Origin of the sequence: Streptomyces uncialis (genome assembly GCF_036250755.1) — a bacterium.
GTDB lineage: Bacteria > Actinomycetota > Actinomycetes > Streptomycetales > Streptomycetaceae > Streptomyces > Streptomyces uncialis.
Genome location: NZ_CP109583.1, coordinates 6,153,033 through 6,210,703 on the forward strand (window position 1 = coordinate 6,153,033; position 57,671 = coordinate 6,210,703).

The following is a 57,671-nucleotide window of genomic DNA, read 5'->3' on the forward strand; positions in this document are numbered from 1 at the left end:
CGCCCCGTCCTCTCCCGTCGGGAGAATTGCGGGAATGCGGGGAATGCGACCGCTGTCGCCGGGGCCAGGAAAACCGGTGCGTGACGGTATTTCTCTGCCAAACTCACTGTATGGATCAACCACTTACCTCCCTTCTCGATCTGCTGGACCTGGAGAAGATCGAGGAGAACATCTTCCGCGGGCATTCCCATTCCTCCGTGGTGCCGCGGGTGTTCGGCGGGCAGGTCGCGGCCCAGTCGCTGGTCGCCGCGGGACGCACCGTGCCCGCCGACCGGACCGCGCACTCGCTGCACTCCTACTTCCTGCGGCCCGGGGACCCGGGCGCGCCGATCGTGTACACCGTCGACCGCATCCGGGACGGCCGTTCCTTCACCACCCGGCGGGTCGTCGCCGTGCAGCACGGGCAGCCGATCTTCCATCTCTCGGCGTCGTTCCAGGTCCACGAGGAGGGCCTGGAACACCAGACGGTGATGCCGCCGGCACCCGATCCGGAGACCCTGCCGACGGCGGAGGAGACCCTCGCCCGGCACGCCGGCGTACTGCTGCCCGGGGTCCCGGACCGGATGTCGGAGGCGCGCCGGGCCGTCGACCTCCGCTATGCCGACGCGCCGCCGTTCGCGACGCTCGGTGAGCCCCGCGAGCCGCGCTCCCAGGTCTGGTTCCGCACCAACGGCAAGCTCGCCGACGACCCCCTGCTGCATGTCTGCCTCGCCACCTACGTCTCCGACATGACGCTCCTCGACTCGGTGCTCCTCGCGCACGGCCGGGGCGGGTGGGCCGTCGGTGATGTCGTGGGTGCCTCGCTGGACCACGCGATGTGGTTCCACCGTCCGTTCCGGGCGGACGAATGGCTCCTCTACGACCAGGAGTCCCCGTCGTCGGCGGGCGGCCGTGGCCTGGGCCAGGCCCGGATCTGGACCCAGGACGGCCGGCTGGCGATCACCGTCATCCAGGAGGGCGTGGTACGGGTGCCCCGCTGATCCGGTGCCCCGCTGATCCGGTACCCCGCTGATCCGGTGCCCCGCTGATCCGGCGCCCGTTCGGCTCTCAGGGGGCGGGCGGTGTCTCCGTGATCGTCCAGCGTCCGACCTGCTGGTACGCCGAGTCGTACACGGTCTCGCCGACGCCCGGCGCCAGGGTGTAGTGGTGCAGGTTGCCGCCCCAGTAGCGCAATACGCGGGACAGTTCACGGACGGTGGTCTCGGACGGTCCTGAGCTGGGGATGTCCACTTCCAGGACGAACTTCATGTGCTGCACCCCTTCTACGGTCGGCCACGAGCAAAGGTGGTCCCCTTGCGTCCCTTCAATCGTTTCATGCAACTCCTTTTGGGGACTTCGCGCGGGGACAGGCCCGGAATCACACGGTCCCTGCCCTCGGAAGTCTCAAGTCGCACTTCGTGCCCGGGTGCGGCTCGGGGCGTCCGGCGGGGGGCCGGGGTGATCGTGACGGGCGTCCCACCGGGCGGTACTCCGCCCGCGGGGGCGGGAGGCGACGGCAGAATGGAGGGCATGCCGATATCCGGGACACCCAGTCGCGCCGAGCTCGTCGACCATCTGATCCGCACCCACATCGCGGGTGACGTGGCGACCCCCCGCGAGAACAATCTCGACCACTACCGCAAGCTCGCCAACGGCGACCGGCACTACTGGCTGGGCCTGGAGCTGGGGGACCGGTGGACCGACGAGCAGGACGTGCTCGCGGTGATGGCCGAGCGGTGCGGGGTGAACGACGACCCGGAGCACCGGTTCGGGCAGGACACCATCGACCCGGAGCTGACCGTCGCCGGGCTGGAGCGGATGGCGGCGCGGCTGCGGAAGGCCGCGGCCGGCAAGGAGCGGGTGCTGTTCGCGACCGGGCATCCCGGGGGGCTGCTCGATGTGCACCGGGCCACCGCGGGGGCGTTGCGGGACGCGGGGTGCGACATCGTCGTCGTCCCGGACGCGCTGTACGCCGACGAGGGTGTCGTCTTCCAGTTCGCGGACGTGGCGATGCTGGAACGGGGCGCGACACTGTGGCACACGCATTCGCCCGAGCCGATGAACGCGGTGCTGGACGGGCTGGAGCGGGCGGGGCTGGCGGCGCCCGATCTCGTGGTCGCGGACCATGGGTGGGCGGGCCGTGCGGGGCAGCGGGGGGTCGACTCCGTCGGGTTCGCCGACTGCAACGACCCGGCGTTGTTCCTTGCGGAGGCGGAGGGGACGGTGCAGGTCACGGTGCCGTTGGACGACCATGTCCGTAGCCCCCGGTTCTACGACCCGCTGACGGCATACCTCCTCGACGCGGCGGGCCTCACCCCGAGTTGACCCTCCCGGCGCCCCGAGCTCCCCGTCCCCCGGGGTTTCCTGTGCTGGGCGTACTTTTTCCTGTGCAGGTCGTTCGGTGGGTGCGCAGTTCCCCGCAGGTCGCCTTCGCTTGCGCTTCCGAGGTTCCTTGTGCTGGGCGTACTTGTTCCTGTGCCGTCGCTCGTCGGGTTTTGCGCAGTTCCCCGCGCCCCTTTGGGGCGCGTTCTGTTTGTTCTTCGGGTCGGTGCCGGTCGGGATTCTCCGTCCTCGATCCGACACGCTCGGTAAGTCGTGCAGTTGCTCCACTGAAGAGCATCGGAGTCTGCGGGCAGAGATTCCCGCCCACCCCCTCCCGCAGCCCCGCGACTGCGACAGGAGAGGGGTTCCGCAGACGACGGACGACATCAAGGGGCGCCCCTTCAGGGGCGCGGGGAACTGCGCGAAAACGACGAGCGACGGCACAGGAACGAGTGGGCCACGCACCGAGTACCCAGGGGCGCGGGGAACTGCGCACCCACGAACGACCCGCACGGGAAAGGTGCGCCCAGCCGGACGGACCTGGGAAGCGCAAGCGAAGGCGACCCGCGGGGAACTGCGCGAAACCCACGAGCGACGGCACAGGAACGAGTGGGCCACGTACCGAGTACCCAGGGGCGCGGGGAACTGCGCACCCACGAACGACCCGCACGGGAAAGGTGCGCCCAGCCGGACGGACCTGGGAAGCGCAAGCGAAGGCGACCCGCGGGGAACTGCGCGAAACCCACGAGCGACGGCACAGGAACAAGTGGGCCACGTACCGAGTACCCAGGGGCGCGGGGAACTGCGCACCCACGAACGACCCGCACGGGAAAGGTGCGCCCAGCCGGACGGACCTGGGAAGCGCAAGCGAAGGCGACCCGCGGGGAACTGCGCGAAACCCACGAGCGACGGCACAGGAACGAGTGGGCCACGCACCGAGTACCCAGGGGCGCGGGGAACTGCGCACCCACGAACGACCCGCACAGGAAAAGTGCGCCCAGCCGGACGGACCTGGGAAGCGCAAGCGAAGGCGACCCGCGGGGAACTGCGCACCCCACGAGCGACGGCACAGGAACAAGTGGGCCACGTACCGAGTACCCAGGGGCGCGGGGAACTGCGCACCCACGAACGACCCGCACAGGAAAAGTGCGCCCAGCCGGACGGACCTGGGAAGCGCAAGCGAAGGCGACCCGCGGGGAACTGCGCACCCACGAGCGACGGCACAGGAACGAGTGCGCTCACCCGGACGAACCCCGGGGTAACGGGGACCCGCCCCCGTTACGTCACCCCACGTGAACCGGCAACTCCGCAAGGCCGCGAGTCAACGCGGACGCGCGCCACCGCAGCGTCCCGGGGCCCGCCGCAAGGCGAACCGCCGGGCGGCGAGCCGCGAGCACCGTGAGCGCGACCCCCGCCTCCATCCGGGCCAGCGGCGCCCCCAGACAGTGATGCACCCCGTGCCCGAACGCGAGATGCCCCCGCCCGGGCCCTCCGGGATCGAACCGCCCGGGATCGAACCGCCCGGGTTCCGCGAACCGCCCCGGATCGCGCCCCACCGCCGCGAGCGACACGAGCACGGAGTCCCCCGCCCCCACCACCGTCCCCCCGATCCGCGTGGCCTCCGCCGCGAACCGGAACGCCGTGGTGGTGACCGGCGCGTGCAGCCGCAGCGTCTCCTCGACGACCCGGCCCACCGAGGACGGCTCCGCCCGCAGCGCCGCGAGTTCCCCGGGCCGGCACAGCAGCGCGTACAGCGCCCCGGAGATCAGATGCACGGTCGTCTCATGACCGGCCACCAGCAGCAGGAAGCACATCCCGAGCAGTTCGTCGGCCGTCAACGCGTCCCCACCCCCGGACGCGTCCCCCGCGCCGGGTGCGGCGAGCGCGCTGAGCAGATCGTCCCCGGGCCGCTCCCGCTTTCGCGCCAGCAGCTCCGCGAAGTACGTACCCATCGCGCCCATGGCCGCCCCGGCGGCCTCCGCCGAGTCGGGGGTGAGCAACTGGTACGACCAGTCCCGCAGCGCCGCGCGGTCCTCCCCGGGCACCCCGAGGAGTTCACCGATGACGGCCACCGGCAGCGGCAGCGCGTAGTCGGCCACCAGGTCGGCGGTCCCGCGCCGGGGCAGCGCCGCGGCGAGCTCCTCGGCGATCTCCCGGACGCGGGGTTCCAGTGCCGCGATCCGGGCCGGGGTGAAGTGCCGGGACACCAGCGAGCGCAGCCGGGTGTGGTCGGGCGGATCGGTCTGGAGCATGTTGCGGCCCAGCGCGTTGCCCCCGTCGTGGGACCAGGTCGCGGAGTGCCGGATGTCGTTGCGGAGCGCGGGGTCGGTGAGCGCGGCACGCGCCTCGTCACGGCCGACGACGAGCCAGGCGTCACCGGATTCTGGGACATGGACGCGGTGGACCGGGCCGAGACGGCGCAGATGCGCGAGGACGGCGTCGGGGTCGCGGACGGGATCGACCCCGGCGGGGGCGAGTTCCCCGAGGGTGGGCGCGGTACGGGGGACGGCTGCGGACATGCGGTTCCCTCCAGACGGCAGAACGACAGAGCGGCAGAGCGGCAGGGCAGCGGAGCGAGGTGAAGTGGGGACTGCTCCCCACTTTGTCATCCTGATCGTAGCGGCCCACCGGGCGCACCGTCCCGCCCGGGGAGGGACCCCGGGGAGGGACCCCGGGGAGGGACCCCGGGGAGGGAAGGGTGAACGGACAGCGGGGTGAAGGGCGGGACGGGGCAGGGCGGACGGGTCAGCGGGCGCGGTGCGGGCCGAGCGCGTGCAGCACGTCGACCAGCTCCCGCTCGGTGAGCGCCCGACCGGGCAGCGCCCCCGCGCCCGGCGCCCGCAACGCGTCCAGGAACAGCGTCAGTTGCCGCCGCCACGCGCCCGGCACCGGGGCCAGCGCGGGCACCGTACGCCCCAGCGCGGCGAGCGACAGCAGCAGATCCTCGACCGTTACATCCGTCCGCATCGCGCCCTGTTCCTGCGCCCGCGCCATCAGCGAGGCGACCGTCCGGCGGTGCTCCACGTGCAGCGCGTCCAGCGCCTCGATCCCCGGGATCGCGGTGGTCATCAGGTCGTTGGTGCCACGGTCGGCGGCCAGTTCCGCGTAGACGGAGGTCAGATACCCGAGCAGGGCGCCCCAGGCGTCCTCCTCGCGCCGCGCCCGCCGCGCCGCCTTCGCCGTCGCGTCGAGCAGTCCCGCGAACGCGGCCCCGATCAGTGCCGCGCGGTTCGGGAAGTGCCGGTACAGCGTGGCGTTGCCGAGCCCCGCCCGGCGGGCGATCTCGTCGAACGGTACGTCGAGCCCCTGCTCGGCGAAGAGCGAACGGGCCGCGCCGAGCAGCGTGTCCCGGTTGCGTACCGCGTCCCGCCGGGGAACCGCCTTCGCCTTGCCGCCCGTCATCCGCGCCTCTCCGATCCTCCCGCGCGGCCGGTCACCCACCGCCCGCCCAGTATGGCCGCACACCCCCCGCCCCCATGCCCGGAGCCCGGCTGTGCCCGGCGCCCACCCCCGAGCTCCGCGCCCACCCCCGAGCTCCGCGCCCACCCCCACGCGCCGCGCCCGCCCCTACGCGCTGCACCCGCCCCCGAGCTCCGCGCCCGCCTTCGTGCTCCGCACCCACCCCCGCCCGGCACCCGAGGCCTCCGGCCCCCCGCCCGGCATCCGATGCCTTCGGCCCCGTCCAGCACCCGATCCCCCGCCCCCCGCCCCCCGCTGCCCCCACCCCACCCCACCCCACCCCGACACTCCCCCCGCCCTCCCCCCCCGAACTCACCCCCCGCCCGACCGCCCCCCACGGCTCAGCGCGAACCAGAGCTCCATCCGTACGTCCGGGTCGTCGAGGTCCGTGCCCAGGAGGTCCGCGCAGCGGGCCACGCGCTGGCGGACGGTGTTGCGGTGCACGTCGAGGGCCACCGCCGTACGGTCCCAGCCGCCGTGCAGGGAGAGCCAGGTGCGCAGGGTCTCCGTCAGCGCGGGTCCGTTGGGCGCCGTAAGGAGTGGGGCGAGCAGGGCCCGTGCGTGGCGGTCGGCGTCGGCGGCCGGGACCAGGGACGCCAGCCCGCCCCCGTCACCCCGGTGCCGGACCAGCGGCGCGCGGACCGCCAGCGCGCGGGACAGCGCACGCGCCGCCTGCGCGTCGGCCGCGCCGAGGTCGCCGCCCGGCGCGCTCAGCCCGAGCGTCCACCCCGGCTGCGGCGGCACCTCCGGGGCGTCGGGGAGCAGGACCCGTACGGTGTCCCGTCCCGGATCGACCAGCGCCGAACCGAGGGCCGCCCCGAACGCCGCCGCGGCGACCGGATCGGCCGGTCCGGACGCGGGCCGCGCGTGGACCAAGGTCCACCGCTCACCCCCGAGCAGTCCCAGCGCCTCCTCCGGCGCCGCGCCCAGCAGCAGCCGTACGAGCGCCGCCGACCGAGCGGCCTGCGCGGTGCCCTGGTGCTCCCCGGTCAGCAGCGACAGCAGGACCACCGCGACCCCGGTGACCGTATGGTCGCCGGGCTCCCGCCGTTCCCCGGCCACCCCGAGCGCGAACCCCTGGCCGCCGCCCAGCGCGTACGCGGCGAGCGGCACCCCGCCGACGGTGTCCGTCGCCGACGCGGGCTCCGCCGGACCGCCGCCGACCCGGCCCGCCAGCTCCAGCACCCCGTCCCGGACCGCCGCCCGGGTCGCCGCCCCCGCGCCCGGTACCGGACCGGCCTCCCGGACGACCGCGCCGTCCGGGCCCACGAGCGCGGCCCAGCCGCCGCCGAGCCGCCGGGCGAGCTGCCCGAGGACCGCCGGTACGGGGTCGGGGCGGGCCGCCGCGGAGGCGAGGGCCTGCTGGTCACGCGTCACCCGGCGCAGCTCCGCGTGCCGGATGCGCGTCATGATCGCGAACACCGCGCGGGCCACCCCGGAGAACGTGGTGCGCGGCGGCACCTCGATCAGCGGCAGCCCGTACCGGTCGCACGCCGCGATCAGCGCGTACGGGACGGTGTCGTGGACCGGGGCGAGCCCGAAGCCGACCGCCGCGCCGCCCGCCGCGACGACCCGGGACACATAGGCGTCCCAGTACGGCCCGCTCCGCGCCCCGTCCGTCGCCTCCGCCGTGTGCGCCCCGGCCGTGAGCAGCAGCTCGCCGCCCAGCAGATACGGGTACGGGTCGGACATCTCGGAGGTGTGCGCCCACAGGATCACGGTCGCCGCGTCCCGGGGCCCGGCGAGCTGCCGCAGCCCCAGATCGTCCCGCGCCAGCAGTGCGGTGAGCGGGACGGGCGGGGTGGGCGGGACGGCGGCGGGCACGGGGTCCGACGGGAGCGGGGGAGTGGGCGGAGTGGACTGGGTCGGCGGGGCTGGAGGGCGTGATGTCGGCTCGTCGGGCGGCACGGGGTGGACGTTCCCTCCATCGAAGTCGTGAGAAGTGGATGAAACGTACACTTCAGCGTTGCTTTCCGGCCACCTATCGTCGTCCCTGCCGGTGACCGCGTCACGGCGGACAGCGTTCGGACGGCCCTGGCCGGGTCGGACGCTGTCCCTCGCGACGCGGCCACCGGCGGCCCGCCCGCGCACCCCCCGACCCGCCCCGCGACGCGCGAGCCCGACCCGACCGGACCCGACCCGCACCCCGCTCACCGCCGCACCCCGCCGCACCCCGCACCCGCTCACCGCCGCACCCCGCTCACCGTCCCCCCGCAGCACCGCCGCCGAGGCGCGAAGGAGGCCCCGTATGGCCGTCGACTACGCAGTGATCGCCGTCTATCTGGCAGGCATGCTGGCCATGGGCTGGTGGGGCATGCGCCGCGCCAAGTCCAAGAGCGATTTCCTGGTCGCGGGCCGCCGCCTCGGCCCCGTCATGTACTCCGGCACCATCGCCGCGATCGTCCTCGGCGGCGCCTCCACCATCGGCGGCGTGGGCCTCGGCTACCAGTACGGGCTCTCCGGCGCCTGGATGGTCCTCACCATCGGCCTCGGACTACTGGCCCTGTCGGTGTTCTTCTCGGCGCGGATCGCCCGGCTGAAGGTGTACACCGTCTCCGAGATGCTGGACCTGCGCTACGGCGGCCGGGCCGGGGTGATCTCCGGGGTCGTCATGTGGGCGTACACCCTGATGCTCGCGGTGACCTCGACCATCGCCTACGCCACCATCTTCGACGTCATGTTCGACCTGAACCGCACCCTCTCGATCATCCTCGGCGGTTCCATCGTCGTCGCGTACTCCACGCTCGGCGGGATGTGGTCGATCACGCTCACCGACATGGTCCAGTTCGTGGTGAAGACCGTCGGCATCCTGCTGCTGCTCCTGCCGATCGCGGTGATCAAGGCGGGCGGCTTCAGCGAGATGAAGGCCCAGCTGCCGACCGAGTACTTCGACCCGCTCGGCATCGGCGGCGAGACGATCTTCACCTATGTGCTGATCTACACCTTCGGCATGCTCATCGGGCAGGACATCTGGCAGCGCGTCTTCACCGCCCGCAGCGACACCACGGCCCGCTGGGGCGGGATGGCCGCCGGTACGTACTGCCTCGTCTACGCCGTCGCCGGAGCCGTCATCGGCACCGCCGCCAAGGTGCTGTACCCGAAGCTCGCCGCCGACGACGCCTTCGCCACCATCGTCAAGGAGGAGCTGCCGATGGGCGTGCGCGGGCTCGTGCTGGCCGCCGCGCTCGCCGCTGTGATGTCCACGTCGTCCGGTGCGCTGATCGCCTGCGCGACCGTCGCCAACAACGACATATGGTCGCGGCTGCGCGGAGCGGTCGGCCGCCCCGCGCCCGGCCCGGACGGGTCCGCCCAAGGGGACGACGAGATCGACGAGGTCAAGGGGAACCGGCTGTTCATCCTCGTCATGGGCGTCGGCGTGATCGCGATAGCCATCGCGCTGAACGACGTCGTGCAGGCGCTGACCGTCGCCTACAACCTCCTCGTCGGCGGGCTGCTCGTACCCATCCTCGGCGGACTCCTGTGGAAGCGCGGCACCGCCGCCGGAGCCCTCGCCGCCGTCGCCGTCGGCGGGACCGCCGTCATCGGCCTGATGTGGCACTACGGCATCCTCGCCAACGAACCCGTCATGTACGGACTGCTCGCCTCCCTCGCCGTCTACGTCACCGTCTCGCTGGCGACCCCGCCCACCGACCCGGAAACGCTGGCCGCCTGGCGGGAACGCGTCGCGGGCCGCGCCCCCGAGCCGGGCGCCGCACCCGAGCCGGGCGCCGCAGCGGTTCCCGGGCCCGCAGCGGTTCCCGGGCCCGCGGAGGGGCAGCGGTCCGCGGTGGGCCACACTGGAAGCACGAGCGGGTAGCACGAGCGACCGGCACCATCCGAGCGCCCGTCCCCGCAGGCCGGCGCACCGCACACCCCGGCAGCCAGGGGGCGGACCGGTACCCCGCCCGGGTACACCCGGCACGGCACCCGGTCCGCCCGCCGCCGCCCGGCGACAACTGAAGCCACAAGCACCCGGCGGGTGCCCGTACGCGAGGAAACCCGGACGTACCCCGGCAGCCGCCGGCCCGCCAGAACCGCACCAGGAGGAGTCCGACGATGAGCACCACCGAGAACCCGGCCGAGGGCACCCCCGCCGCCGCAGGCACCCAGGGCACCCCGGCCGGCCCCGTCGGCCCCGTGGACTCCTCCCGCGTCCCCCGGTACGCGGGCCCCGCCACCTTCGCGCGGCTGCCCCGCCTCGACCAGGTGGGCACCACCGACGTGGCCGTCGTCGGCGTCCCCTTCGACACCGGGGTGTCCTACCGTCCCGGCGCCCGCTTCGGCGGCAACGCGATCCGTGAGGCGTCCCGGCTGCTGCGCCCGTACAACCCGGCGCAGGACGCGTCGCCCTTCGCCCTCGCGCAGGTCGCGGACGCCGGTGACATCGCGGCCAACCCGTTCAACATCCACGAGGCCGTCGAGACCATCGAGGCCGCCGCGGACGACCTGCTCGGCAGCGGCGCCCGGATGATGACCCTCGGCGGCGACCACACCATCGCGCTGCCGCTGCTGCGCTCCGTCGCCAAGAAGCACGGCCCGGTAGCGCTGCTGCACTTCGACGCGCACCTCGACACCTGGGACACCTACTTCGGCGCCGAGTACACGCACGGCACCCCGTTCCGGCGGGCCGTCGAGGAGGGCATCCTGGACACCTCCGCCCTCTCCCACGTCGGCATCCGCGGCCCGCTGTACGGCAAGCAGGACCTCACCGACGACGAGAAGATGGGCTTCGGCATCGTCACCTCGGCGGACGTCTACCGCCGGGGCGCCGACGAGGTCGCGGACCAGCTGCGCCAGCGCATCGGGGACCGCCCGCTGTACATCTCCATCGACATCGACTGCCTCGACCCGGCCCACGCCCCCGGCACCGGCACCCCCGAGGCGGGCGGCATGACCTCCCGCGAGCTCCTGGAGATCCTGCGCGGCCTGGCCTCCTGCAACCTCGTCTCGGCCGACGTGGTCGAGGTCGCCCCCGCGTACGACCACGCCGAGATCACGGCGGTCGCCGCGTCCCACACGGCGTACGAGCTGACGACGATCATGGCGCGGCAGATCGCGGCGAGCCGCACGACGGGCTGACCCGTCGCACACCGGCCCGTCGCACACCGGCCAGTCCGCACCGGCCTGTCGCACACCGGCCCGGCGTACCCGACACCGGGCCCGCACCAGGCGGCCCCTCCGCGAGGGGCCGCACCTCCACCCCCCCACCCCACGACCAGGGAGCGGCTGAAGTGACGCACGACCACCACGGGCCCGAACTGCTGCCGACGGCCGCGCAGACCGAGGCGGCGCTGAACCCGCCGCCCGGACGCAACGGCGGCGACCTCGTCGTGGAGACGCTCCAGAGCCTCGGCGCGACCACCGTCTTCGGGCTGCCGGGCCAGCACGCGCTCGGCATGTTCGACGCGCTGCGCCGCAGCGACCTGCGGTACGTGGGCCTGCGCGTGGAGAACAACGCGGGCTTCGCGGCGGACGCCTACGGCCGGGTCACCGGCGAGGCGGCCCCGCTGCTGCTGTCGACGGGGCCGGGCGCGCTCACCTCGCTCGCCGCGCTCCAGGAGGCGGCGGCGGCGTCGGCGCCCGTGCTGGCGATCTCCAGCCAGATCCCGGTGGCGGGCCTCGGCGGCGGCCGGCACGGCTATCTGCACGAGCTGCGCGACCAGAAGGCCGCGTTCCGGGACGTGGTGAAGTCCGTCCACACGGTGCGCACCGCGTCGCAGATCCCGTCCGCGATCGCGCGGGCGTGGCAGTCGGCGCTGACCGCGCCGCACGGTCCGGTGTGGGTGGAGATCCCGCAGGACGTCCTGCTGGCCGAGACGCCGATCCCCGTGGTGACGGGCCTCGACGCGACGCCGGACGAGGTGTTCCCGCGCCCCGAGCTGACCGCGGTGGCGGCCGATCTGCTGTCGCGCGCCGAACGCCCGGTGATCATCGCGGGCGGCGGGGTGGTCCGCTCGGACGCGTCCGGCAAGCTGCGGGCGCTGGCGGAGAAGCTGGACGCGCCGGTCGTGACGACGTTCGGCGGCAAGGGCGCGTTCCCCTGGAACCATGAACTGTCGCTCCAGTCCTGGCTGGAGGACCGTCACACCACGGACTTCCTGGAGGACGCGGACGTCCTGCTGGTCGTCGGCTCCGGCCTCGGTGAACTGTCGTCCAACTACCACACGTTCCGCCCCCGGGGCCGGGTCGTCCAGATCGAGGCCGACCTCGGCAAACTGGAGTCCAACCACCCCGCGCTGGGCATCCACGCGGACGCCCGCCTGGCGCTGGGCGCGCTGCTGGAGACGGTACGGGAGCGGGGCGACACCGGCGCGGCCGAGCGGGTACGGGGTGTCCTCGACGCGGTACGGGAGCGGATCGCCGGACAGGGACTCGACCTGGAGCAGTCGCTGCTGACGACGATCCGCGCGGCGCTGCCCGACTCGTCACCGTCCTTCTGGGACATGACGATCCTGGCGTACTGGGCGTGGTCCGCGTTCGACGCGCGGCGGCCCAACACGATGCACTCCGCGCAGGGTGCCGGGGGCCTCGGTTACGGTTTCCCCGCCGCGCTGGGCGCGGCGGCGGCGGACCCGTCCCGCCCGGCCCTCGCGGTGTCCGGCGACGGCGGCGCGATGTACTCGATCGCCGAGCTGGCGACGGCCCGCCAGTACGACCTGAACGTCACGTGGCTGATCGTGGACGACGGCGGCTACGGCATCCTCCGCGAGTACATGACCGACACGTTCGGCGAGGCCACGGGCACGGAACTGTCCCGCCCGGACTTCGTCGCCCTCGCGGAGTCCTTCGGAGTCCCCGCGACCCTGGCGACCCCGGACACCCTGGGCGCCACCTTGACGAAGTCGTTCGCGGAGAGCGGCCCTTCGGTGGTGGTCCTCCCGGCGGTACTGAGGATGTTCGCGCCTACGCATTTGTAGGGGGCGGGGGTTGGGGGTGGGGGTGGGGAGTGTTGTGGGTGCGGCTCCCTACCCCACTGTGAACGTTCGCGGGGCGGTGTGCCTGGGGCTGTCCTTGGGGGTGCGGGGACCACGGTTTGCGGAGGTTGTTGAGCCACTGGCGGACTGGGACATCCCCGCGCGTGTGGGGACCACAAACTCCTCGAAACGTCGATCACCGCCGACGGCGGACCACTCCCGCGCATGCGGGGACCACTCCAGCAGGTCGTTGTTCACGTAGGCGGGGACCGGACCACCCGCGCGCGTGCGAGGACTACGCCCCCCGACCAACACTTTCGTGCTGAGCCGGTCGGACCACCCCCGCGCGTGCGGGGACTACGCCTTGTACTCGACGTCTTCGCCCTCGTCCACGGGACCACCCCCGCGCGTACGGGGACTACCGTCCTGAGTGGGGAAGCGGACCGCCCGGTAAGGGACCACCCCCGCGCGTGCGGGGACTACCTGGTGCTCCTCCTGGCGGAGGCGTACTACGGAGGACCACCCCCGCGCGTGCGGGGACTACACGACGATGCCGTCCTTCCACGGCTGCGCGCCCGGACCACCCCCGCGCGTGCGGGGACTACCCCGAGAACCCCACGCCCCGCCCGGAGTACCCGGGACCACCCCCGCGCGTGCGGGGACTACCCGACCCTGGACCGCGAGCGGATCGAAGCGTACGGACCACCCCCGCGCGTGCGGGGACTACATCGACAACGGAGAGCGTAAGGACACGGACGCGGGACCACCCCCGCGCGTGCGGGGACTACACTTCCTGACCTGCGGGTTTCTCAGCGGATCGGCCCGTTTTCCTTTAGTCGCATCGCACCCGGGCGTTCGCCCTTGGCGCCCCCTCCGCACAAGGCACGTACCCGAACAGCCGATCCGTCCCGGGTGAAGGGTACAACCGGCCCCCGACCGGGTCCCGTCCGTTGCGAGTCGTAGTGGGCGCAACGAGTTAGGCCCCGCCCCAGGGAGTGAACGGGGCGGGGTGGCGCCACAGGTACGGGTCGTTGTGGGGCCGGGTCAGTGGAGGATGCCGGTGACCTCGTACGTGGCGATCCCCCTGATGCCGGAGGTCGTGACGCCCGTGCGGCTGCCGGGCAGGCGCAAGGAGCCCTGGTTGCCGGTGACATGCAGATCGGCGCGGCTGTCGCCGTTGACGTCCCGGAGCCGTACCACTTTGCCGAACTCCTCGTTCTGGGTGACCGAGCCGGGCACTCCGGCCGTCGCGCGGTCGAAGTACTGGGAGTTCTCGCCGGACAGCCCCAGCTTGCTCCCGCGCAGGACGTGGACCGCGCCCGCGTCGGCGCGGCCGTTCAGCTTCTCGCCGCCGGCACCGATCGCGAGGTCCGGGTTCCCGTCCCCGTTCACGTCGCCCACCGCGACGGACGAGCCGAAGCGGTCACCCGCCTCGGGGGACCCGGCGACACCGGACGTGGCCTGCGTGATCCGCTTGTAGGAGCCCGCGCCCTTGCCCGTTCCGCTCCACAGGGTGACGTAGCCCTTCGCACCGTTCGTGTCGGGCGTGCCGATGGCGATGTCGCCGTAGCCGTCCTTGTCGAAGTCCGTGACGACCCCCTCGCCCATGTCGTCCTGGACCACGTCGATCGGGATGGTCCGGCCCTGGACGAGTCCCGTGGCGCCGCCCCGGTAGAAGCGGGCGTGTCCGGTCAGGCGGCTGTTCGCGGGTATGGAGCCGAGGATCACCAGGTCGGTGGCGCGGTCCTTGGTGACCTTGCCCGCGATCAGGTTGGCCGCGTAGTAGCGGCCGGTGTCGACGTGGACGGGCCGTACGGCGATGGCGGCGCGGGAGTACGTGCCCTGGAGGACGAACGCGTCGGAGGACTCGACGGCGGCGAGTTCGGTGTCGCCGTCCCCGTCGAAGTCACCGGTGGCGAGGTCGCTGCCGAACAGGTTCCACGCCTGGTACCCGGCGGACGGTACGGAGGTGCCGCCGGAGAGGCCGGAGGGGGAGCCCCACAGGATGGTGACGGCACCGCGCTGGTCGCGGCCGCCGATGTCCTCGCCGGTGGCGGAGACGGCGAGGTCGCCGTACCCGTCACGGTCGAAGTCGGCGGCGGTGCGGACCTCGCCGAACAGGTCGCCCGCCTCGTCGGCGCCGGGGACACCGGGGCTGTCCTGGTGGATGAGCTGGGACGCGCCCCCGATTCCTCGTGACGTACCGAAGACGACGCGGACCGTGCCGCCGGGGCTGCTGGTGGAGGCGGAGGCGTAGTCGCGGAACCCGTCACCGTTGAAGTCGTCGGGGAACGTGGCCTGCGGAGCCGCTCCAGCGGCACCCGCCGGAATGGCCAGCAGCCCGCCGCTGAGCGCGACGACCGCGGCCGTCGCGAGGCTGAGACGAAGGGACTTGCGCATGGGGTGTGGACTCCCAGGTACGTAAGGCGCCGTCCGGTGCACACGGCGGTGGACGAGGAGGGGGGTGCACTGGGAGGACTGCCCAGGGTGCGTGAGGGTTGTACGCCTTGTACTGCCTTTGCTCGTAGGCCAGTTGGGGAGTGGCGGGCGGTGGCTCCCGCTATCCGGTGGGGCGGTCGAGGTGAAGGAGGAGCAGGTCGAACCGGGGGCCGCCGGGTGCGTTGCGGGTACGGGCCCGCAGACGGAGCCGAGCCGCTGTGACGTTGAAGACGTCAGGTCGCACGCTGAGCACTGACGGCGTCCGTGTAGGTGTCCCGGGTCAGATCCTCTGGACCGATGTCCAGATCGCCGAGAACAGAGCGGATGTCGTCCAGGGCCGCCGATACGTCATGTTCCTCCACCAGCGTCTCGATCTCCAGGAACGTGCCGTCGACCTCGGGCACACGGACGAGAGTGGCGAGCATGTGACGTCCGCACGCCTCGAAGGCGTAGTTGCGGCACCGCTTTTCGAAGGCGATGACCAGTACATGGCCGAGTCCGCGCACGATGGCGTGGGCCGCCGCAGCGTCTTCGACCCGGGTCTCGTACTCGGGTTTTGAACCCGATGTCTCGTCAACGGAAGCGCCCTTGAAGGTTAGGAAGGTGTGGGCGCCGTGCGCGCCGTGCACGGTGCGCACCCGCAGTTCCTTGCCTGCACGGCTGAGTTCCCCATCGGGCTGGTCGTAGTAGCTGTCCTTGTACACCTCGACACGTGCGTCGGCTCGATCGTCGAGAGCTTGCGTCACCGCCTCGGGCGTGTGCACCCGCGCTTTGAGTTCGGCCTCGATCACTCTTTCTCCTTCTCTCAAACGGTGCGTTCAGCACCCTCGATGATGACTTCGAACGTGCGTCGGAAACCCCGGAACAAGGGGCCGTGCGGAGTCTCCACCACCTTGTACATCGCGGATTCGTGGCCTTCCCAGCCGCTATCGAAAACGCTGACGAACATCGTTGAATCGACGCGGATGACCCGCCAGGTGGGGAGCGTCTTGTACCGGTACACCTTGATGTCGCACACGCTCGCCAACTCCCGGAGCCGGGATTCTGCCAGCTTCACACCACCTGCCAGCGACTCGGTGGACTCACCGATCTCCGCAGCCCGTTGGACCAACGCGGTCGAGTCCGGGTCCAGAAGCAGAACGCGTACGCGCTTGCCCTCACTGCCGGGCTGCCGAGGCAGGCACGAGCGTAGGAGCGAGTCGTTCAGCCCGATCAGTCCGAGACCCCGAACCGCGAGGACATCCAATTCTGCCGCCTCGCGTGCCATCTGCTGGATCTCTTCGGCAGCGGAACGCTGTGCCGCGTAGACCCGAACCACTTCGGGGAACGCGGCCAGGTCGAAGGCCGGTCCACCTACGTGCTGCGCACGGCTGGCGGCAAGCCCCAGTAGATGTCGAGCGTCGCCGGGCATGCTCAGCCCATCAGCGATCCGCTCGTAGACGTCCAGTCTGCTGACTTCCCGGCGGCCATTGATGATCTCGTTGACACGCCCCTGAGCCATGCCGACAGCGGTGGCGATGCGGCCTTGGCTGGCTCCGGAGTACCGCTGTACGTACCGGAAGACGGCTCCGATGTCTCGTTCCCTCAGCGCCTGACGCACGTCAGCTCGCTCCCACGCCCAGGTGGGCAGGCCCACTGGTCCAACGTCGATGGACACAGCGAGTCTCCTTCCCGATTGAGATTACTTTGGATCTCACGGTGAGATCACCGTTGAGGGATCGTACAACCACTGAGCGTGACACCAGTCTTGCCCCATGGACGAGACCGCCAGCTTGAGTCTGGCCTGTGCTGAAGAGCCATCCCTGCTGAGTGACCGCCTGACCGAGTGGGTCCGTGGCCGTGACATCGGTGAACGGGCGGCGGTAGCCGCGTTGATCGAGGAGGGTGACGTTCTCGCGCGTGGGGACGTCCGGGATCTGCTGGTCGTGGAGAACGAGGCCGTCGTGTTCTGCGACTGGCCGCGGTTCGAGGCCCAGTACCGGTGCGTGCTGGTGCTGGACGAGGGTGAGGACGCGTTTCTGACGCTGGTCCTCGCGACGGCGTTCCCGAGGCTGGTGCCGCTCTGGAAGGTCGAGGTGCTGGGGGACCGGCGGCTGGTGATCGTGCTGCGGGCGCTGGCCCGGTTGGCGGGGTCGGATTCGGTCGCGGTGGGGTGCCGGTCGTGACGGTGATGATCTGCTGCCGTTGTGATCAGCCCATCAGGTCCGGTGAGTTGCACGAGCGGCTGTTCCGTGACTCGATGTCGGGGCCGGGGATCACGATGCACCGCCACGAGCGGTGTGCCGACGAGCCGGGGGCGGTCCCCGTACGAGGTCAGGCGGGCGGTCCGCAGTGGTACGGCGCCGACGACTGGAGCCGTCTCGCGCCGATGTCCCCGGCCCATGCGCTGGCGTGGGGCAGGTTCCTCACCCACGTCGGTGCCTGCGGGCAGTGCAACGGCGACGACCCGTGGTCCTGCGAGGCCGGCCGCGTGCTGCGGAGGGTGTGGCGGACGGCGGCACGGGAGTCGTGGTGAGGCGGCCCGCGGTGCCGTGCGCGGCGTGCGTACGGGCCCGGGTGGTGGGCGTGCCCGGGAGTCGGCATGGCTGTCATGGGGTGACACGGTTGAAGCTGGGTCGTCGTCGGCAGCTGCGGTTGCGATGGTTCGCGCGTCGCTGTCCGTGTACGTGCGGGGGCGCTGGTCTCGGTCCGGGGCCCGGGTCGGCGCTGGGTGCGGGGACGGGGCGGTCGGGCCGAGGGTGATCGGGCGAGGGGCCCGGGTTCCTTGCGTTCCGTGCGGTCACGGTCTGCCTGGTGCGAGGGTGCGGTGGCCCCGGTTCGCAGGTACGGGGTGCTGGGTCCGTCCTGGCCGCCGCTCACGATCGGTGTCCGGCCGGTGGTCCTCCCGGTGCGGTGGGTGCTGCTCCGGCCGACACGGGAAACATGAGTGTCCCCGTCGTCGTTCATCCGCCCAGCCCCACGGGCGCGCGACGGGTACGCGCGGGCGATCAGATCCTCGGCCTCGCCTACAGCCATGGCGATCTAGCGGAGTTCTTGCGCCGAGCGGGGTTGGACCTCGACCCTGCGGGGGTCGGCACGAGCACGATGATCCAGCAGAGGGCCACCCCCGCGCGTGCGGGGACCACTCCGATGTCTGGCGCTCCCCCGGCGGTGAGCACGGACCACCCCCGCGCGTGCGGGCACTACAGCGCCTCACGTACCCCCTCCGCGACCTCCCAGGGACCACCCCCGCGCGTGCGGGGACCACGATGCGTTGAGCGTCGTGGTAGGTGGTGCCGTGGGACCACCCCCGCGCGTGCGGGGACCACACCCCCACCACCGCCCGGCCCGGCCCGTCCCCCGGACCACCCCCGCGCGTGCGGGGACCACGGCCTTCTTCTCCGCGTCGTCGGCCGCCTTCTGGGACCACCCCCGCGCGTGCGGGGACCACCGACCGCGCCGGCCGCCGATGGCAGCTCACCTCGGACCACCCCCGCGCGTGCGGGGACCACGCCTGATGTCCGGCGACACCGTGATCACCATCGGGACCACCCCCGCGCGTGCGGGGACCACGTCCTTGCGGTGCGCCGTGGTCATCATGGTTGCGGACCACCCCCGCGCGTGCGGGGACCACACTTCCTGACCTGCGGGTTTCTCAGCGGATCGGGCCGTTTTCCTTTAGTCGCATCGCACCCCTGCGTTCGCCTTTGGCGGTCCTCCGTGCAAGGCACCTGTACCCGTACACCTGATCCGTCCCGGGAAGGGTACAACCGGTGCAACCGGCACCCGGCCTGGTCCCGTCCGCTGCACGGCGCAGTGGGCGCAACGAGTCCGGGCCTTACTCCGGAGAGCGTGGGGAGCAGGGCGGTGGACGTGATCAGTTCGGCGTGCGGCAGGGAGCCGATGCCCCGGCCTGGCCAGTCCGGCTGGGCCGCGAGATCGCACAGCCCTATGAGCTGTTCGGTACGGGCACCTTCGGGGACCCGGTCCACCAGTTCCGGTCCGAACCAGTAGTCGGCCGAGCGGAACAAGCCCACCCTGCGATCACGTCGAGAAGGGGCGGGAACGGCGTACGAGCAGTTGGGCCCGGTCTTCGCTTCGATGACTCATCAGCTCGTCGTGCATCACCTGGGAGATGCCACGCCCTCGGTGGCCTTAGCGGAGGTTCTCGCAGAGGGTGAAGGTCGTGCCGTCGCGTGCAGTGAAACCGTAGGTGAATCCTGCCCGTTCGCCGCTCATCCGCGCGATGACGCACTCTCAGCCAGCAGCGGACGTATGGCCCTCAAGCCGTTCTTCGAAGCGCTCCAGCGCGAAGAACGGGTCGGTGGCGATGTCCTGCGCGTACACCTCGGAGTACACGTCGAGGATGACGCTCCGGATCTCCGGCAGGCGGTCGACCGTGTGGTACTCGGTGGTCATCGGGTCTACCGACATACAGGCATCGCCTCGTATCACTCGGAGAGTCCCACAAGTCTCGTACAGCCCTCGACGGCAAGGTAGTTCGTGAAGGTGGCTCGTGGGCCGTGGAGCGGCGCACGCCCTTACGCTGGCAGCGACGAACTGTACAGAGAGGGGTCATACCGTGTCCTTCGACGTTCCCCGCCCGGACCCGTACGCGGACCCGGTCGCGTTCGGGCAGAGACTCCGCATCCTGCGTACCAGGCGTGGACTGACCCGCGAACATCTCGGTGGTCTCGTCGGGTATTCGGCGCAGTGGGTCAAGGATCTGGAGACCGGCCGTCGTCAGGTGCCGCGTCTTTCGGTGATGCTGCGGCTCGCCGAGGTGCTGCGGGTGGCGAACCTCGCGGATCTCATGGGGGAGCGGTGCGCGGGCGTGGATCTCTTCACCGGACCTGGTCATGCGCGGCTCGGTGAGGTCAAGGCGGCGGTGGACGCCTTTCCGCTGGTGACCCGGCGCGAGGCACCGCCGGTCGCGCACCTCGCCGAACGGGTGGCCCGCGCGTGGGCCGCGAGGCACTCATCGCCCCATCACCGCGACGTGATCGGCGCGTTGCTACCGGAGCTCTTGCGTGACGCGCAGCTCTCCGTACGGCAGTCCGACCGGGCGGCGGAACGGCGCGCGGCCCAGGCCGTGCTCGCCGAGGTCTACTCGCTCGCGCAGTTCTTCATCGCGTACCAGCCGGACACGGCACTGTTGTGGCGGGTGGTCGAGCGCGGGCTGATCGCCGCGCAGGAGTCCGAGGACCCGCACGTCATCGGTGTCGCCGCGTGGCTGGCCGCGCAGGCCCACCGCGACCTGGGACCTGCCCACTTCGACGCCGCCGACGCCGTGAACCTGGAGACGCTCGCCTACCTCGAACCGTTCCTGCCCGACGCCCCGCCCGACGTGCTCGCCATCGCGGGCGCGCTCACCTTCGAGGCCGGGTACACCGCTGCCCGGCGCGGCGAGACGGGCACCGCCTGGCGCTACTGGGACCAGGCACGGCCCATGGCCGAACGGCTGCCGGCCGACTACTACCACCCGGTGACGAGCTTCTCCCGTACGGTCATGGGCGCCCACGCGGTCACGATCGCGGTCGAACTTCGTTCGGGCGGCGAGTCGGTGCGCCAGGCCGCCGCGGCGGACGTTCTGGAGATCCCGTCAAGGCCGCGCCGTGCCCGCCACCGTATCGAGGAAGCGCGCGGCTATCAGCTGGACGGCCAGCCCGACGTGGCGTTGGCGACGCTGGAGAAGGCCCACCGGAGTGCGCCCGAGACGATCAAGTACAACGGCTATGCCAAGCGGATCGTGCTGGAGGAGACCGCGTCGAAGGTCCCGGCGCGCCGCCGTCGCGCGTCGGCGTTGGCGGTGACCCTCGGCATGCTGGCCGCCTAGACAAAGGGGTGCACTTCGCACCCCTGATGCCTCGCGGCCACTTCTACGGTGCCTTCACCGACCGTGGAGAGGGACTGCGATGAACGCGCGCGAAACACAGACATGGGATCTCGACGGGGGGCCACCCCTCTTGTCCGACCGGCTCATCGAGTGGGTCCGTGACCGCGATATCGGGGAGCGGGCCGCTGTCGCCGCGTTGATCGAGGAGGGCGACGTTCTCGCGCGTGGGGACGTCCGGGATCTGCTGGTCGTGGAGAACGAGGCCGTCGTGTTCTGCGACTGGCCGCGGTTCGAGGCCCAGTACCGGTGCGTGCTGGTGCTGGACGAGGGTGAGGACGCGTTCCTGACGCTCGTCCTCGCGACTGCGTTCCCGAGGTTGGTGCCGCTCTGGAAGGTGGAGGTGCTGGGGGATCGGCGGCTGGTGATCGTGCTGCGGGCGCTGGCCCGGTTGGCGGGGGCGGATTCGGTCGCGGTGGGCTGCCGGTCGTGACGGTGATGATCTGCTGCCGGTGTGATCAGCCCATCGAGTCCGGCGAGCTGCACCAGCGGCTGTTCCGTGACTCGATGTCGGGGCCGGGGATCACGATGCACCGCCACGAGCGGTGTGCCGACGAGCCACGGACGGTCCCCGTACGAGGTCAGGCGGGCGGTCCGCAGTGGTACGGCGCCGAGGACCGGAGCGGCCTGCCGCCGATGTCCCCGGCCCACGCGTTGGCGTGGGGCAGGTTCCTCACCCACGTCGGTGCCTGCGAGCAGTGCAACGGCCCCGATCCCTGGTCCTGCGAGGCCGGCCGCGTGCTGCGGAGGGTGTGGCGGAAGGCGGCACGGGAGTCGTGGTGAGGCGGCCCGCGGTGCCGTGCGCGGCGTGCGTACGGGCCCGGATCGTGGGCTTGGCGGGCGATGACCACGGCTGCCATGGGGTGACACGACTGAAGCTGGGCCGCCGAGGACTGCGGTTGCGGTGGTTCGCGCGTCGGTGTCCCTGTGCGTGCGGGGTTGGGGGTGGTGGGGTCCGGCGTGCGTCGCGTTCTGGGGCGGGGGGCACGGTTCCCGTGTGAGCTGCCGCAGGGTGGGGCGCCGTTACGCGCTGTGGCCGTCCGTGTGAATCGGGTGGTGCTGCGTATCGGGGCGCGGTGCGGGGACCTGGTGTCGTGCCTGTCCCGGCCGGTGACGTTCGGTGTCCGGTCGGTGGTCCCCGGGGTGCGGTGGACGTGGGCGCGACGGAGGCTGGAGACATGGCCGTCCCCGTCGTCGTCCACCCGCCGAGCCCCACCGGCGGGCGACGAGTACGCGCGGGCGACCAGATTCTCGGCCTCGCGTACAACCTCCGCGACCTCTCGGAGTTCCTGCGGCGCGCGGGGTTGGACCTGGACCCGGCGGAGGTAGCGACGAGCACGATGATCGAGTGGCGGGGCGGGGGGCCTGATGTCTGGAGCCCCCACGAGCTGGGTTCTGCTTGAGTTCCGAACGATTTCGGCTGGGGTTGGGGAGTCCTCGCGCGTGCGGGGACGACACATGCAGTCAGACGCCTGCCCACGCAGCGAAGGGACCACCCCCGCGCCTGCGGGGACGACGACTCCGATCAAGTCGCAGACGCGATCGGTCAGGGACCACCCCCGCGCGTGCGGGGCCGACTAGAAAAGGGTCGGGCCCGTGGCCTCACCGGAGGGACCACCCCCGCGTGTGCGGGGCCGACTGAACGCGCAGCGGCCCGAGCTGATCGACCACCGGACCACCCCCGCGTGTGCGGGGCCGACGCGACGACGACCTACGGGTCCGGGGCGCTGTCGGGACCACCCCCGCGTGTGCGGGGCCGACCCCAGGTCTGGGTGACCTCGCCCCATCTGGAGAGGACCACCCCCGCGTGTGCGGGGCCGACTTCCGCTCGCCGGGGCTGGGGAGGGTCATGGTGGGACCACCCCCGCGTGTGCGGGGCCGACCACGAGTAGGCCGCGGCGCCGGTCTCCAGCGGGGGACCACCCCCGCGTGTGCGGGGCCGACATGTCGGCGACGCTGTGCCGCCAGTACCCGACCGGACCACCCCCGCGTGTGCGGGGCCGACTCATCGAACGACGCGCCCGCACCCGGCCCTTCAGGACCACCCCCGCGTGTGCGGGGCCGACCATGTGTCCCCCTCAGGCGGCGAGCATGTCGAGGGACCACCCCCGCGTGTGCGGGGCCGACGGCTCCGAGGTCCGCGCGGGCCGCCTCCGCCCTGGGACCACCCCCGCGTGTGCGGGGCCGACATGTTCCACCCGCACGGTTCACGCCACGCTGCGGGACCACCCCCGCGTGTGCGGGGCCGACGACTTGCCCATGTTGGTGACGCCCGCGATCAGCGGACCACCCCCGCGTGTGCGGGGCCGACGGTCCTGGTCGCCGAGATCGCGCACGTCCTCAGGGACCACCCCCGCGTGTGCGGGGCCGACGCGACCACCCCGGACAACCTCCGGAGCGCCGCCGGACCACCCCCGCGTGTGCGGGGCCGACTTGGTGACATCGCGTGCCCGCGCGAGGATGCCCGGACCACCCCCGCGTGTGCGGGGCCGACGGGCTCAACTTCGGGATCTTGCCAGCCTCGATGGGACCACCCCCGCGTGTGCGGGGCCGACACTTCCTGACCTGGGGGTCTTTCAGCGGATCGGGCCGTTTTCCTTTAGTCGCATCGCGTCCTCCACCGTCTCCTCCCGTACCCCCGTACGGGAGCCCCGTACCGCTGCGTCCGGTCGGCTTCCGCGAAGGGTACAGCCCAGGGCCGGGCTCCAACCGGGCTGGCGAAGGGCATCAGTTGGCACCGGCTGCTCCAGTGCGGCGGGCCGGACCGGGCAGCCTGGCACCGAGGCCCGAGGCCCGAGGCCCGAGGCCCGCGCGCCCCACCCCGTACCCCTCGGTTGGCGTCAGAGCAGCCTCGTGCGGGTCGATCGAGGTGCCGGGGTCGATCTCTGGCCTCGGGTGGGGCGGTAGGAGCGGGAGATCCGTCTCGGGCCGTCCAGGCCCGCTGCCCGTCGGGCCCAGCGGGCGAGTACCTCCGCCGGTACCCCCGCGGCGTCCACGGCCGTCGACGCCTCCTCCCGGCAGTCCGGTTCGGAGCAGTCCACCGGGCTGGCCGGAGTCCCCGTGCAGTCCGGTCGGGTCGATCCTTCCGGGGGCAGGTACAGGGCCGCACACCCCAGACACACGAACCACGTACGCACGACGCCTCCTACGGCTGGCCGGACCCGCCACACCGGCCGCATGGGCCGGTCCATCTGCGGACGACGGGCCGTTGGGCGCCGCTCTCGTCCGTCTCGACTGTGTGCTGTTCATGCTCGGTCACGCGATCCCCGCCACAGCCCGCGCATGACTCATCACTCATAGGTACAGGATGGCGGAAGCGGGACAGATGCGTCGGGCTACGGCGAATCATCACCCTGCCTCGGCGGCATCCGCCCGGACCGACCCCGCGCATGGGGGACGGTCCAGGAGGCCTGCCCGGAGCGTGGTCCGGTTTCCGTCAGCCCGGGCTCACGTCCCCCGCCGAGCCGTGACCCGCGACCCGTGGCCGTTCGGTCGGTGAGGGGCGCGTCGGGTATGCGCCGGGGCGGGGCTCAGGGGGTGCAGGTGACTCCCGTGCACTGGGCGGCTTCGCTGTTGCCGCCCGCGCGGTTGCCTCCGCCGTCCACGTTGCCCGTGTCGGTGATGATGCCCCAACCGCCGTTGTCGCGTGCGGTGTTGTCCTGGAGGGTGTGGACGGTCTTCGGGACGGCGATGCCGTCGCCGTTGTTGGCGTTGGCGGTGTTGCCGGTCAGCCGGTTGCCCTGCCCGGTCGGCGCCTCTCCGTCGACGTGGATGCCCCGGGAGCCGTTGCGGTTGGCCTCGTTGAGGTCCAGTCGGTTGCCGGACGACTGGGTCAGGCTGATGCCGTCGCCCGTGGTGTCGTTCGCGGTGTTGGAGCGGACCAGGTTGTTGTCGGACCCGCTCAACTCGATGCCGCCGGTGTTCCGGCTGACATCGTTGCCGGTGACCGTGGTGCCGTGGGACGACTGGAGGACGATGCCGCTGTCGCCGCCGCCCTGGAGGGTGTTGGACAGGAGACGGTTGCCGGTGGAGTCGGAGACGATCAGCGCGGCGTCCGAGTTCTGGGTGGTCGAGTTGCCCTGGACGAGGTTGTCGTTCGAGCCGAGCCGCAGGGTGATCGCGGCGTCGCTGCTGTTGCCGACGGTGTTGGTCAGCAGGGTGTTGCCGCCGGCGCCCTCCAGGATCAGACCCGCGTCCCCGCTGCCGGTGATTCGATTGCCTTCCAGACGGTTGTCGGCCGAGTTCTGGACGAAGACACCCTCGCCCTGATTGTCGCTGATCGTGTTGTCGGTGATCGTATTGCCGCTCGATCCGCCGGTGATCGTGATTCCTCTTTTGCTCTGCCGGTCGATGAGATTGCCGCGTACGCGGTTGTTGTTGTCGGCGTTGTCGAGTTCGACTCCGGTGAATTCGTTGTTCTGGAGGGTCAGGGATTCGACGGTGTTTCCTGAGGTGCCAGGGGCGAGTCTTATGCCGTGGTCGAATTCCTGCACACGGGCGGGGGTGCCGGTGTTGGTGAGGGTGACGTTGTCGTACCCGTTGTTACGGATACCGGCGCCCAGGCCGACGCCGTCCAGGGTGTGTCCGGCGAGGTCGATGGTGATGCCGCCGCTGCCGACGACCAGGCCGTCTCCGGGGCAGTTGAGCAGGTCGGCGTCCAGGACGAAGCTGGTCGTGACCGACTGACCGCAGGAGAGCGACGCGGCGTGCGCCACCGACGCGGGCATCAGCACGCCGATGAGCACGATGGCCCCTATCGCCGCGAACCAGTCTGAGGACGGATTCCTGGGAAGACGGATCATTCCGGTACTCCTTCTGCCGTGGCGTTTCGGGTCGGCCTCACGGGCCGCGCCCAGGGCGCGCCTGGGCCTCGCGCGGACCGTTCAGGCCGTGAACAGGACGGACCGGGTCCGCCTTTCTTTCAGCGTCAGGCGAAAGTGTGCCGATGGCAATGAAGCGGCAAAGAATGTCCTGCGGCGGGCGCTCGTTGACCGGAACGACAATTAGTCATAACGGATGTATTTCCGCGCCCGTTTCGGCGAACGGCTCCCGTCGAGATCGCAGGGGTGGAATGCGTTGGGGGGACGGGATTTATTGCTGGGGTGGGATGTCCATCGCGGTACCGGTGGGCTTGAAGGGCCTCCGCGCACCCCCTCCGCGCCCGCGCCCCGCACGGCCCGTGCACCCCGCGCGCTCGCCCCGCACCTCGCCCGACCCCGCACCCGCGCGGGAACCGGAGACGGCAACAACAACCCCACCCGACCCCGTAGAAAACATTTCCATGAGGTGCACAACCATCCCGTCGGGTCCCGGGTCCAACCCCGCACAAGTCCTCGTACCAGCACGGGAGATGCGTGGTTTCGGGGAACAGCGGGGAATCTGTGGGGGGAATTTCATATGTGGGGTAGCGGAGTTCGGCGTGCCGTCGTGGGTGTCGCCGTCGGGGCGCTGGTGCCGGTCGTGGGGCTGAGCGGCGCGGGGACGGCTTCCGCCGCCGCCACGCCTCAGGTGGTCTGCACGTCCGCCAAGGCGGGGCTCGCCGCCAAGCTGAAGAAGGACATCGGGGCCGCGCTCAAGAACCGCAAGGGCACCGTCGCGATCGGACTGCACGACCGGAAGACGAAGACGACGTGCGAGCTGCGCGGCGGCACCTCGTACGACTCGGCGAGCATAGTGAAGGTCACCGTCCTCGCCGCGCTGCTGTGGGACTACAAGAAGACCGACCGCCGGCTCACCAGCCGTGAGACCAAGCTCGCCAAGGCGATGATCACCCAGTCCGACAACGCAGCCACCACCACCTTCTGGCGGCAGCTCGGACCCACCAAGGTCAAGAAGTTCCTCGCGGCGGCCAAGATGACCAAGACCGTGCCGGGCTCCGGTGGTTACTGGGGACTCACCCGGGTCAACATCAAGGACGAACAGCGGCTGCTGGCCCTGATCACCGCGAAGAACTCGGTGCTCAGCGACAACTCACGCGCGTACATCCTCAAGCTGATGAACGAGGTCGTGCCCTCGCAGCGCTGGGGCGCTCCGGCCGGTGCGCCCTCGTCCACCAAGATCCATGTCAAGAACGGCTGGCTGCCCCGCGCCACGCTCGGATGGCGGGTGCACAGCCTCGGCGCGTTCCAGGGCGGCGGCCGTGACTACTACCTGACGGTGCTGACCCATGGGAACAGCAACATGAACTACGGCGTCGCCACCATCCAGGCCGTCGCGAAGGCCGTGCACAAGGACCTCGCGCCCAGTACCCGCGCCAGCCAGCGGTACCAGCCCACCAGCACCCCTCGCGGGGTGATACCCGCCGTCCCGGAGGGGTGACCCCCGAACGTCCGGGCACCTGAGCACCTTGGTACCCGGACGATCCGGCTGCCTGGGTCTCCCTGGACAGCCGGGCCATCCGGACCTTCCGGACAGCTGGACTTCCCTCGACGGCCGGATCACCCGGACGGCCGTACCGCCCGGGCGTACGCGCACCCCGTGCACCCGTACGCCCGGGCATCCGTACGTCCGGGCACGGATCGCCCGCCGCCAGGGGCTCCAGTACCCCGGGCACGTACGCCCCGGCACCCGTCGCCCCAGCACCCGTACGCCCCAGCACCTGTACGCCCCGGCATCCGTACGTCCGGGCGCGATCACCCCCGGGCACCGGACCCCCCGCACCCCCATCCCCGCACCCCCACCCCCGTACGCCCACCCGCCCCGCCTGCGTACGACCCGTGACCGTGCGGGCGCCCTGTGTGCCCGTACGTGCTCCCGTGCCTCCGTCGGCCCCTTCGGCGATTGTTGCGGAGGGATGAAATCCGGATCATCCGGTGTTCACATCATCCGGCGGACCGGTGCGACAGTGCGGCGGTCGGAAGCGGGAGGAACCGGGTGTCGGTGGACAAGGGCGGGTCCGGAAAAGGCGCGGAGCCGGGGCGCGACGGGGCGGATCCCGCTTCGGGCACAGCCCCGAACACAGCCCCGGACACCGCTTCGGACACGGCCCCGGCCACGGCCCCGGACACGGCCCCGGCCACGGCCCCGGCCCCGGACACCGCTTCGGACACGGCCTCGGGCGCCACCCCGGACACCGGCCCCGGCACCGCTTCGGGCGCCGCCCCGGGCACCGCTTCGGGCAGCGCCCCCGTGCCCCCGCCCGCCTCCTGGGCGCGGCGGCTCACCGCCTATGCCTGGCGGCACCCCAAGGACGTCGTCCTCGCGCTCGGCGCGTCCCTCGCCGGGATGGCCGTCATGGCGGTCGTCCCGCTGATCACCAAGGTGATCATCGACGACGTCGTCACCGACCGCACCCGCTCCATGGCCGTCTGGGCCGGAGTCCTGCTCGGCGCCGCCGTCGCCGTGTACATCCTCACCTTTATCCGCCGCTATTACGGCGGACGGCTCGCCCTCGACGTCCAGCACGACCTCCGTACCGATATGTACGGCACGATCACCCGGCTCGACGGACGGCGGCAGGACGAGCTCTCGACCGGACAGGTCATCGGCCGGGCCACCAGCGACCTCCAGCTCATCCAAGGGCTGCTGTTCATGCTGCCGATGACCATCGGGAACATCCTGCTGTTCCTGATGTCGCTCGGCATCATGGCCTGGCTGTCGCCGCCGCTCACCCTCATCGCGCTCGCCGTCGGCCCCGCCCTGTGGTTCATCGCCAAACGCAGCCGCACCAAGCTCCACCCCGCCACCTGGTACGCCCAGGCCCAGGCCGCCGCCGTCGCCGGGGTCGTGGAAGGGGCCGTCACCGGGGTCCGGGTCGTGAAGGGCTTCGGCCAGGAGGAGCAGGAGACCGGCAAGCTGCGCGAGGTCGGGCGCAAGCTCTTCGCGGGACGGCTGCGGACCATCCGCCTCAACTCGGTCTACACCCCCGCGCTCCAGGCAGTCCCCGCGCTCGGCCAGGTCGCGATGCTCGCCGCCGGCGGCTGGCTCGCCGTCCAGGGGCACATCACCCTCGGTACGTTCGTCGCGTTCTCCGCCTATCTCGCGCAGCTCGTCGGACCGGTCCGGATGCTCGCCGTCGTCCTCACCGTCGGCCAGCAGGCCCGCGCCGGAGCCGAACGCGTCCTCGAACTCGTCGACACCGAACCCACCCTCACCGACGGCACCCGCGAACTGCCCGCCGACGCACCCGCCACCGTCGAGTTCGACGCCGTCGGCTTCGGCTACCACGACAACCGTCCCGTGCTCGACGGCCTCAGCTTCGAGATCCGCGCCGGGGAGACCCTCGCCGTCGTCGGCGCCTCCGGGTCCGGCAAGTCGACCGTCTCCCTGCTGCTGCCGCGTTTCTACGACGTGGACCGGGGCGCCGTCCTCATCGGCGGCCACGACGTCCGTGAGCTCACCCTCGCCTCGCTGCGCTCCGCCATCGGCCTCGTCCCCGAGGACAGCTTCCTCTTCTCCGACACCGTCCGCGCCAACATCGCCTACGGACGCCCGGGCGCCACCGACGACGAGATCGAGGCCGCCGCCCGCGCAGCCCACGCCCACGGCTTCATCTCGGCACTCCCCGACGGATACACCACCAAGGTCGGCGAACAGGGCCTCACCCTCTCCGGCGGCCAGCGCCAGCGCCTCGCCCTCGCCCGCGCGCTGCTCACCGACCCGCGCCTCCTCGTCCTCGACGACGCGACCTCCGCCGTCGACGCCCGCGTCGAGCACGAGATCCACGAGGCGCTGCGCGAGGTGATGGCGGGACGCACCACCCTGCTCATCGCCCACCGCCGCTCCACCCTCAACCTCGCCGACCGGATCGCCGTCCTCGACCACGGCCGTCTCGCCGACCTCGGCACCCACGACGAACTCACCGAACGCTCCGCCCTGTACCGGCGGCTGCTCACCGACCCCGACGAGCTCGGCGCGGTCTCGCCGGGCCACCCCGCCGCCACCACCGGCCCCGACGACGACCCGGCCGCCACCACCCTGCGCGCCGAACTCGACGCCGAGTACGACGCCGAACGCGGTATCACCCCCCGGCTGTGGAGCGGTGACCGCGCGCCGAAGGACGCCGCCGATCTCGCCGGGACCCCCGCCACCCCCGAACTCCTCGCCCAGGTCGACGCACTGCCCCCGGCCACCGACCGCCCCGCTGTCGACGAGGGCCGCGCGGTGCTGCCCGAGGACTCCTACGGACTGCGCAGGCTGCTGCGCGGTTTCCGGGCGCCGCTCGCGATCGCCCTCGGCCTGGTCGCCGTCGACGCGGGCATGGGTCTGCTGCTGCCCGTCCTGATCCGGCACGGCATCGACTCGGGTGTCGGCCAGGCCGCCGTGGGCGCGGTGTGGGTGGCGTCGCTGTTCGCGCTGTTCGCCGTCCTCGCGCAGTGGGCCGCGCAGATCGCCGAGACGCGGATGACCGGGCGCACCGGTGAACGCATCCTCTACTCGCTGCGGCTGAAGATCTTCGCGCAGCTCCAGCGGCTCGGCCTCGACTACTACGAGCGTGAGCTGACCGGGCGGATCATGACCCGGATGACCACCGACGTGGACGCGCTGTCGACGTTCCTCCAGACCGGACTGGTCACCGCGTTCGTCTCCGTCGTCACCTTCTTCGGCATCATGGTCGCGCTGATCGTCCTCGATGTGCAGCTCGCCCTGGTCGTCTTCGCGACCCTGCCCCTGCTGATCATCGGTACGTACTTCTTCCGCAAGGCGAGCGTGAAGGCGTACGAACTCGCCCGTGAACGTGTCTCCGTCGTCAACTCCGACCTCCAGGAGACCGTCGCCGGACTGCGGATCGTCCAGGCGTTCCAGCGCGAGGGCGCCGGGCGCGAGCGGTACGCGCGGCGCAGCGCCGACTACCGGGCCGCCCGTATCCGGGGCCAGTGGCTGATCTCGGTGTACTTCCCGTTCGTGCAGTTCCTGTCGTCCGGCGCGGCGGTGTCCGTGCTGATCGTGGGCGCGGGGCGGGTGGAGGCGACGACCCTCACGGTCGGCGCGCTGGTCGCGTACCTCCTCTACATCGAGCTGTTCTTCGCGCCCGTCCAGCAGCTCTCGCAGGTGTTCGACGGCTATCAGCAGGCGTCCGTGTCGCTCGGCCGCATCCAGGAACTGCTGCGCGAGCCGACGTCGACCAGCAGCGTCCGTGAACCCCTGGAGGTCATGTCCCTGCGCGGGGAGATCGCCTTCGAGGGCGTGCGGTTCGCGTACGCGGGTGACGGTGATCGGCCGTCCCTCGCGGAGGAGAACGGTGGGCCGGACGGGCGGAGCGGTCCTTCGGTGATCCCGACCGCCGCGAACACGGATCTGCGGGGGGCCGGGGGCGCGGTGACCCTGGACAAGGGGGCCGGTTCCGAGTCCGGGTCCGGCGCCGCGTCGGGTTCCGCGTCCGGGTCCGCGTCGAGTTCCGGCTCCGGCTCCGATGCCGCGTTCGGCCCCGGCTCCGGGGAGGCCGCGCTGGAGGATGTCGAGCTGCGGATACCCGCCGGTCAGACCGTCGCGTTCGTCGGTGAGACCGGTGCCGGGAAGTCCACCCTGGTCAAACTCGTCGCCCGCTTCTACGACCCCACCGCCGGACGCGTCACCGTGGACGGCACCGATCTGCGCTCCCTCGACCTCACCTCGTACCGGCACCGCCTCGGGGTCGTCCCCCAGGAGGCGTACCTCTTCGCCGGGACCGTCCGCGACGCCATCGCCTACGGGCGGCCGGACGCCACCGACGCCGAGGTCGAGGCCGCCGCGCGGGCCGTCGGCGCCCACGAGATGATCGCGACCCTGGACGGCGGCTATCTGCACGAGGTCTCCGAACGCGGGCGCAACCTCTCCGCCGGACAGCGCCAGCTCATGGCCCTCGCCCGCGCCGAACTCGTCGACCCGGACATCCTGCTCCTCGACGAGGCCACCGCCGCCCTCGACCTCGCCACGGAGGCCCAGGTCAACCACGCCACCGACCGCCTCGCCGGACGCCGTACCACCCTTGTCGTCGCCCACCGGCTCACCACCGCCGCCCGCGCCGACCGGGTCGTGGTGATGGACAACGGCCGGGTCGCCGAGGACGGCACCCACGCCGAACTCCTCGCCCTCGACGGACGGTACGCCCGGCTGTGGCGCACCTTCGTCGGCGCGGACCCCGAAGGCGACAGCGAGGACGCGACGGCGGATGTCAACGCGGCGCGCCCGTAGGTGATATGACGGTACGTCAGTCATGGCTCGGACGCGCCCTCGGGTGAGCGCGCGTGCCGCTCGGGCACAACCGTCGGGGCCTCTCGCACGTCACTACACCAAGACCTGGACGCGTGACGCCGGTGCGAGGGGAGACGACCATGGACGACGGTGCGGATGGGGGCGGTGGCCGCAGAGGCGGCATCAGCGCCCGGCTGACCCGGTACGGGGCCTTCCTCGGTACGGCTCTCGCCATCGCCTCCCTGCTCACCCTCGCGGGCCCGGCCGTCACCGCCGAGGCCGCTTCCTACTGCTCCGGCCGGGTGGTCCGGACCGTGCCGTTCAGCGGGGGAGAGGTCGTCGTCCACAAGAAGGCCGGGTACGTGTGCGCCGCCACGGTCGCCCGGCGCTCCGGCCCGCGCCGGGCCATGTCGGTGGGCGTCCAGGCCCGCGGCAACCGCGAGGTCCTCGACCGCGGCCGGTACCGCAGCCACGCCGGACCCGTCGTCGTCCACGCGGGGAACCGCTGCGTCCGGGTGTCGGGCAGCGTCGGCGGCCGCTCGGTGCGCAGCGGCTGGATCATGTGCTGAGCGTGCGGCGGGTGGATCGTGTGCTGGCCGTGCGGCGGGTGGAACATGCGCTGCGCGTGCGTCGGCTGGATCGTGTGCTGGGCGCGCGGCGGGTGGGTCACGTGCTGGCTGTGCGGCGGCTGGAACATGTGCTGGGCATACGACAGGTGGGTCGCGTGCTGGCTGTGCGGCGGCCGAGCATGCGCTGACCTCGTGGCCGCCGGATCATGCGGCCGGCCGCGCCGGGGAGCCGTAAGGGTCATGTCCGGGGTCGACACATGGCGGTATGGGCCGAGTTGGCATCCCCTCGCATCACAGCAGTGCACAGTCGTACTCAAGAGGTACTAGTGCGCCCCGAGATGCTCCGCTAGGTTCGCGCAGGCATCTCAGACCCAGGGGAGACAACGCATGAGCAAGGCGCTCAGATGGTTGCTGTCGCTCGTGGTGCTCATAGGCACCGTGAGCACGGCAGGGGCGGCCACCGCCGCGACCAGCACGGAACCGTCCGACATCAAGGACCGGCTCCTGAGCATTCCCGGTATGACCCTCGTACAGGAGAAGCCGGTCACCGGCTACCGGTACTTCGTCCTGACCTACACCCAGCCGGTCGACCACAAACGCCCCTCCAGGGGGACGTTCGAGCAGCGCGTCACCGTGCTGCACAAGGACACCAGCCGCCCCACCGTCTTCGCGACGAGCGGCTACAACGTGTCCGTCAACCCCGGGCGCAGCGAACCCACCCGGATCGTCGACGGCAACCAGGTCTCCATGGAGTACCGCTTCTTCACCCCGTCGCGCCCCGCGCCCGCTGACTGGTCCAAGCTGAACATCTGGCAGGCCGCCAGCGACCAGCACCGGATCTTCAAGGCGCTCAAGCCGATCTACAACGAGAACTGGCTCGCCACCGGCGGCTCCAAGGGCGGTATGACCGCGACGTACTACGAGCGGTTCTACCCGCGCGACATGGACGGCGTCGTGGCCTACGTGGCCCCCAACGACGTCGACAACCGCGAGGACTCGCGCTACGACCGGTTCCTCGCGGGCGTCGGCACCAAGGAGTGCCGTACCGCGCTCGGTGCCGTCCAGCGTGAGGCGCTCGTCCGCCGTGAGGCCCTGACGACGCTGTACGCGGCCCGCGCCGAGGCCGAGGGCGGCACCTTCACCACCACCGGCACCCTGGACAAGGCCTTCGAGGCCGTCGTCCTCGACCTGGTGTGGGGCTTCTGGCAGTACCAGCTCGCGGCCGACTGCGCGACCGTGCCCGCCGCGTCCACCGCCACCGACCAGGAGCTCTTCGACTACATCGACTCCATCGTCGGCTGGTCCGCCTACACCGACCAGGGCCTCACGCCCTACACCCCGTACTACTACCAGGCGGGCACCGAGCTCGGCGGCCCGACGGTCCGTCAGCCCTGGCTCGGCGGGCTGTCCCGCTACGGCTACCAGCCGCCGCGCAACTTCGTCCCCCGGTCGATCCCCATGAGCTTCGACCGTGACGCGATGCGCGACATCGACCACTGGGTCCAGCGCAACGCCACCCGGATGCTCTACGTCTACGGGGAGAACGACCCCTGGACCGCTGAGGCGTTCCGGCTCGGCAGGCACGCCAAGGACTCGTACATCTACACCGCGCCCGGCGCCAACCACGGGGCCAATGTCGCGGGACTCGTCGAGGACGAGCGCGCGAAGGCCACCGAGCGCATCCTGAGCTGGGCCGGTCTGGCCCCGCAGGCCGCGGCCGCCGCGGCGGCCCCGGACAGCAAGGTCGTACCGCTCGCGCCGTACGACAGGAAGCTCGACCGCTCCGGCACGCTCCAGCAGCCGACCCTGCGGCCGTAGCGACCCCGGCCGGCCGATCCGGGGCAACCCGCCCGGGTCGGCCGGTCCGCGCTACCGCACCCGTCCGGACGCGTCGCCTCCGTTCGGACGCTCCGTACCCGATGGTTCGTTCAGGCGCGTTCAGACGCGGACCGCGCAGCCGACCGGGCGGGCGCCGCCCAGCGACACGTACAGCACCGTCGACGGCGGGCACGCCGCACGCTCCGCCACCGCCGCCCCGACCCGGTAGCGCGGTGCCCGGTCCGCCGATCCGTCGCACGCCGTCTCCCGGACCTTCCGCACGGCGGTGTCGTACAGGCAGTCGCCCACGATCGTGCGCGGACCCCCGCCCCCGCCGGGGTCGCCCTGGTGCGGAGGCTCCAGGTTCCGCATACAGGCGTACCCCTCGGGCACCTGCCCGTCACCGTCCTCGTCCGCCGCCGGACGGCTCTCGCTGAGGTGCAGCACGAAGTCCGAACGCCCGGGGCACACCGGTCCCGACCGCCCCGCCGGACGCCACTGCCGCCGCACCACCTTCGCCGCGGCCCGTTCGCTCCCGCACGACACCTCGTCGAACGAACGCCCGACCCGCGAGCTGCACTCGCCCTCGGCGAGGAACACCGGGCCCGGCGCGAGGGTCGCCGTGGCGGGGGCGGGTACGACGACCGGTTCACCGGGATACGACGACATGCCCTGACAGCCGGTCAACACCCAGGTCAGCACGCAGGTCAGTACGCAGGTCAGTACGCAGGTCAGCGCCCGCACCGGCAGGACCCGCCCCGGCAGCGCCCACACCGGCGGGTTCCGCCCCGGCAGGACCCGCCCCGGTGGCAACGCGCCCGACGGCAACGGGCCGCCCGCCCACGACGGATACCGCCGCCTGTCCGCGCGGTCGAGCCCGTACCCGTACCCGCACCCGTGCCCGTACCGCTTTTCGGGCTCCATACCGGTCCGCCCCCCTGGCATCCCTCGCGCGGCACCCGTCCCCGGGTATCCCCGCCTCAGCCGCTCCAGCCTGACCCTCAGGAACGGGTGCGTGACAGGCGCACAGGGGGCTTTGCGCGGGCTGACGGTGGTGTGCTCCGGAGGACCGGACGGGTGGAGGAGCGGATGAGTGAACGGGGAGGGAGGGGCGGATGGGTGAAGGGGTGGGAGGGGTACCGGGGTGCCGGGGTGCCGGGGTCAGGGGTATGACAGCCCGTGGCCCAACGGGAGGAGCACCCGGGACGGGTCGTCCGCGCGGGGCACCGGTACCGGGAGCCGCCCCTTCGGACGCTGATGCCCCGTCAGCACCCGCACCGTCGCCCGCAGCTCCACATCCGTCCACGCGTACGCCGCGACCACCGCGTCCGCCCACGGCAGCCACGCCACGTCGTACGGATTGCGCAGCGCCACAACGACCACCGGTACCCCCGTCGCGGCCAGCGCCTCCACCAACGCGCGCTGCGCGCTGCCCGCCGTCACGTTGTACGTGCCGACCACCACCACGTCCTTGCCGCGCGCCGCCGACACCGCCGCCGCGATCCGCTCCGGGGAGGGCGCCGTCCCGGTCGGCACGGCGGTCGCCGAGTACCCCAGCTCCGTGAACGCCCCGGCCAGCACGGTGGTGGGCGGGCCCGTCGTCCCCGACGGCGACGCCGGGTCCGCGCCGACGACGAGCACCTCACGGTGGGTCCGCCGGGACAGCGGCAGCAACCGCTCCCCGTCGACCAGCAAGGTCGTCGTCCGCCCGGCGATCCGGTCGGCGGCGGCCCGGTGCGCCCGCGTCCCGACCGTACGGGTCACTCCCCGCGCCGACACATACGGCCGACGCAGCACCCCGCGCCGCTCCTTCAGCCGCAGCACCCGCAGCACCGACTCGTCCAGCCGTGCCTCCGTCAGCTCACCCCCGCGCACCGCCGCCAGCACCGCGTCGAAGGCGACCTTCAGACTCGGCGGGTTCAGCAACTGGTCCACCCCCGCCTTCAGCGCCAGCACCGGCACCCGGTCGTCCCCGTACTTGTCCCGCACCCCCTGCATCCCCAGCGCGTCCGTGACGATCACCCCCTCGAAGCCCAGCTCATCACGGAGGATGCCGGTCATGATCGGGTGCGACAGCGTCGCCGGGTCACCGGACGGGTCCAGCGCCGGGAACAGGATGTGCGCCGTCATGACCGAGTCGACCCCCGCCCTGATCGCCGCCCGGAACGGCGGCGCGTCCAGCCGCTCCCACTCCTCCCGCGTGTGGTCGATCTCCGGCAGCCCGGTATGACTGTCGACCCGGGTGTCCCCGTGCCCGGGGAAGTGCTTCGCGGTGGCTGCGATCCCGGCGCTGCGCTGGTACCCCTTCACCTCGGCGGCCACCAGCCGCGCCACCTGGTCGGGGTCCGACCCGAACGACCGCACCCCGATCACTGGGTTCGCCGGGTCGACGTTCACATCGGCGACGGGGGAGTAGTTCTGCCGGATGCCCAGCGCGGCCAGCTCGGCCCCCGCGATCCGCCCCAGCTCCCGGGCGTCCGTGACCGATCCGCCCGCCCCGATCGCCATCGCCCCCGGGAACAGCGTCGCCGGATACCCCACCCGGCACACGATCCCGTGCTCCTGATCGGTCGCGATCAGCACCGGTACGGGGTTGTCCTTCGCGAGCGCGGCCCGCTGGATGCCGTTCGACAGTGCCGCGATCTGCTGCGGGTCGCGTGTGTTGTGCGCCCACGCGAAGTAGACGATCCCGCCGACGTGGTAGCGCGCGACCAGCTCGGCCGCCGTCCGCACCCCGATCTCCCGCAGATTCGCGTCGATGTCCTCCTGCGCGGGCGCCGTCGCCGAATGCCCGTACACCCGCATCACGAAGAGCTGCCCGACCTTCTCCTCCAGCGACATCCGGGCAAGCAACCGCCCGGGCAACCCCTCCGCCCCGTTCACCCGGCTGTGACTCCCCGACGCGTCCGCGCTGCCCGCGGGGGTGGTGGCCACTCTGCGTACGGGGTCCGCGGCCTGGGCCCGCCCCGCCCCACCGACCAGCCCCGAGGCCAACCCAGCAGCGGTCACGGCGGTCGCCGCGAGCACGGTACGGCGATGGGGGGCGGGGTCGGTGGGGTCGGCGGAAGCGGTGGGAGTGGTGGTGGACGGGGCGGGGTCGACGGACTCGGTGGGGGTGGCCGTGGACGGGCCGGGGGCGGCGGCGGTGGACCGGGGCGGGCCACCGGGGGAGGCGGGGGCGACGGGCCACGGCACAGACCCCGGGCCGGACAAGCCCTCGCCGTACGGGCCCTCGCCGTACAAGCCTTCGCCGTACAGGTCCTCGACGTGCAAGTCCTCGGCGTACGGGCCCGGGACGGACAGGCCCGGGACGGATGATTCCGGAGCGGGAACGGGGGAGTGGGGGGCGGTCACGCGAGCTCCTTCCGAGACCGCGCCGGACACGGGACCCGGGCCACCGGTAGGGCGGCGGGCCACCACCAGCGCAACCTCCGGCCATTGAAGGAAACGTTCCTAGGCTTTACGGATATCCAGACAGTAACTTCCGGTCAAGCCCCCGAGCGGGAGGCAACACGTGTCGCGAACGCCCCGTGCCACCGCGCTCCGGGCCCCCAGGTGACCGGTACGGCCGCTCCCCGCCTGCATAGGATCACCCGCATGAGCACAGCCGCAGGCATGGACCTGGACACCTGGTGGGGGATCCTCGCCACCGCGCGTACAACAGTGGGCGACCGCGCCGACGACCGCGATCCGGCGGACGACCCGCTCCCCGACGCCCTGACCGACCTCCTCGCCGCGCTCAAGCCGACGGAGATCGTCGAGTTCGGCCTGCGGCACGGCGAGGTCCGCGCCTCGGCCTACCACCACCCCCTGTGGTACGCCGCGTACATCGTCGAGGGAGGCTGCGGCGACGACGGGTTCATGGACTTCCGCGACGGCCTCATCCTGCTCGGCCGCGACACCTTCACCCGCGCTGTCGAGGACCCCGACACCCTCGCCGACCTGCCCGTCGTCCTGCGGATGAGCCGCGACAACAAGGGCTGGATCGGCTACGAGTCCCTCAGCGGCCTGATCCGGGACGCCTACCAGCGCGCCACCGGCGAAGCCGACTCGTACGACGCGGCGCTCGAAGCCGCCGCCGACCGCATACCCCACCCCCGCACCCCGACCGGCCCGACCTGGGACCCCGAGGACGACGAAGCCAACCGCCACCACCTCCCCCGCCTCACAGCCCTCTTCACCCCGAACTCCTGACCCGGGCGTGAGTCGACGCGGTCGGACCGGGCCCGCGACCCACCGGCCAGCCGGAACCCCGACAGGCCGACCGGGTCCAAGGCAGGTCCAAGCCGGGCCATGGCCGGGCCGAAGCAGGGCCAAGGCAGGGCCAAGGCAGGGCCGGAGCAGGTCCGGAGCAGGTCCGGAGCAGGTCCAGGGCGGTCCAGGGCAGGTCCAAGGCAGGGCCGAGGTCGGCGGGCCGGGGCGCTCACACCGAGCCGCGTGCTGCCCGCGGCCAGTGCTCCTGCAACGTCCGCACCATCTCGGCGATGGCCGGACGCCGAGCCGCCCCGGTGCGCCACAGCGCGTACAGATGCCGTACGGGAATCGGGTCCAGCGGTATCGCCACCACCCCGTCGGGCAACGCGCCCCTGCCCAGCCTGGGTATCAGGGCGATACCCAGCCCCGCCTCCACAAGGGCGACCAATGTCGGGTTCTCGTCCGCCAGATGCGTGATCTCCGGCTCGATCCCCGCAGCCCGCAAGGTGCCCATCAGCCAGTCGTGGCACACCCGTCCCGGTGGCTGGCAGACCCATTTCTCACCCCCGAACTCCTCCCTCCGCACCGCACCACGCTCCGACAGCCGGTGGCCCCTCGGCACCAGCAGGTCGCAGGTGTCGTCCCCGATCCGGGCCTGCTCGACCCCGGGTGGCGCGGGCAGCGGCGCGATGTCCCAGTCATGGGCCACCGCCATGTCGAGCGCTCCCTTCGCCACCAGGTCCACCGACTCGTGCGGGTCGACCTCCGTCAGCCGTGTGTCCAGCGTCGGATGCCGTACCGCGAGATCCGCCAGCACCCCGGGCATCAGCCCACGCGCCGCCGAGGCGAACGCCGCGATCGTCAGCCGTCCGGTCGGCTCCCCTCTGCGCTCCTCCAGCTCCGTCTCGGCCTGCTCGACTATCGACAACAGCTCCTTCGCCGCCGCCACCAGCACCTGCGCCTCATCGGTGAGCCGTATCCCACGGCCCTGCCGCTCCAGCAGCACCGTCCGGGTCTCCCGTTCCAACTTGGCGATCTGCTGTGACACCGCCGACGGTGTGTACCCGAGAGACACCGCCGCCGCCCCGACGGTGCCGTGCACCGACACCGCGTACAGAGCGCGCAATCGCTGAAGATCAAGCACCTGGACTCCTTGTCTCGCACCCGCCCATGTCTCCGGCCGGCCCGCCCCTGACTCGGCCCGCCCCTGACTCGACCTGCCCCTGACTCGACCTGCCCAGCTGGATTTAGCAGTTCTTCATCCAACCATGCAGTAATCATCGCTAGTGCTTCACAGTCGCCGCCGGTGATGCTCGATCCATGCGACCCGCGCACATCAGTCTCGCCGTTCTCTGCGCCGCCATCTGGGGCGTCAACTTCGTCGTCATCGACATCGGCCTCTCCCACTTCCCCCCGTTGCTGTTCGCCGCGCTCCGCTTCCTCGTCGCCGCGGTGCCCGCGATCTTCCTCGTGGGCAGACCTTCGGTCGCCTGGAAGTGGATCATCGCCGTCGGGCTGGTCCTGGGCGTCGGGAAGTTCGGACTGGTCTTCCTCGGCATGGATCAGGGCATGCCTGCCGGACTCGCCTCGCTGGTCCTCCAGGTCCAGGCCGTGTTCACGGCGATCTTCGCCGCTGTCGTGCTGCGTGAGCGTCCCGGGCCGCTGCGGACCGTCGGTATGGGTATCGCCCTCCTCGGTGTCATCGTCGCCGCGATCGACGAAGGCACCTCCGGCCCCCTGTTCGGCTTCGCCCTGGTCGTGGCCGCCGCCGCCGGCTGGGGTGTCTCGAACGTCCTCACCCGCAAGGCCGCGCCACCCGACGCCTTCAACTTCATCGTCTGGGTCAGCGCCGTCCCCGTGCTTCCGCTCCTCCTCCTCTCCCTGCTCTTCGAGGGCCCGTCCACCGGCCTCGCCGCCATGCGTTCCCTCGACTGGACCGCTGTGGGCGCCATCGTCTTCGTCGCCTGGATCTCCACCAACCTCGGCTTCGGCGCCTGGGGCTGGCTGCTGCGTCACCACCCCGCCTCGACCGTGGCCCCGTTCACCCTCCTCGTCCCCGTCTTCGGCATGACCTCCGCCGCGCTGTTCCTGGACGAGTCGGTCAGCACCCTGCGCTGGTGCGCCGCCGCCCTGCTGGTCGTGGGAGTCGCCGCCACCTCGTTCGCCCCGAGCCGCACCCCCACCACCCCGACCCCGGTGGCCGCCGGCTCACCCCCGCCCAGCTCACTCCCGCCGGGCTCACCCCTGCCCGGCCCGCTCCCGCCCGACTCGGTCCCGCCCGGCCCGCTCCCGCCCGGCTCACTCCGAACCGACCCGCTCCCGGCCGACCCGCCCTCACCCGGGGTTGCCGTAGCCACGGTCGGGACCGTCGCCCTCGCCCCCTCCCCGGCTGCGGCCTCGGACGAAGGGGTCACCCAGCCGCGTCCAGCGACTCCTCCGACAATTCCTCCAGATACGTCCGCCCCTCGCCCAACAGCCCCGGCAGCGGAGCCGCTTCCTCGTACCACCTCTTCTCGTACTCCCAGCACAGCCAGCCGTCCCAGCCCGCCCGACTGAGCGTGTCCAGACACCCGGCCAGCGGCAGCACCCCCGCGCCGAGCGCGAGCGGAGTGGTGTCGGCGGCCGAGGCCACGTCCTTCACCTGGACATAGCCCAGGTGCGGGGCGAGCGCCGCGTGCGTCACCGTGGGCGCCTCCCCGGCCAGCCAGGTGTGCAGCACGTCCCACAGCACACCCACCTCCGGCCGCCCCACCCGCGCCACGACCCGCGCCGCAGCCACGCCCGCGCGATGCGAGTCGTGGGTCTCCAGGAGGATGCGTACCCCCAGCGTGGCGGCCTGCTCCGCTGCTGCGGCGAGCCGTCGGGCCGCCGCCGCGTCCGCCTCCTCGCCCCGCTGCTCGGGACCCGCTCCGGGGAAGACCCGCACGAAGGGCGCCCCCAGCTCCCCGGCCAGCTCCAGCAAGCGCCGCAACTCGTCCAGTACCGGCCCGTCGGTACCGGGCGCCGCCACCTGTGCGTATCCCGCCAGGCCGACGATCTCCACACCTCCGTCCGCGAACTCCCGCACGACCTCGGCCCGCCGACGCTTGGTCATTTCGAGGTGCACCGGCTCCTCGGGATGGGCGCGCAACTCGACCCCGTGGTAGCCGTTGGCGGTCGCCAGCGCGATGACCTGAGGGAGTGGGAGGCCCGGCACACCGAGCGTGGAGAAGGCCAGTTTCATGCCCGCGACCCTATCCACCGCGACCCCACCCACCGGCTGCCCACCGACTGCCCGCCGATGTCGGCCAGCACCCACCAGCACCCGCGTCCCCCGGGCGGCGCACCCACCTCCGCCTCACCGCTCCGGTCTCGCGTCGTGCAACGCGAGCCGCCAGTCCTGGCCTATGAGGTCCGCGCCGAAGGAGTGGTGAGGCTTCTCCTCGACCAGGGTGAAACCATGGCGCTGGTAGATCGAGCGCGCGGCTTTCAGGACATCGTTCGTCCACAGGACCAGGTCGCGATAGCCGGTCTCCCGGGCGAAGTCGGCACAGGTACCCACCAGGCGGTCCCCGATTCCCAGTCCGCGCGCGTCCGGCTCGACCAGCAGCAGCCGAAGCCGCGCAGTCGCCGGTGCCTCGTCCCGTACACACATCACGCTGCCCACGCGGCGACCCGCCAACTCGGCCACCCACACCCGCTCCGCGTCCGGATCGTGGTCACCCGCGAAGTCGGCGACGATCCGCGCGACCAGGCTCTCGTACTCCGTGTTCCAGCCGTACTCCGCCGCGTAGATCTCCGCGTTGCGCTGGATGATCCAGCCGAGGTCCCCAGGGGCCGCTGGACGCAGCACCACGTCCTCCCGGCCGGGCCGCTCGGCTCCGGGGGTGAGTACACCCTGGATGACACGCATGGCTTCCGTCAGCCTCGGTCGGTCCCCGTCCGGAACCGACGCGAGGAGGGAACCGACGACCTCCCGTGAGCGTTCGTCCAGCAGATCGGCGGCGTCCCGCCCGCGTGCGGTGAGGGTGACGCGCCTGCGCCGGGAATCCCGCTCCGAGGGGGATCGGTCGACCAGTCCGTCCTTCTCGAACTTGCCGAGCAGACGGCTCAGATACCCGGCGTCCAAGGACAGCTCCGTGCGTAGGTCGGCGGCGTCCGTACGCGGCGAGTGCGCCAGCTCGTACAGCACTCGCGACTCGGTGAGGGTGTACGGGGCGTGCAGGTGCCGGCTGTAGTCGAGGGCGCCGATCAGGTTGGTGTAGAAGCGGTTGAACGCCCGCACTTCATGAACGGGTGAGCCGGGTGAGCCGGGTGAGCCGGATGCGCCGGGTGAGCCGGATGCGTTGGACGAAGCAGATGAAGCCGGCGGAGCAGGCGAAGCGGACCTGGCGGCCGAGGCGGACAAGTCGGCCACGGCGGACCGGGAAGCCGGGCCGGGGGTAGGGGCCGGGGCGAGGGTGGGGGATGAAGCGGGCGGCTGGGAGGTCGTCGGGGTCGGCTGGGCTGATTCGCTCGGCATTTCCTGCTCCGATCAATTCATTGACTGAGTCAAGTATCCCTCCCTCTCCGGCACCGGCAAGCCCTGTGGACAACGGCCTGTGGACAACTCGCGAACAACGCGGCGCCCCCTCACCCGTCGGGGTGAGAGGGCGCCACGATCCACCGATTCCGCACGTCACCTCACCGGGACGCCGCGCCGTCCCGCCGGGGTGCGCCGGTCGATCCCCGGACCATCAACTCGCCCCGCACCTTGGCGATCCCGCCCGGCGGCGGCTCCTCCCGGCCCATCGCGATCCGTCCGGCCCGCGCGCCCGCTTCGAAGAGAGGCAGTCGTACGGTCGTCAGCGCGGGCATCGCGTCCACGCTGAAGGGCAGGTCGTCGAACCCCGCCACCGACACGTCCTGCGGGATGCGCAGCCCTTGGTCGCGCAGCGCGGCGCAGGCGCCCAGTGCCACGGTGTCGTTGGCCGCGAGCACCGCCGTCAGCCCCGGATCGCGCCGCAGCAGTTCGATCGTCGCGTCGTACCCGGCCTGCCGGTCGTACGAGCCGTGCACGACGAGCTCGTCGGGCCCCTCCCCCTCGCCGAGGCCCAGCCCCGCCCGGTGGCCCGCCAGCCGCTCCCTGGTGGTGGTCCGGGAAGGGGGTCCCGCGATGTACCCGATCCGGCGGTGGCCGAGGGACGCCAGATGCTCCGTCAGCCGTTGTCCGCCACCGTGGTTGTCGAACGCCAGGGCCACCGCGCCGGTTCCCGGGACGGGAGGCCGTCCGCACAGGACCACCCGGGTGCCCGCGTCCGTGAGGCGTCGGAGCTTGGCGGTCATGGCGGCGTTGTGCTCGGCGCTGTCGACTGCGCCGCCGGTGAGGACCACGGCGGCGGCCCGCTGCCGCTGGAGCAGGGTCAGATAGGTGAGTTCACGCTCGGGCGACCCTCCGGTGTTGCAGACGACGGCGAGCCGCTCGCCCCCGGCCCGGCCGCCGGGCCCGACGATCTCCGACTGCACGGCCCCGGCCATGATCCCGAAGAACGGGTCGGCGATGTCGTTGACGAGGATGCCGACGAGGTCGGACGTGGCGGCGGCGAGGGAGCTCGCCGGGCCGTTGAGGACGTAGTCCAGCTCCTCCACCGCCCGCAGCACTCGCGCGCGGGTGCTCGCGGCGACGGGATAGTTGCCGTTCAGCACCCGCGAGACGGTGGCGGGGGAGACCTTCGCCCGGGCCGCCACGTCAGCCAGTGTCACCGTCATCCAGTTGCCCTCCGGTCCATCAGGAGCCATGCCCGGCCTGGTCGGGGCAACTCCCCTGTGGGCACATCCGTGTCCGGACCTTAGCCGGGTGGGCGGCCGTCCGTTCCGCCGGACCGGAACCGGTCCCCCGCGCGGTACCGAAACGCACCACAGGGCATCGGCGGGGCGCGGGCCCTTGTGACGTGCTCCCCGCGCGGGCTAGTGTCCCGGGTTTAGAAAGCGCTTGCTGTCCATGTTCGCGGGCAAGCCGGTCCGGCCTGCGGCGGTACGGAGGGATGTCGATGAGCGTCAGAACACTACGGATCGCGATGAACGGTGTGACCGGCCGTATGGGCCACCGTCAGCACCTGGTCCGGTCGATCCTCGCGATCCGCGAGCAAGGCGGGGTCGATATCGGTGACGGCACCACCGTGTGGCCGGAACCTGTGCTCGTCGGCCGCCGCGAGGCGGCGCTCCACGCCCTGGCCAGGGAACACGGACTGGACCCCGGGAACACCTCGACGGACCTGGACGCCGTCCTCGCGGACGACTCGATCGACGTCTACTTCGACGCGCAGGTCACCTCCGCGCGCGTGGACGCCCTCAAGAAGGCCATCGCGGCCGGGAAGCACGTCTATGCGGAGAAGCCGTCCGCGACCGGCCTGGACGACGCCCTGGAGCTGGCCCGTCTCGCGCGCGTGGCGGGCATCAAGCACGGGGTGGTCCAGGACAAGCTCTTTCTGCCCGGCCTGCGCAAGCTGGCGCGGCTCGTGAAGAGCGGCTTCTTCGGCCGAATCCTGTCGGTGCGTGGCGAGTTCGGATACTGGGTGTTCGAGGGCGATCAGCAGCAGGCGCAGCGTCCGTCGTGGAACTACCGCGCGCGGGACGGCGGCGGCATCACCCTGGACATGTTCCCGCACTGGGAGTACGTCCTGCACGAACTGTTCGGCCGGGTCCGCTCCGTACAGGCACTCGCCGTCACCCACGTCCCGCGCCGCTGGGACGAACAGGGCGAGCCCTACACCGCGACGGCCGACGACGCCGTGTACGGGATCTTCGAGCTGGACGGCGGAGCGGTCGCGCAGCTCAACTCCTCGTGGACGGTGCGGGTGAACCGGGACGAACTGGTGGAGTTCCAGGTCGACGGCACGGAGGGCTCCGCCGTCGCCGGGCTGCGCGGCTGCCGGGTGCAGCACCGCGCGGTGACCCCCAAGCCCGTCTGGGACCCCGATGTACCCGTCACCCACGCGTTCCGCGAGGACTGGCAGGAGGTCCCCGACAACGCCGACTTCGACAACGGCTTCAAGGCCCAATGGGAGCTGTTCCTGCGGCATGTGTGCGCCGACACCCCGTACACATGGGACCTCTTCGCGGCGGCACGCGGTGTGCAGCTCGCCGAACTGGGTCTGCGGTCTGCCGCCGAGGGCCGCCGCGTCGAGGTTCCGGAGCTGACCCTGTGACCCTGTCGCTGCCCGGAGCCGACGGTGTCCTGCGTCCCTACACCTCGCCCGCCACGCGCGCGTACCCGCCCCGAACCTCACCGCGCTCCCAGTCCCCGCCCCCGCCGCCGCCACTGTCCCCGTCCCCGTTCAAGTCCGCCGAACCGTTCACCTCGCGTGTGGTGTTCGCGGCGGCCCATGTGGTGGCCGACCCGCTCGCGGACCGTGGACCTGACGATCCCGCCGCGATCGACTGGGACGCCACCCTCGCCTTCCGCCGCCATCTGTGGTCGCACGGCCTCGGCGTGGCCGAGGCCATGGACACCGCGCAGCGGGGCATGGGCCTCGACTGGACGGGCGCCGCCGAACTGATCCGGCGGTCCGCCGCCGAGGCCGGTGCGGTCGGCGGCCGGATCGTCTGCGGCGCGGGTACCGACCAGCTCACCGGCCCCGCCGACCTCGCGGCGGTACGCGCCGCCTACGAGGAACAGCTCGCGGTGGTCGAAGCGGCCGGTGCGGGCGCGGTCCTGATGGCGTCCCGCGCGCTGGCCGCCGCCGCGCGGACCCCCGACGACTACCGCGCGCTCTACGGGGAACTGCTCCGCCAAGTGACGCGGCCGGTGGTCCTGCACTGGCTGGGACCGATGTTCGACCCGGCGCTGGCGGGCTACTGGGGCTCGCCCGATCCCGACGCGGCGACGGACGTCCTGCTGGACGTGGTGGCCGCGCACCCCGGGAAGGTCGACGGCGTCAAGGTCTCGCTGCTGGACGCCGGACGTGAACGGGAGCTGCGCCGCGGACTGCCCGACGGGGTGCGCTGCTACACCGGTGACGACTTCCACTATCCGGAGCTCATCGCGGGCGACGGGACGCACACCAGTGACGCGCTGCTGGGGGTGCTCGATCCGCTGGCGCCCGTGGCGGCCATCGCGCTCCGGCTGCTGGACGACGGTGACACGGCCGGGTTCCGTGAGCTGCTCGACCCGACCGTGACGCTGGCCCGTCAGCTGTTCCGGGAGCCGACCCGGTACTACAAGACCGGCGTGGTGTTCCTCGCCTGGCTCGCCGGACATCAGTCGCACTTCACGATGGTCGGCGGCCTCCAGTCCGCACGGTCCCTGCCCCACCTCGCCCGGGTCTACGAACTGGCGGACGGTCTGCGCCTGTTCCCGGACCCGGGTCTCGCCGAGCACCGGATGCGGACCCTCCTGACCCTGCACGGGGTCGAGCGATGACCGCCCGACCGGCCTCCCACCCCGGAGCCGGGGCGCCGGAGCCGCACACGGGCGCCCAGGGCCCTTCCCGGCGCCGTTCCGACACCGCTGCCCTGGCCCGGTTCAGCCTCAATCAGATGACCGTCCGCGGGCTGTCCTTGCCCGAACTGGTCGACGCCTGCGTGGCGTCGGGGGTCGGCTCGGTCGGTCTGTGGCGCGAGCCGGTACGGGCCCATGGGGTCGAGGCCACGGCCCGGCTGGTGCGGGACGCGGGCCTCACGGTGAGCACGCTGTGCCGGGGCGGCTTCCTCACGGCGACCGACCCCTCGGCGCGGGCTGACGCCCTCGCCGACAACCGCGCCGCCGTCGACGAGGCCGCCGCGCTCGGTACCGACACGCTCGTCCTGGTCTCCGGAGGGCTGCCGCCCGGTGCGCGCGACCTGGGGGCCGCCCGGGAACGGGTCGCCGCCGCCCTGCACACGCTCGCCCCGTACGCCGCCGACCGTGGCGTACGGCTCGCGATCGAGCCGCTGCACCCGATGTTCGCCTCCGATCGCTGCGTGGTGTCCACCCTGGAGCAGGCCCTGGACCTCGCCGAACGCTTTCCCGCCCGGCAGGTCGGCGTATGCGTGGACACGTACCACCTGTGGTGGGACGACCGGGCCCCCGCGCAGCTCACGCGCGCGGGGGAGTCGGGCCGGGTGTTCGCCTTCCAGCTCGCGGACTGGGTCACCCCGCTGCCCGAAGGTGTCCTCAACGGACGCGGTCAGCTCGGGGACGGTGTCATCGACCTGCGCGAGTGGCACGCGCGGGTGGACGCCGCCGGATACTCGGGCCCCGTCGAGGTGGAGCTGTTCAGTGACTCGCTGTGGGCGAGGGACGGCCGTGAGGTCCTGACGGAAACCGTCGACCGCTATCTGCGGCACGCGACCGGCCCGCCGTAGCCTCCCGACCGGCACCCCGGCACCCCGGCACCCCGGCACCCCGGCACCCCGGCACCCCGGCACCCCGGCACCCCGGCACCCCGGCACCCCGGCACCCCGGCACCCCGGCACCCCGGCACCCCGGCACCCCGGCACCCCGGCACCCCGGCACCCCGGCACCCCGGCACCCCGGCACCCCGGCACCCCGGCACCCCGGCACCCCGGCACCCCGGCACCCCGGCACCCCGGCACCCCATTCAGGCGTCCCGTCACCCGGCGGTGGCGCGCGCGACCTCGTCCGCCGTCGGGAACGACGCCTGCGCACCCCGCCGGGTCACCGCGACGGCCCCGACCCGCGCCCCGTAGGCCGCCGCGGTCGGCAGGTCGTCCCCGGCGCCGAGCCGTCGGACGAGGGCGGCGGTGAACGCGTCCCCCGCCCCTGTGGTGTCGACCGCCGACACGGGCACCGCCGGCACCCGTGCCGTCCCGCGTGCGTCGGCGACCAGGGCGCCCTCCGCGCCCAGGGTGATCACGACGGAGCGCGGCCCCAGGGCCAGCAGTCCCCGGGCCCAGTCCTCCGGCCGCTCACCGGCCGCCCCCTCACCCGTGTCCCCGAGGACGACACGGGCCTCGTGCTCGTTCACGATCAGCGGGTCGCACGCCGCGAGGACCTCGGGCGGCAGGGGCGCGGGCGGTGACGGGTTGAGCGCGAACCGGGTGCCGGGGCCGAGCAGCCGCACCACCTCGCCGACCGTGTCGAGCGGGATCTCCAACTGCGCGGAGACCACCCGCGCGGAGCGCAGCGCCGGCAGCGCGTCACGGACATCGGCGGGCGTCAGCCGGGCGTTGGCGCCGGGCGACACCACGATGCTGTTGTCGCCGGACGGGTCCACGGTGATCAGGGCGACCCCGGTCGGCGCACCGCCCGTCCGTACCCCGGAGACATCGACATCCGCCGTTCGCAGACTGTCGAGCAGCAGGCGTCCGTGGTCGTCGTCGCCCACGCGCGCGAGGAGCGCGGTCCGGGCGCCCAGACGGGCGGCGGCGACCGCCTGGTTGGCGCCCTTGCCGCCGGGATGGACGGCCAGGTCGGAGCCGAGCACCGTCTCCCCCGCGCGGGGACGGCGTTCCACCCCGATCACCAGATCGGCGTTGGCGGACCCCACGACCAGCAGGTCGTACGTGTACGTGTCGTCCATCCGTCTTCTCTCCCTTGTCACGGTGGCCCTCGTCAGGTGGCCTCCGCCGAGTGTGTGCCCTCCGGCTGCCCTCCCGCGTGCGCCCTCCCGCGCGGCAGGGCCGAAGCGGGCCGGGGCGCGTGTCGTGGCGTGCGTGGACATGCGGCGCGGCCGGGGGTGTCAGCGGCGGGAGGTAGCGTCTTGGCATGGCGAATCCGGCGGAGTTGGAAGGGGTCCTCGAACGGATCACGTATGCCAACGAGGAGACCGGCTACACCGTCGCGCGGGTGGACACCGGCCGCGGCGGCGATCTGCTCACCGTGGTGGGGGCGTTGCTCGGTGCCCAGGTGGGGGAGTCGCTGCGGATGCGCGGCCGCTGGGGCTCCCATCAGCAGTACGGCAAGCAGTTCCATGTGGACGACTACTCGACCGTGCTGCCCGCCACCGTGCAGGGCATCCGCCGCTACCTCGGCTCCGGCCTCGTGAAGGGCATCGGCCCGGTCTTCGCCGACCGCATCACCCAGCACTTCGGGGTCGACACCCTGCGGATCATCGAGGAGGAGCCGAAGCGCCTCATCGAGGTCCCGGGCCTCGGACCCAAGCGCACCGGCAAGATCGCCGCCGCGTGGGAGGAGCAGAAGGCGATCAAGGAGGTGATGCTGTTCCTCCAGAGCGTCGAGGTGTCCACGTCCATCGCCGTCCGCATCTACAAGAAGTACGGCGACGGGTCGATCACCGTCGTCCGTGACGAGCCCTACCGGCTGGCCGCCGATGTGTGGGGCATCGGGTTCCTCACCGCCGACCGCATCGCACAGTCCGTGGGCATCCCGCACGACAGCCCGGAGCGGGTGAAGGCGGGCCTCCAGTACGCGCTGTCCCAGTCCACCGACCAGGGGCACTGCTTCCTCCCCGAGGAACGGCTGATCGCCGACGCGGTGAAGCTCCTCCAGGTCGACACCGGGCTCGTCATCGAGTGTCTGGACCAGCTCGCCGCGCAGGACGAGGGCGTCGTCCGCGAGCGGGTGCCCGGCCCGGAGGGCGATCCGGTGACGGCGGTGTACCTGGTGCCGTTCCACCGGGCGGAACTCTCCCTGTCGGCACAGCTGCTGCGGCTGCTCGGCACCGGCGAGGACCGGATGCCGGCGTTCCAGGACGTCGCGTGGGACAAGGCCCTGGCCTGGCTGGCGGACCGTACGGGGACCGAGCTCGCGCCGGAGCAGCGGGAGGCCGTCAGGCTGGCGCTGACCCGCAAGGTGGCCGTACTGACGGGCGGCCCGGGGTGCGGCAAGTCGTTCACGGTCCGGTCCATCGTGGAGCTGGCCCGCGCCAAGCGCGCGAAGGTCCTGCTCGCGGCCCCCACCGGGCGCGCCGCGAAGCGCCTCGCCGAACTGACCGGCACCGAGGCATCGACCGTGCACCGGCTGCTCGAACTCAGGCCCGGCGGCGACGCCTCGTACGACCGGGAGCGTCCGCTGGACGCCGATCTGGTGGTCGTGGACGAGGCGTCGATGCTGGATCTGCTGCTGGCGAACAAGCTGGTCAAGGCGGTGCCGCCGGGAGCGCATCTGCTGTTCGTCGGTGATGTGGACCAGCTGCCCAGCGTCGGCGCGGGCGAGGTGCTCAGAGACCTCCTCGCGGAGGGCGGCCCCGTGCCCGCGGTGCGGCTGACCCGGATCTTCCGGCAGGCCCAGGAGTCGGGTGTGGTGATCAACGCGCACCGCGTCAACTCCGGTCTGCCGCCCGTCACCGAGGGCATGAAGGACTTCTTCCTCTTCGTCGAGGAGGACACCGAGGAGGCCGGGAAGCTCACTGTCGATGTCGCCGCGCGGCGGATTCCGGCCAAATTCGGGCTCGATCCCCGGCGCGATGTGCAGGTGCTCGCGCCCATGCACCGGGGGCCCGCCGGAGCGGGAAACCTCAACGGCCTGCTCCAGCAGTCGATCACCCCGGGCCGCCCCGACCTGCCGGAAAAGCGGTTCGGCGGCCGGGTCTTCCGCGTCGGCGACAAGGTCACGCAGATCCGCAACAACTACGAGAAGGGCGTCGCGGGTGTCTTCAACGGCACCGTCGGTGTCGTCACCTCGATGGACCTGGACGAACAGCGGCTGACGGTGCTCACCGACGAGGACGAGGAGGTGCCGTACGACTTCGACGAACTGGACGAACTGGCCCATGCCTACGCCGTCACCATTCACCGTTCGCAGGGGAGCGAATATCCGGCCGTAGTGATCCCGGTCACCACGGGTGCCTGGATGATGCTGCAACGGAATTTGCTCTACACGGCTGTGACGCGCGCCAAGAAGATTGTCGTCCTCGTGGGTTCCCGCAAGGCTCTGGGCCAAGCGGTGCGCACGGTGTCGGCGGGGCGCCGATGCACCGCGCTGGACTTCCGGCTGTCCGTCCGGTCCGGCCCGTAGGAGTGATCCGACCGTTCCGACACCCATCGGGCGGTTTGATCGATCAAACGAGTCGGAAAGGTCACACGAGGCTTCCGGAACCAGGGCGAAGGGGGCAGGATGGGCAGGCTGGCGGCACTGAGTGCCGCCAACTGGCCCAATGGTCGACCCCGAGTGCACTCTCCTGCGCCAAATGGGGGATGGTAGAGACAGTCAGGGCACCTCGAAGATGAGGCACTACGTCGGTGAGGGAAGACGTGAGCGAGAAACGCGACAACGCTGTAGTACTGCGGTACGGCGACGGCGAGTACACCTATCCGGTGATCGACAGCACCGTCGGCGATACGGGCTTCGACATCGGGAAGCTGCGCTCCCAGACGGGTCTGGTCACACTGGACAGCGGCTACGGGAACACAGCCGCCTACAAGTCGGCCATCACCTATCTCGACGGTGAGGAGGGCATCCTCCGGTACCGGGGATACCCCATCGAACAGCTTGCGGAGAGCTCCTCCTTCCCGGAGGTGGCCTATCTGCTGATCAACGGTGAACTCCCCACGGTCGACGAGCTCTCGGTCTTCCGCAACGAGATCACCCAGCACACCCTGCTGCACGAGGACGTCAAGCGGTTCTTCGACGGCTTCCCGCGCGACGCCCACCCGATGGCGATGCTGTCGTCGGTCGTCAGCGCGCTGTCCACGTTCTACCAGGACAGCCACAACCCGTTCGACGAGAAGCAGCGTCACCTCTCCACGATCCGGCTGCTCGCCAAGCTGCCCACGATCGCGGCGTACGCGTACAAGAAGTCGATCGGTCACCCGTTCGTCTATCCGCGCAACGACCTCGGGTACGTCGAGAACTTCCTGCGTATGACCTTCTCGGTCCCCGCGCAGGAGTACGACCTCGACCCGGTGGTCGTCAACGCGCTGGACAAGCTGCTCATCCTGCACGCGGACCACGAGCAGAACTGTTCGACGTCCACGGTGCGTCTGGTCGGCTCGTCGCAGGCGAACATGTTCGCGTCGATCTCCGCCGGGATCTCCGCCCTCTGGGGCCCGCTGCACGGCGGCGCCAACCAGAGCGTGCTGGAGATGCTGGAGGGCATCCAGGCGAGCGGTGGCGACGTCGACTCCTTCATCCGCAAGGTGAAGAACAAGGAAGACGGCGTGAAGCTCATGGGCTTCGGGCACCGCGTCTACAAGAACTTCGACCCCCGGGCGAAGATCATCAAGGCGGCGGCGCACGATGTCCTGTCGGCGCTCGGCAAGTCCGACGAGCTGCTCGACATCGCGCTCAAGCTGGAGGAGCACGCGCTGGCCGACGATTACTTCGTCGAGCGCAAGCTCTACCCGAACGTCGACTTCTACACCGGCCTGATCTACCGGGCCATGGGCTTCCCGACCGAGATGTTCACCGTGCTCTTCGCGCTCGGCCGGCTGCCCGGCTGGATCGCCCAGTGGCACGAGATGATCAAGGAGCCGGGTTCCCGTATCGGTCGCCCGCGCCAGATCTACACGGGTGTCGTCGAGCGCGACTTCGTGCCGGTCGAGCAGCGCTGAACCCGCTCGTACCGGAACGCACGGCCGACGCGGGAAGAAACGGCCGCGCGACCGGTACCGGCCCCAGCTGAGCCGCGGGCCGGTGCCGAACCACCGGTACGCGGTGTGGAGGAAGGGGTACCGCCCGGTCCGGGGGCGGTGAACCCCCACTCCACCCCGGGTGCCGTTCCGCCGGCGGGTCACCCGCCGGCAGTACCGGAGCCGTGAGCCCGACGCGCACACGTCGGGCCCGGCTCTTCCGGCGCCGCACGCGCGCCGTCGTTCCCGAAGGCCGCCACCTCCGTCCGGCGGACCCGCCGGGAACCGTACTCATCGGGCACCGCCTACGCGGTGCCCGATCTTCGTTGTGCCCGACCCTGATGCCTGACCCTGATGCTCGGTGCCGGTGCCGGTGCCGCGTCAGGCGTCGGGCAGTCAGGCGTGCGGTGCGGTCGGGCAGTCGGGTACTTCGGAACCCCGGTCGTGGGACCGTCGCAGGGTCCAAGGGCGCCCCCGCTCCCGCGTGCCACTCCCGCGAGCCCGTCAGAGGCCCGTACGCGGCCTCGTGGCCGTCGCGAGGCCAGGGAGGAAGGCTCGGGAGCCGGTAAGGGCCGGAAGGGGCCGGGGAATCCGCGAGGGGGCCATGCCGCGCCGTGTATCGGCCCGGGCGTCCTCGCTCCACCCCGAACAGGCGGAAGGCGCCCCCCTGCCAGTCCCCCCACGGGCTGACAGTCGGGGCGCCTTCCTTTGTCCCGGTGCGGATTCCCCCCACGGGATCCGGCCGGGCGTTCTTGGGCAGCGCTTGCTGCTGGGGTATGTGCCACTGCGGCCTGCCGGGACCCGTACGCACGGGAGGGCCGCTCAAAGCTCCCCGGTGCACGTGCCCCGGCAACGCACTTCGGGGATGTCCCCCAAGACATCCCCGATGTCAGAAACGCCCCCCAAGACGTTTCTGGCATCGCCTTCTTAGACTCACCAGCATCCTCGATGGTTACGTCGAGAGAGCTGTGATCTATGTCTCCTGCATATGTCCATCTACCTGCGCAAGAGCCCCGTTATGGCGATCGGGGCTCAAGCGTAAGGATGTTGCGTGGGGTCTGTGAAGGGCCCCGGGGATAGTTACCGGAATGTCCTCAGTCGCAGGCTGTTCGTGACCACGAAAACCGATGAGAAAGCCATGGCCGCCCCCGCGATCATCGGATTGAGCAGTCCCGCCGCCGCGAGAGGCAGTGCAGCAACGTTATAGCCGAAGGCCCAGAAAAGGTTCCCCTTGATGGTGGACAACGTCTTCCGGGAGAGCCGGATCGCGTCGGCGGCGGCCCGCAGATCGCCCCGGACCAGGGTCAGATCGCTCGCCTCGATCGCCGCGTCCGTGCCGGTGCCCATGGCGAGCCCGAGGTCGGCGGTGGCGAGGGCGGCGGCGTCGTTCACCCCGTCACCGACCATGGCCACCGTCCGGCCCTCGGCCTGAAGTCGCCGTACGACCTCGACCTTGTCCTCCGGCATGACCTCCGCGATCACCTCGTCGATACCGACCGCGCGGGCGACGGACGCGGCCACGGCCTGGTTGTCGCCCGTCAGCAGGACCGGCGTCAGACCGAGGGCGCGCAGTTCGCGTACGGCCTGCTCGCTGGTGTCCTTGACCGCGTCGGCGACGGTGAGCACCCCGCGCGCGGTCCCGTCCCAGGCGACGGCGACCGCCGTACGGCCCTCGGCCTGGGCGGTGGCGAGGTCCCGGGACAGGGCCTCGGGCAGTTCGACGCCCGCTTCCGTGAGCAGCCGGGTCCGGCCCACCAGCACCTGGTGGCCCTCGACCTCGCCCCGGACGCCCAGCCCGGCGACGTTCTCGAAGGCGGTGGGTACGGGCAGCGCCCCGGCGCGCTCCGCGGCCCCTGTGGCGATCGCCTGGGCGATGGGGTGCTCCGAGGCGTGTTCCAGGGCTCCGGCGAGCCTCAGGAGCCGCTGAGCGGCCTCCTCGGGGGTGCCGGTGGCCTCCGGTCGCGGCGCGACGATGACGTCCCGCAGTGTCATCCGGCCCGTGGTGACCGTGCCGGTCTTGTCGAGGACCACCGTGTCCACGCGCCGTGTCGACTCCAGGACCTCCGGTCCCTTGATCAGGATGCCGAGCTGGGCGCCCCGCCCGGTGCCGACCATGAGCGCGGTGGGCGTCGCGAGCCCCAGCGCGCAGGGGCACGCGATGATCAGGACCGCGACGGCCGCGGTGAACGCCGAGGCGGTGTCACCCGTGACCGCGAGCCAGCCGCCCAGGGTGCCGAGCGCGATGACCATGACGACGGGGACGAAGATCCCCGAGATCCGGTCGGCGAGGCGCTGCACCTCGGCCTTGCCGTTCTGGGCGTCCTCCACCAGCCGTGCCATCCGCGCCAGCTGGGTGTCGGCGCCGATCCGGGTGGCCTCCACCACGAGCCGGCCCCCGGCGTTCACGGTGGCGCCGGTGACGGGATCGCCCTCGCGCACGTCGACCGGGACGGACTCCCCGGTCAGCATCGACGCGTCCACCGCGGACACGCCCTCCACCACGACACCGTCGGTGGCGATCTTCTCGCCGGGCCGGACGACGAAACGGTCGCCCACGGTGAGTTCGCCCACCGGGAGCCGTACCTCGGCGCCGTCCCGCAGCACGGCCACGTCCTTGGCGCCGAGCTCCATCAGGGCGCGCAGCGCGGCACCCGCGCGGCGCTTGGAACGGGCCTCCAGATAGCGGCCGAGCAGGATGAACGTGATGACGCCCGCCGCGACCTCCAGATAGATCGCGGAGGAGCCGTCCGTGCGCGAGACGGTGAGGTCGAAGCCGTGCCGCATACCGGGCATCCCGGCGTGCCCGAAGAACAGCGCCCACAGCGACCAGCCGAACGCGGCCAGGGTGCCGACCGACACCAGGGTGTCCATGGTGGCCGCGCCGTGCCGGGCGTTGGTGAACGCCGCGCGGTGGAACGGCAGGCCGCCCCAGACGACGACAGGGGCCGCGAGCGTCAGCGAGAGCCACTGCCAGTTGTCGAACTGGAGCGCCGGGATCATCGCCATCAGGACCACGGGCACCGACAGAGCCGTGGACACCATCAGACGCTGGCGCAGGGCGGCGAGCTCGTCGCCGCCCGCCCTCGCGCCGGTGTCCGCGTCGCCGGTGCCGTCCGGGGCGGTGCCGGGCTCGGGCGTGGGCGGCGGGGGGACCTCGGCGGTGTACCCGGTCCGCTCGACCGTGGCGATCAGGTCGGCCACCTCGACGGCCGCCGGGTAGGTCACCCTGGCCTTCTCGGTGGCGTAGTTGACGGTGGCGGTGACTCCGTCGAGACGGTTGAGCTTCTTCTCGACGCGTGCGGCGCAGGAGGAACACGTCATGCCGCCGATGACCAGCTCGACCTGGGACAGCGGGGTGTCCGGGGAACTGGTCGCGGCGGTCGCGGACGCCGGGGGCGCCCCGGAGGTGCCGGGCGTCCCGGAGGGTGCCTCTGGTGCGGTGCTGCTCATGTCCGACTCCCGGAAACGGACCGTGCCGCGGGCGTGTGGCGCGCCGGGCGGATGCGGCCCTGAGGTCGCTGCTCAGGGTTGATGGTGAAGGGGTGTTGCGGAAGGCGTGCTGCTGAAGGCGCTGCTCAAGGTGGGGCGGTGCGGCCGGGGCGCGCGGGGTGACGGCGTCGGCCCCGCGCACCGACCCGGTTCATCGGGCGGGGTGCGCGGGGCGGGGACGCCGGCGGGGTGGATCAGGCGCGGCCGGTCAGCTCGTAGCCGGCCTCGTCGACGGCGGCCCGTACGGCCTCCTCGTCGAGCGGGGCGGCGGAGATCACGGTGACCTGGCCGGTGGCGGCGACCGCCTTCACCGAGCTCACTCCGGGCAGCGCGGAGACCTCGGTGGTGACGGCGCCTTCGCAGTGGCCGCAGGTCATCCCGGTCACCTGGTAGACCGTGGTCACGGAGTCCTGGGTCTGGGCGCTCATGTCGTTGCTCCTCGGATGGGTCGGTCGGGTCGGGTGGCGGTGCGGATGGTGCCCGCGCCGCACGGCGTGCCGGGGGTTCCTGTGTCGCGGGTTCCTCCCGACACTCATCAGACTATACCCCTAGGGGGTATAAAGCCAGAAGGTGTGGAGCGAGTGCGGGGCGACCCTGCGGCCGGTCCGCACGCGACGGCCGGTCGGGCGCGGCGGTGCCGCGGGGGCCGTGCGCGTCCGGGGTGGCCCATCGGTGCGTGAGGCTACTCCTGGTGGGGCCGTTGCGGAGGGTGCGGCGGTGCCGGATGCGGATGTCCGCTGTCCGGAGGCGGGCGGCAGGCGGCAGGTGGTAGGCGGCAGGCGGCTTGCGGCTCCGGGTGCCCCGGGTCCGTCGCGCCCAACGCGCCCAACGCGCCCGGAGCGTCCCGCGGCCTCGGGTGCCCCAGGCCCGTCCCGCCCGCGTGGCGGGTCAGCCCTGCTCCTGGCGGCCGCTCCTGCGGTAGCGGTATCCCGGCCTTGAGGCCACCCAGGTCCGGATGGTGTCCGCGTACCAATAGGACTTGCCGCTCTCGACCACGTCCGGCGGGGGCATCAGGCCGTGCTTGCGGTACGAGCGGACGGTGTCCGGCTGTACGCGGATGTGAGCGGCGATGTC

Annotated in this window: 41 protein-coding genes, 1 pseudogene and 2 CRISPR repeat arrays (1 of these 44 only partly in view); of the genes and pseudogenes, 23 read left to right on the forward strand and 19 right to left on the reverse strand. The window is 72.0% G+C overall.

Annotated elements, in window-relative coordinates:
• Nucleotides 1-110: 110 nt before the first annotated feature.
• Nucleotides 111-980 (forward strand): acyl-CoA thioesterase II, encoded by an 870-nt coding sequence (tesB, locus tag OG711_RS25740; protein WP_073793812.1) that lies wholly within the window; start codon nt 111-113, stop codon nt 978-980.
• Nucleotides 981-1,047: 67 nt separating this feature from the next.
• Here the strand turns inward: tesB and OG711_RS25745 are convergent, their stop codons facing one another.
• Nucleotides 1,048-1,248 (reverse strand): hypothetical protein, encoded by a 201-nt coding sequence (locus OG711_RS25745; protein ID WP_073793811.1) that lies wholly within the window; start codon nt 1,246-1,248, stop codon nt 1,048-1,050.
• Nucleotides 1,249-1,509: 261 nt separating this feature from the next.
• Between OG711_RS25745 and OG711_RS25750 the strand changes: the two genes are divergently transcribed.
• On the forward strand, nt 1,510-2,304 hold the full coding sequence (locus OG711_RS25750) for a phosphatase (protein WP_073794381.1): 795 nt from the start codon (nt 1,510-1,512) through the stop codon (nt 2,302-2,304).
• Nucleotides 2,305-3,584: 1,280 nt separating this feature from the next.
• Here the strand turns inward: OG711_RS25750 and OG711_RS25755 are convergent.
• The 3 genes from OG711_RS25755 to OG711_RS25765 all read right to left on the reverse strand — a co-directional run bounded on the left by OG711_RS25755 (nt 3,585) and on the right by OG711_RS25765 (nt 7,584).
• Entirely contained in the window at nt 3,585-4,820 is a 1,236-nt protein-coding gene (locus OG711_RS25755; protein WP_329560690.1) for a cytochrome P450 family protein, read from the reverse strand.
• Nucleotides 4,821-5,046: 226 nt separating this feature from the next.
• On the reverse strand, nt 5,047-5,703 hold the full coding sequence (locus tag OG711_RS25760; protein ID WP_266515773.1) for a TetR/AcrR family transcriptional regulator: 657 nt from the start codon (nt 5,701-5,703) through the stop codon (nt 5,047-5,049).
• Nucleotides 5,704-6,072: 369 nt separating this feature from the next.
• Nucleotides 6,073-7,584, reverse strand: a complete 1,512-nt coding sequence (locus tag OG711_RS25765; protein ID WP_329560693.1) for a helix-turn-helix domain-containing protein — start codon at nt 7,582-7,584, stop codon at nt 6,073-6,075.
• A gap of 424 nt (nt 7,585-8,008) precedes the next feature.
• Between OG711_RS25765 and OG711_RS25770 the strand changes: the two genes are divergently transcribed.
• The 3 genes from OG711_RS25770 (at nt 8,009) to OG711_RS25780 (ending at nt 12,677) form a co-directional block, all read left to right on the forward strand.
• Entirely contained in the window at nt 8,009-9,577 is a 1,569-nt protein-coding gene (locus OG711_RS25770) for a sodium:solute symporter (RefSeq protein ID WP_329560695.1), read from the forward strand.
• Between the two features lie 239 nt (nt 9,578-9,816).
• Nucleotides 9,817-10,839: an agmatinase gene (gene speB / locus OG711_RS25775; RefSeq protein WP_245877000.1), complete on the forward strand. Its 1,023-nt coding sequence runs from the start codon at nt 9,817-9,819 to the stop codon at nt 10,837-10,839.
• Between the two features lie 152 nt (nt 10,840-10,991).
• Complete coding sequence (locus OG711_RS25780) at nt 10,992-12,677, forward strand: thiamine pyrophosphate-binding protein (protein ID WP_329560697.1); 1,686 nt, start codon at nt 10,992-10,994, stop codon at nt 12,675-12,677.
• Nucleotides 12,678-13,718: 1,041 nt separating this feature from the next.
• On the opposite strand, the gene OG711_RS25785 is transcribed toward OG711_RS25780, so the two are convergent.
• The 3 genes from OG711_RS25785 to OG711_RS25795 all read right to left on the reverse strand — a co-directional run bounded on the left by OG711_RS25785 (nt 13,719) and on the right by OG711_RS25795 (nt 16,770).
• On the reverse strand, nt 13,719-15,074 hold the full coding sequence (locus OG711_RS25785) for an FG-GAP and VCBS repeat-containing protein (protein WP_329560699.1): 1,356 nt from the start codon (nt 15,072-15,074) through the stop codon (nt 13,719-13,721).
• 272 nt (nt 15,075-15,346) lie between these two features.
• Nucleotides 15,347-15,904: a class IV adenylate cyclase gene (cyaB, locus tag OG711_RS25790; protein ID WP_073793806.1), complete on the reverse strand. Its 558-nt coding sequence runs from the start codon at nt 15,902-15,904 to the stop codon at nt 15,347-15,349.
• A 14-nt stretch (nt 15,905-15,918) separates the two neighbouring features.
• Nucleotides 15,919-16,770 (reverse strand): helix-turn-helix domain-containing protein, encoded by an 852-nt coding sequence (locus OG711_RS25795; RefSeq protein ID WP_073793805.1) that lies wholly within the window; start codon nt 16,768-16,770, stop codon nt 15,919-15,921.
• 97 nt (nt 16,771-16,867) lie between these two features.
• Here OG711_RS25795 and OG711_RS25800 point away from each other — a divergent pair, with 97 nt between their 5' ends.
• Both OG711_RS25800 and OG711_RS25805 read left to right on the forward strand, forming a co-directional pair.
• Nucleotides 16,868-17,278: a hypothetical protein gene (locus OG711_RS25800; protein WP_329560702.1), complete on the forward strand. Its 411-nt coding sequence runs from the start codon at nt 16,868-16,870 to the stop codon at nt 17,276-17,278.
• Nucleotides 17,275-17,628, forward strand: a complete 354-nt coding sequence (locus OG711_RS25805; protein ID WP_329560704.1) for a hypothetical protein — start codon at nt 17,275-17,277, stop codon at nt 17,626-17,628. Before OG711_RS25800 ends, OG711_RS25805 begins: the two co-directional genes overlap by 4 nt.
• Nucleotides 17,629-18,210: 582 nt before the next feature.
• Nucleotides 18,211-18,726: a CRISPR direct-repeat array (repeat unit 28 nt; unit sequence GGACCACCCCCGCGCGTGCGGGGACCAC).
• 623 nt (nt 18,727-19,349) lie between these two features.
• Here OG711_RS25805 and OG711_RS25810 read toward each other — a convergent pair.
• Complete coding sequence (locus tag OG711_RS25810) at nt 19,350-19,526, reverse strand: hypothetical protein (RefSeq protein WP_329560706.1); 177 nt, start codon at nt 19,524-19,526, stop codon at nt 19,350-19,352.
• Between the two features lie 148 nt (nt 19,527-19,674).
• Here OG711_RS25810 and OG711_RS25815 point away from each other — a divergent pair, with 148 nt between their 5' ends.
• From OG711_RS25815 to OG711_RS25830, 4 genes are all read left to right on the forward strand, one after another.
• The gene (locus OG711_RS25815; RefSeq protein ID WP_329560708.1) at nt 19,675-20,928 is read left to right on the forward strand and encodes a helix-turn-helix domain-containing protein; all 1,254 of its coding nucleotides are present in this window, start codon (nt 19,675-19,677) and stop codon (nt 20,926-20,928) included.
• 79 nt (nt 20,929-21,007) lie between these two features.
• Entirely contained in the window at nt 21,008-21,418 is a 411-nt protein-coding gene (locus OG711_RS25820; RefSeq protein WP_329560710.1) for a hypothetical protein, read from the forward strand.
• The gene (locus OG711_RS25825) at nt 21,415-21,768 is read left to right on the forward strand and encodes a hypothetical protein (protein WP_329560712.1); all 354 of its coding nucleotides are present in this window, start codon (nt 21,415-21,417) and stop codon (nt 21,766-21,768) included. Before OG711_RS25820 ends, OG711_RS25825 begins: the two co-directional genes overlap by 4 nt.
• Before the next feature lie 395 nt (nt 21,769-22,163).
• Complete coding sequence (locus OG711_RS25830; protein WP_329560713.1) at nt 22,164-22,388, forward strand: hypothetical protein; 225 nt, start codon at nt 22,164-22,166, stop codon at nt 22,386-22,388.
• An 86-nt stretch (nt 22,389-22,474) separates the two neighbouring features.
• Nucleotides 22,475-23,540: a CRISPR direct-repeat array (repeat unit 28 nt; unit sequence GGACCACCCCCGCGTGTGCGGGGCCGAC).
• 975 nt (nt 23,541-24,515) lie between these two features.
• On the opposite strand, the gene OG711_RS25835 is transcribed toward OG711_RS25830, so the two are convergent.
• Nucleotides 24,516-25,787 (reverse strand): right-handed parallel beta-helix repeat-containing protein, encoded by a 1,272-nt coding sequence (locus OG711_RS25835; protein WP_329560715.1) that lies wholly within the window; start codon nt 25,785-25,787, stop codon nt 24,516-24,518.
• A gap of 595 nt (nt 25,788-26,382) precedes the next feature.
• Here OG711_RS25835 and OG711_RS25840 point away from each other — a divergent pair.
• From OG711_RS25840 to OG711_RS25860, 5 genes are all read left to right on the forward strand, one after another.
• Nucleotides 26,383-27,303 carry a serine hydrolase gene (locus OG711_RS25840; protein ID WP_329560717.1) on the forward strand — a complete coding sequence of 307 codons (921 nt, stop codon included), beginning with the start codon at nt 26,383-26,385 and terminating at the stop codon, nt 27,301-27,303.
• 810 nt (nt 27,304-28,113) lie between these two features.
• Entirely contained in the window at nt 28,114-32,097 is a 3,984-nt protein-coding gene (locus OG711_RS25845; protein WP_329564021.1) for an ABC transporter ATP-binding protein, read from the forward strand.
• A 140-nt stretch (nt 32,098-32,237) separates the two neighbouring features.
• On the forward strand, nt 32,238-32,666 hold the full coding sequence (locus tag OG711_RS25850; protein WP_266515725.1) for a hypothetical protein: 429 nt from the start codon (nt 32,238-32,240) through the stop codon (nt 32,664-32,666).
• Between the two features lie 11 nt (nt 32,667-32,677).
• Nucleotides 32,678-32,854: a hypothetical protein gene (locus OG711_RS25855; RefSeq protein WP_329560720.1), complete on the forward strand. Its 177-nt coding sequence runs from the start codon at nt 32,678-32,680 to the stop codon at nt 32,852-32,854.
• 199 nt (nt 32,855-33,053) lie between these two features.
• Entirely contained in the window at nt 33,054-34,484 is a 1,431-nt protein-coding gene (locus OG711_RS25860) for a S28 family serine protease (protein WP_329560722.1), read from the forward strand.
• A gap of 120 nt (nt 34,485-34,604) precedes the next feature.
• Here the strand turns inward: OG711_RS25860 and OG711_RS25865 are convergent, their stop codons facing one another.
• A complete protein-coding gene (locus OG711_RS25865) occupies nt 34,605-35,153 on the reverse strand; it encodes a hypothetical protein (RefSeq protein ID WP_245877026.1) in 549 nt (182 codons plus the stop codon).
• Between the two features lie 492 nt (nt 35,154-35,645).
• Nucleotides 35,646-37,511 (reverse strand): glycoside hydrolase family 3 protein, encoded by a 1,866-nt coding sequence (locus OG711_RS25870; RefSeq protein WP_329564024.1) that lies wholly within the window; start codon nt 37,509-37,511, stop codon nt 35,646-35,648.
• Between the two features lie 588 nt (nt 37,512-38,099).
• On the opposite strand from OG711_RS25870, the gene OG711_RS25875 reads away from it, so the two are divergent.
• Nucleotides 38,100-38,678, forward strand: coding sequence for a DUF4240 domain-containing protein (locus tag OG711_RS25875; RefSeq protein WP_073793792.1), 579 nt, complete (start codon nt 38,100-38,102; stop codon nt 38,676-38,678).
• Nucleotides 38,679-38,907: 229 nt separating this feature from the next.
• Here OG711_RS25875 and OG711_RS25880 read toward each other — a convergent pair whose 3' ends face one another.
• On the reverse strand, nt 38,908-39,822 hold the full coding sequence (locus OG711_RS25880; protein WP_266515722.1) for a LysR family transcriptional regulator: 915 nt from the start codon (nt 39,820-39,822) through the stop codon (nt 38,908-38,910).
• A 176-nt stretch (nt 39,823-39,998) separates the two neighbouring features.
• Here OG711_RS25880 and OG711_RS25885 point away from each other — a divergent pair.
• Nucleotides 39,999-40,854: pseudogene (locus OG711_RS25885) on the forward strand (EamA family transporter); the annotation flags it as partial.
• 234 nt (nt 40,855-41,088) lie between these two features.
• Here OG711_RS25885 and OG711_RS25890 read toward each other — a convergent pair.
• The 3 genes from OG711_RS25890 to OG711_RS25900 all read right to left on the reverse strand — a co-directional run bounded on the left by OG711_RS25890 (nt 41,089) and on the right by OG711_RS25900 (nt 44,405).
• Nucleotides 41,089-41,901: a sugar phosphate isomerase/epimerase family protein gene (locus OG711_RS25890; protein ID WP_329560724.1), complete on the reverse strand. Its 813-nt coding sequence runs from the start codon at nt 41,899-41,901 to the stop codon at nt 41,089-41,091.
• A 114-nt stretch (nt 41,902-42,015) separates the two neighbouring features.
• Complete coding sequence (locus OG711_RS25895; RefSeq protein WP_329560727.1) at nt 42,016-42,942, reverse strand: bifunctional helix-turn-helix transcriptional regulator/GNAT family N-acetyltransferase; 927 nt, start codon at nt 42,940-42,942, stop codon at nt 42,016-42,018.
• 398 nt (nt 42,943-43,340) lie between these two features.
• A complete protein-coding gene (locus OG711_RS25900) occupies nt 43,341-44,405 on the reverse strand; it encodes a LacI family DNA-binding transcriptional regulator (protein ID WP_073793787.1) in 1,065 nt (354 codons plus the stop codon).
• Between the two features lie 281 nt (nt 44,406-44,686).
• Between OG711_RS25900 and OG711_RS25905 the strand changes: the two genes are divergently transcribed.
• From OG711_RS25905 to OG711_RS25915, 3 genes are all read left to right on the forward strand, one after another.
• Nucleotides 44,687-45,844 carry a Gfo/Idh/MocA family protein gene (locus tag OG711_RS25905; protein ID WP_329560730.1) on the forward strand — a complete coding sequence of 386 codons (1,158 nt, stop codon included), beginning with the start codon at nt 44,687-44,689 and terminating at the stop codon, nt 45,842-45,844.
• Nucleotides 45,841-47,058: a dihydrodipicolinate synthase family protein gene (locus tag OG711_RS25910; RefSeq protein WP_405674071.1), complete on the forward strand. Its 1,218-nt coding sequence runs from the start codon at nt 45,841-45,843 to the stop codon at nt 47,056-47,058. The genes OG711_RS25905 and OG711_RS25910 overlap by 4 nt, the downstream gene beginning before the upstream one ends.
• Before the next feature lie 116 nt (nt 47,059-47,174).
• Nucleotides 47,175-47,981: a sugar phosphate isomerase/epimerase family protein gene (locus OG711_RS25915; RefSeq protein ID WP_329564029.1), complete on the forward strand. Its 807-nt coding sequence runs from the start codon at nt 47,175-47,177 to the stop codon at nt 47,979-47,981.
• Nucleotides 47,982-48,229: 248 nt separating this feature from the next.
• Here the strand turns inward: OG711_RS25915 and OG711_RS25920 are convergent, their stop codons facing one another.
• Nucleotides 48,230-49,159 (reverse strand): ribokinase, encoded by a 930-nt coding sequence (locus OG711_RS25920; protein WP_329560732.1) that lies wholly within the window; start codon nt 49,157-49,159, stop codon nt 48,230-48,232.
• 185 nt (nt 49,160-49,344) lie between these two features.
• Here OG711_RS25920 and recD2 point away from each other — a divergent pair, with 185 nt between their 5' ends.
• Nucleotides 49,345-51,555: an SF1B family DNA helicase RecD2 gene (gene recD2, locus OG711_RS25925; protein WP_073793783.1), complete on the forward strand. Its 2,211-nt coding sequence runs from the start codon at nt 49,345-49,347 to the stop codon at nt 51,553-51,555.
• Nucleotides 51,556-51,779: 224 nt separating this feature from the next.
• A complete protein-coding gene (locus OG711_RS25930; protein ID WP_187337635.1) occupies nt 51,780-53,090 on the forward strand; it encodes a citrate synthase in 1,311 nt (436 codons plus the stop codon).
• A 1,098-nt stretch (nt 53,091-54,188) separates the two neighbouring features.
• Here the strand turns inward: OG711_RS25930 and OG711_RS25935 are convergent.
• From OG711_RS25935 to OG711_RS25945, 3 genes are all read right to left on the reverse strand, one after another.
• On the reverse strand, nt 54,189-56,558 hold the full coding sequence (locus OG711_RS25935) for a heavy metal translocating P-type ATPase (protein ID WP_329560736.1): 2,370 nt from the start codon (nt 56,556-56,558) through the stop codon (nt 54,189-54,191).
• A gap of 233 nt (nt 56,559-56,791) precedes the next feature.
• Entirely contained in the window at nt 56,792-57,025 is a 234-nt protein-coding gene (locus OG711_RS25940) for a heavy-metal-associated domain-containing protein (RefSeq protein ID WP_073793781.1), read from the reverse strand.
• Nucleotides 57,026-57,485: 460 nt separating this feature from the next.
• Nucleotides 57,486-57,671 carry the 3' portion of a helix-turn-helix transcriptional regulator gene (locus OG711_RS25945; RefSeq protein ID WP_073793780.1) on the reverse strand. 30 nt of this gene lie beyond the right edge of the window, so only the last 186 of its 216 coding nucleotides appear in the window; its start codon lies off the right edge, out of view; the stop codon is at nt 57,486-57,488.

Bases quoted from the DNA above. Each gene is read 5' to 3' on its own strand.
- tesB (WP_073793812.1), top strand. From the start codon at position 111: ATGGATCAACCACTTACCTCCCTTCTCGATCTGCTGGACCTGGAGAAG.
- OG711_RS25745 (WP_073793811.1), bottom strand. From the start codon at position 1,248: ATGAAGTTCGTCCTGGAAGTGGACATCCCCAGCTCAGGACCGTCCGAG.
- OG711_RS25750 (WP_073794381.1), top strand. From the start codon at position 1,510: ATGCCGATATCCGGGACACCCAGTCGCGCCGAGCTCGTCGACCATCTG.
- OG711_RS25755 (WP_329560690.1), bottom strand. From the start codon at position 4,820: ATGTCCGCAGCCGTCCCCCGTACCGCGCCCACCCTCGGGGAACTCGCC.
- OG711_RS25760 (WP_266515773.1), bottom strand. From the start codon at position 5,703: ATGACGGGCGGCAAGGCGAAGGCGGTTCCCCGGCGGGACGCGGTACGC.
- OG711_RS25770 (WP_329560695.1), top strand. From the start codon at position 8,009: ATGGCCGTCGACTACGCAGTGATCGCCGTCTATCTGGCAGGCATGCTG.
- speB (WP_245877000.1), top strand. From the start codon at position 9,817: ATGAGCACCACCGAGAACCCGGCCGAGGGCACCCCCGCCGCCGCAGGC.
- OG711_RS25785 (WP_329560699.1), bottom strand. From the start codon at position 15,074: ATGCGCAAGTCCCTTCGTCTCAGCCTCGCGACGGCCGCGGTCGTCGCG.
- OG711_RS25800 (WP_329560702.1), top strand. From the start codon at position 16,868: ATGGACGAGACCGCCAGCTTGAGTCTGGCCTGTGCTGAAGAGCCATCC.
- OG711_RS25810 (WP_329560706.1), bottom strand. From the start codon at position 19,526: ATGTCGGTAGACCCGATGACCACCGAGTACCACACGGTCGACCGCCTG.
- OG711_RS25820 (WP_329560710.1), top strand. From the start codon at position 21,008: ATGAACGCGCGCGAAACACAGACATGGGATCTCGACGGGGGGCCACCC.
- OG711_RS25830 (WP_329560713.1), top strand. From the start codon at position 22,164: ATGGCCGTCCCCGTCGTCGTCCACCCGCCGAGCCCCACCGGCGGGCGA.
- OG711_RS25835 (WP_329560715.1), bottom strand. From the start codon at position 25,787: ATGATCCGTCTTCCCAGGAATCCGTCCTCAGACTGGTTCGCGGCGATA.
- OG711_RS25840 (WP_329560717.1), top strand. From the start codon at position 26,383: ATGTGGGGTAGCGGAGTTCGGCGTGCCGTCGTGGGTGTCGCCGTCGGG.
- OG711_RS25850 (WP_266515725.1), top strand. From the start codon at position 32,238: ATGGACGACGGTGCGGATGGGGGCGGTGGCCGCAGAGGCGGCATCAGC.
- OG711_RS25860 (WP_329560722.1), top strand. From the start codon at position 33,054: ATGAGCAAGGCGCTCAGATGGTTGCTGTCGCTCGTGGTGCTCATAGGC.
- OG711_RS25865 (WP_245877026.1), bottom strand. From the start codon at position 35,153: ATGTCGTCGTATCCCGGTGAACCGGTCGTCGTACCCGCCCCCGCCACG.
- OG711_RS25875 (WP_073793792.1), top strand. From the start codon at position 38,100: ATGGACCTGGACACCTGGTGGGGGATCCTCGCCACCGCGCGTACAACA.
- OG711_RS25890 (WP_329560724.1), bottom strand. From the start codon at position 41,901: ATGAAACTGGCCTTCTCCACGCTCGGTGTGCCGGGCCTCCCACTCCCT.
- OG711_RS25900 (WP_073793787.1), bottom strand. From the start codon at position 44,405: ATGACGGTGACACTGGCTGACGTGGCGGCCCGGGCGAAGGTCTCCCCC.
- OG711_RS25905 (WP_329560730.1), top strand. From the start codon at position 44,687: ATGAGCGTCAGAACACTACGGATCGCGATGAACGGTGTGACCGGCCGT.
- OG711_RS25915 (WP_329564029.1), top strand. From the start codon at position 47,175: ATGACCGTCCGCGGGCTGTCCTTGCCCGAACTGGTCGACGCCTGCGTG.
- OG711_RS25920 (WP_329560732.1), bottom strand. From the start codon at position 49,159: ATGGACGACACGTACACGTACGACCTGCTGGTCGTGGGGTCCGCCAAC.
- recD2 (WP_073793783.1), top strand. From the start codon at position 49,345: ATGGCGAATCCGGCGGAGTTGGAAGGGGTCCTCGAACGGATCACGTAT.
- OG711_RS25935 (WP_329560736.1), bottom strand. From the start codon at position 56,558: ATGAGCAGCACCGCACCAGAGGCACCCTCCGGGACGCCCGGCACCTCC.
- OG711_RS25940 (WP_073793781.1), bottom strand. From the start codon at position 57,025: ATGAGCGCCCAGACCCAGGACTCCGTGACCACGGTCTACCAGGTGACC.